The sequence below is a fragment of the Nocardia sp. NPDC046763 genome, from assembly GCF_040645495.1.
Classification (GTDB): domain Bacteria; phylum Actinomycetota; class Actinomycetes; order Mycobacteriales; family Mycobacteriaceae; genus Nocardia.
Genome location: NZ_JBEYYI010000015.1, coordinates 1 through 55731 on the forward strand (window position 1 = coordinate 1; position 55731 = coordinate 55731).

A 55731-nucleotide genomic window follows, 5' to 3' on the forward strand; every position below is an offset into this window, starting at 1 on the left:
TCGAGGTCTTTCGTCACACATCGACATCGATACCCTCCGCCACGTCAAAACTTGAGCCCCTCGCAGCGCGACCGGGTTAGGAATCACTCGTCTAGACCGAATGCGAGTTTGACGTCGCCCGCGCCGAGGGCGCGCGGGCAGCAGAGGTGGACGATCAGGTAGGGGACGGCCAGCAGCAGGGCGCCGGAGACCGCGAGTGTCGGCTTGCCCGTGGCGAATCCGTAGGCGAGCACGAGGGCGGCGCCGGGCAGGGTGAGGACGTTCGGTAGCCGCCGGCTGCGCAGATCGCAGACACTCAGGGCGACGCACCACAGGGTCAGCAGCAGGGTCGGCAACGGAGACATGGATCGAGGGTCGCGCGGCGGCGGCCGGTGCGGGGGGCGTGATCGCGAAATGTGGAGAACCGCTTGCGATGTGAACAGACTGGGTTCCACTACCGGGCCATTCACGTGTTGCGTGTCGGTGTTGCGGCGTGTCGGCGGTAGCTTTGACGCATGTCTGCTGATCACGATCCGGCCCGGCGCCCCGACTACGCGCTGCGCAGGGCCAGCCTGCGCAATCTGCTGGTGGAGAACCGCGTCGATGCCCTGCTGGTCACGGACCTGATCAATATCCGGTACCTGACCGGTTTCACCGGGTCCAACGCCGCGCTGCTGGTGTACGCCTGGGATTCCAGCGAGGACCGCACCATCATCTGCACCGACGGCCGCTACCTCACCCAGGTCGGCGTGCAGGTGCCCGATCTGCGCGCCGAGATCAACCGGGCCAGTGCCCGCCGCGTCATGGAGATCGCGGGGGAGTGGCAGACCGGCCGGGTCGGCTTCGAGAGCCACGTGGTCACCGTCGAACAGCATCGCGGTCTGTCCGCGCTGGGCACCGGCCTGGACCTGGTCGCGGTCTCGGGGCTGGTCGAGCAGTTGCGCATGGTGAAGGACGACTACGAGGTCGAGCAGCTGCGCGCGGCCTGCGACGCCGCCGACGCGGCCCTGGCCACCCTGCTCGAGCGCGGCGGCCTGCGTCCCGGCCGCAGCGAGCGGCAGGTGGCCCGGGAACTGGAGTGGCTCATGTTCGAGCACGGCGCGGAGGCGGTCGCCTTCGAGACCATCGTGGCCGCCGGCGCGAATTCGGCTGTCCCGCATCATCGTCCGACTGGGTCGGTGCTGGCCACCGGTGACTTCGTGAAGCTCGACTTCGGCGCGGTGGTCGGCGGCTACCACTCCGACATGACCCGCACCTTCGTGCTGGGTACGCCCACGGACTGGCAGCGCGAGGTCTACGAGCTGGTCCAGCGGGCGCAGCAGGCCGGCCGCGAGGCCCTGACCCCGGGCGTCTCGACCAAGGCGGTGGACGCGGCGTCGCGCGCGGTGATCGAGGCCGCCGGGCACGGTGAGCTGTTCGTGCACGGCCTCGGGCACGGAGTGGGTCTGCAGATTCACGAAGCGCCCGGAATCGCCAAAACCGGCACGGGTACACTGCTGGATGGCGTGGCGGTGACCGTCGAGCCAGGTGTGTACTTCCCGGGCCGCGGTGGCGTCCGGATCGAGGACACGCTCGTGGTTCGCCAAGGGGGCCCGGAGCTGCTCACCCGCACCAGCAAAGACCTGACCGTCGTCGACTGACGCGCGGTTCGACCGACTAGTAGGAGATCCGAGGACAGTGGCGGACACCAGCGACTTCAAGAACGGCCTCGTGCTGAAGATCGACAATCAGCTGCAGCAGATCGTCGAGTTCCAGCATGTGAAGCCGGGTAAGGGTCCCGCCTTCGTGCGCACCAAGCTGAAGAACGTGGTCTCGGGCAAGGTCGTCGACAAGACCTTCAACGCCGGCGTCAAGGTGGAGACCGCGACCGTCGACCGTCGCGACATGACGTACCTGTACCACGATGGTCAGGACTACATCTTCATGGACGGCGACACCTACGACCAGATCCACCTGAGCGAGCAGCTGCTGGGCCGCAACGCGGGCTTCCTGCTGGAGAACATGGCCGTGCAGATCGCCATGCACGAGGGTGAGGCGCTGTTCGTCGAGCTCCCGGTCGCCATCGACGTGATCGTCACCCACACCGAGCCGGGCCTGCAGGGCGACCGCTCCTCGGCCGGCACCAAGCCCGCCACCGTGGAGACCGGCGCCGAGGTGCAGGTGCCGCTGTTCATCAACCAGGGTGACAAGCTGCGCATCGACACCCGCGACGGCAGCTACATCAGCCGCGTCAACAACTGACGCGACGGATAATGTCTTCCGTGGCCGATCAATCGGACAAGAAGTCGTTCAAGAAGCTCGGCGCACGGCACAAGGCGCGCCGGCGCGCGGTGGATCTGCTCTTCGAGGCGGAGGCCCGCGATATCGATCCCGCGGATCTGCTGTCCGAGCGTGTCTCGCTGGCGGTGCGTGAGGAGTCGGTGGCGCCGGTGAACCCCTACACCCGGGTTCTGGTCGAAGGCGTCGCCGACGATCTGGACCGGGTGGACGGCACCATCGAGTCGTACCTGCAGGATTGGACGCTGGGACGGCTGCCCGCCGTCGACCGCGCCATCCTGCGGGTGGCGGTGTGGGAGTTGTTCCACGCCAACGACGTTCCGCCGGTGGTGGCGGTCGACGAGGCGGTGGAGCTGGCCAAGGAGCTGTCCACCGACGATTCGCCGTCGTTCATCAATGGTGTGCTCGGCCAGGTGGTCCAGGTGGCCCCGCAGGTCCGTGCCGCCGCGGCAGCGACCCGCAGCACCGTCGTTCGCGACGACGAGAAGTAGTTCGAAGGAGAAGCGCAGGGTGCGCAAATATCTGGTGATGGCCATGCGCACCCCGCGCTTCGACGATTCCGTCATCGTCCCGCACAAGGACTGGCTGGCGGAGGTCCGCGAGCGCGGACAGCTGGTGGAGACCGGCAAATTCACCGACGGCAGCGGCGGCGCGTATGTGATCACCGCCGAAAACCTGGCTGCCGCACAGGAACTGATCCACACCGACCCGATTCACACCACGGGTGCCTCGGAACTCGTCGTCTACGAGTGGGAAATCACCGGCTGATCCGGATTTTCGTCAGGCCCGCGCGGGCTGGAGCACGATCGTGCCCTTGGCGGCCCGGTCCGCCAGTAACCGGTGGGCGTGGCTGGCCTGGTCCAGCGGCAGTACCCGGTCGACCAAGGGCGTGAGCGAGCCGTTCGCTGCCCGTTCCAGCGCGGCCGCGCGGGCCGCCGCGACTCCCGCCAGCCAGTCCGGTCCCGAACAGCCGATCAGGGTGAGGCCGCGCATGATCAGATCCATGGCGGTCACCTGGGCGGGTGCGCCGGACAGGAAGCCGTAGCCGAGCATGCGGCCGTGCAGCGGCGTCATGAGATCCAGGACTGCGAGCGCGGATTCGCCGCCGATCGAATCGAAGACCACGTCCAGCGTTGCGCCGCCGAGGATTTCGCGCAGCCCTTCCGTCCAGTCCGGGGCGTGGTGGTCGATGACCACATCGGCCCCGAATTCGCGGGCCTGAGCGGCCTTTTCGGCCCCGCCCGCGGTCGCGATCACCCGCGCCGCGCCGTACTCCTTGGCCAGCTGCGTGAGATAGGCTCCGACACCCGTGGCGGCCGCCTCGATCAGGACCGTCTCGGTACCGGTGAGCCGGGCGGTCTCCAGCAGGGGGATCGCCACCGAGCCGCTCATGGATACGGCCGCGGCCTCGACGGTGCCCACACCGTCCGGAATCGGCGTCGCCGCGTCCGCCGGAACGCAGACCTGCTCGGCGTACGTGCCGAAGCTGTTGCTGCTCACCACGACCCGCTGTCCGATCAGCGAGGTGTCCACGCCCGCACCGACTTCGGCGATGACGCCCGCGGCCTGGGTGCCGAAGACGATCGGGAACTGCACCGGCAGCGGGAACGCGCCCGAACGCAGCATGGTCTCGGGGAACAGCACCGGGATGGCCTCGGCGCTCAGGAGGATCTCGCCGGCCTGTGGCCGCGGCGCGGGTACCTCACCCGGCACCAGCACGTCGGGTCCGCCGGTGCCGGTCAATAGGATTGCATGCATTGAACACCTCATAATTTGACTGACGGTCAAGATACGTCTGCGAAGATATTGACCGTCGGTCAAGTTGTCAATGGAAGTGGTGATATGAACCCGCCCAAGGAACGCGCCGACGCGGCCCGCAACCGGCAGGCCATCCTCGAAGCGACGCGCAAGCTGTTCGCCGAGGAGGGTGCGGAGGCGGTCACCATGGAACGGATCGCGGCCGCGGCCGGGGTGGCCAAGGGCACGCTGTTCCACCGCTTCGGCAATCGAGCCGGGCTGCTGCACGAACTGGTCGCGGAGGGCGCGTTCGCCTTGATGGAGGCCGTGCGATCCGGGCCACCCCCGCTCGGCCCGGGCGCGCCGGCGGGTGAGCGCCTACTGGCCTACTTCGATGCCATGGCCCGCATGATCGCCGATGACATCGAGCTCTCGGTGGCGTATCGGGCGATTCCGCCGCACCCGCGCGCCGAGGAGCTGCACGCGTTCTGGGCGGCTCACATCGCCGCCCTGCTCCGCGAGGCGCGCCCGGATCTGGATGCGGAGGTGGTCGGCGGGCTGCTGCTGGCCCCGCTCGGTGGCGACCTGGTTCCGTATCTGGTCCGCAATGGCCAGAAGGATCGTCTGCTCGAAGCGGTCCGGCAGCTGGTCCAATCGGTCCTCGACGGAGCTGCCTGAGTCGCAGCGGATTCACCCGAGCCGCAGCGGATTCACCCGAGTGGCGGCGGATCCGTCTCAGTGGTCACGGATCTGCCCGGGTGGCAACGGGTCCGGCTCAGGCTGGGCTGTCGTCGTAGCGTTCGCGGGCGGCGAGGACGTCCTCGATGTGGGTCTCGGCCCAGCTCTTGATCGCCTGCATGACCGGGAGCAGGCTGCGTCCGAGCTCGGTGAGCTCGTAGTCGACCCGGACCGGCACCGAGGCGGTTACCGCGCGGCTCACCAGCCCGTCGCGTTCCATGGTGCGCAGGGTCTGGGTGAGCATCTTCTGGCTGACGCCCGCGACGATGCGGGACAGGTCGCTGTAGCGGCGGGGTTCGTCGGCGAGCGCGGTGAGCAGCAGGCTCACCCATTTGTCGCTGATGCGGTCGAGCAGATGCCGGGTCGGGCATTCCTGGACGTAGGCGTCGTAGGCGCGGCGGGCCTCGGTGCGCCGCTGGGCCGCGGTCTTGGTCGCCATGGCTCTCCCTCGCGTGCGGTACGCACTCCGAGGTGCGTACTTTCCGACGGAGAGTAACACTCCGTAGGTTCACTGCTGGGTGGGAAACCGTACAGCAGAGGAGATTTCGCATGCGTGCAGTGGTGATTCGTTCATTCGGAGGCCCCGAGGTGCTGGAGCAGGCCGAAGTGCCGGTGCCGTCGCCGGGGCCCGGACGGGTACGGATTCGGGTGACCGCCGCCGGGGTGAATCCGGTGGACCTGCACACCCGCTCGGGCGGTCTGGCGCAGGCGGGCCTGATGGTGCCGCGCGATGTGATCGGCCTCGGCTGGGACGTCGCCGGCACGATCGACGAAATCGGTTCCGGCGTCCCGGATTTCGCGCTCGGCGACCAGGTGTACGGGCTGTCGGACCGCCTGGACGTGCCGCTGGGCGCGCAGGCGGATTTCGTCGTCCTGGACGCGGCGGCCGTCGCGCTCGCCCCGCGCCGTGCTTCCGCGGTCGAGGCGGCGACGATACCGCTGAATGCCCTCACCGCCGTGCAGTCCCTGGACGCGCTCGCGCTGACCGCCGGGCAGACCGTGCTGATCACCGGCGCCGCCGGTGCGGTCGGCGGCTTCGCGGTGGAACTGGCTGTGGCCCAGGGACTTCGGGCGGTGGCGACCGCCGCGGCGCCGGATGAGGACCTGGTCCGCGAACTCGGCGCGGAGTTCTTCGTCCCGCGCGGTGGACGTTTGGGCGAGGCGGTGCGTGCCCTGATCCCGGGCGGTGCCGACGGTGCGGTGGACGCCGCGTCGCTGGGCGCCGAGGCCCTCGACGCGGTCCGCTCCGGGGGTGCGTTCGCGGCCGTGGTGGGTGGCGCGGAACCGGCGGGTCTCCGCGGAATCCGCGTCTCCAACACCTGGATTCGCGCTGACGGTCCCCGTCTCGCCGAGCTGGCCGCCCTGGTGGACGCGGGCCGCCTGACCCCGCGCGTCGCCGGCACCCTACCCCTCGACCGGGTCGCTGACGCCCACCATCGACTCGCCGCAGGCGGCCTGCGCGGCCGCCTGGTGCTGATTCCCTGACCGATAACAGTGCGCCGGGTCGGTTGTGCCCGCCGCGAATATCGGTGGGGCGTGGCCCGGTTCGCGAGCCGATCGGTGCTGCCGCAGGCCGAGGCGTTCGGGCCGGGTCCGGTCCGCTAGGTAAAGGACCAGACTGCGGCGGGGCGGCCGGTGGCCTTCACGCGAACCCGTTCGCCGGTGCGGGAGAGTCCGGGGAGGGCGGCCAGGGTCCGGTTGAGGTTGCCGGGGTCGGGCTTCGCGCCGTGCAGGGCGGTGGTGAGTTCGACGGCTCTGGTGGCGGTGAACTGGTCGCCGGTCAGGGCGCGGGTGAATGTCAGGTCTTTCCAGAGCATCTCGGCCAGCCGGGCGCGGGCGGCGGTGACGATCTGATTATGGTCGAAGGCCAGCGGCGGGACGGCGTCGAACGGGACCCAGGTCGCGCTGTCGGTCCCGTGCGGGCCGACTACGGCCCACATGGCGATGGACAGTGTCGGCCCGCGTGGATCACGATGCGGCTCATCGAAGGTGGCGACCTGCCCGACGGCGAGGATGGCGTCGGCCGGTACCCCGAGTTTGGTGTGGACCGCGCGGTGGGCGGCCTCGGCCAGGCGTTCGCCGAGGCCGAGGAGCACACCCGGCAGCGCGAGTTCACCGGCGAAGGGTTCCCACCGCCGGGGCGCGATGCCGAGAGCGGCGGTGGGGTCGTCGGGTCCGTAGCGCAGGGTGATCACGTCGATGGACACTGCGGATTGTTGCTCCACAAATGGACAATCATGCCTCAGCCGGGATCCGGAGCGTGCGATCGGCTCGGTCCGGCCCGCATGCGGTGAGCACCACGGGCGCGCCGAGTTCGGCCTCCAGGTAGCCGGGCACGTCGGCGGGCAGGTCGGCCAGGGCCGGGGTGGCGGCGCCGAGGAGATCGGTGAGCCGCCGCTGGTGGCCGAGGTCCTGCCAGACTCCGCACGCCAGCCGGTCGACGCAGCCATCAGGGGTGAGATAGCCGGTGGCGGTGCGGATGTCGCCGATGGCGTCGAGGTGGTTGACGACAACGCCGTCGATTCCGCCGCAGGCTTCGACGGCATAGCGGAGCAGCAGCGGATCGAGGTGCCCGCGCCGGAACGCGCCCTGGTATTCGCCGGTTCCATTGTGCGGCTCCGCAATCGCGAGTGCCGGGTCCTCGGTCGGGAAGGGCCCGGCCCCGTGCCTGGTCATGTACGCGCGGGTCACGCCGAGCACATAGCCGGGCGCTCCGAGGCGCGCCAGCATGGCGCGCGCATGCCGGGGTTCGACGGTCGACCAGGTGGTGTACGGGTGGGTGCCGCGCCACTCGTCGAGCAGCACCCCCTGCGCGCCTTCGAACACGAGCCTGCCCTGACGCGCGAACGCGGCGAGCTGTTCGCCCGGCAGGATGGCCACCGCCCGCGCGAACGCGGTGTACGCCTCGACCAGATCGTCGATCGGGTCGTAGCGGTGCCGTCGGCCCGCGAGCAGCGGCCCGTAGTGTTCTTCGAGCGCGATCAGTTTGCGCCGCAACACTTCCGGTCGCCGGCAGTCGGCGACCCGGGGTGCGTCGTGGCCGAGCGCGTAGCTCGCCGTCTCGCCGATGCCGATGCCGCACGAACCGTGCCGGGCGGTACCCCTCGTATCCTCCCGGCAACGGTTGGCGGCTCCGTGGATCGGCGTGGTGAGCAGGGCCCGCTCGTCCACGTAGAGCAGGGACAGCGGATCGGCGACCCCCAGCGCGGCGAGTTCGCGCGCCTCGGTGGCCAGGGCCAGCGGCTCTACCAGCATGTGCCGCGACAGCAGCGTCGGCACCCGTGACAGGGTGCCGGACCCGAACTGGTGGAAGGTGTGGTGGCGGCCGTCGGCGACCACATTGTGGGCGGCCTGCGCCCCGCCGTTGAACCGCACCACCGCGGCCACCCCGAGCCCGGCCTGCGGTGAGCACAGCCAGTCCACGGTGGCGCCCTTGCCGGCATCGCCGAAGCCCAGGTCCACCACGATCAGGTGACTGTCGCCGAACATGTTGTGTCCCTTCGTCTGCCGGATCCGGTCAGAGATCCACGTCGTCGGTGCCGGTGGCGGCCGGCAGCGCCCCGACGCTGCGTCCGCGCCGGGCGCCGCCCAGCGGTGCGAGGGCCTTGCCCACCGCGTCGGCCTCGCTGTTCGATCCGATGTCGCGCAGATCGGCCAGCCCCGCCCCGAGATCGATGCGGTCCTCGGCGATGCCGATGGTCAGCGCGATCAGCTCGCACACCGCGGCCGGATCGTCGAGCCGCAGGAACCGCTCACCCAGCAGCCCCTGCCAGTGCTCGGCGATCTCCGGATCCCGGTAGTAGCTGGACTGATTGGGCAGGATGTAGTGCACGTGCCAGCGGTCGGCCAGTTCGCGGTAGATCGACTCGACCGAGATGTCGCGGTCGACGTCGTCGCCGATGACGGCGCGAATGTGGCGAGCGGCCAGCCGCTTCTTGTTCAGCTCGTCGCCGACGATGAACAGGTAGCCCTTGCGGCCCCGCTTGTCCCACGCGTCGGTGGCGGTGTGCCGGGCGACGAAATACGCGGCCAGCTCGTAGCTTTCGGACTTCTGCCCGCCACCGCCGCCCTCCAGCAGGATGAGCCGCAGCTGCTCGTCCATCCGGTTGTCGGATTCGAACTGCCCGACCTGCAGCGGCACCCGGTCGCTGTCGGCGTCGCCGATGGCCCCGAACAGGATCTGCGGATCCTCCGCATATCCCTTGCGCTGCAACAGCCCATGCAGTTTGGCCAGCTTCTCCTGCATGATGCGGGGCACCCCGCCCATGGATCCGGTGACGTCGAACAGCACCGCGATGGGCAGTGAGTTGCCGTGGTCGTCGGAGTCCCGCGACTCCCGCTTGTCGACCCCGAACGGATCCAGGGTGGGGTGCGCCTTCCACTGATCCCACGGCACCGACCGCATATCCGCGGTGTAGCCGAAGTCGTCGAGCCCCTCGGCCGCGCGGAAGGTCCGCGCCGCGTCGTAGGCACTGTCGTCCCAGCGTCCGTAACCCATTGCTATCACTTACCTTTCGTGAGCTCGAAGGGCCGGAAGCGGCGCTTCCCGTAGAGCCGGTCGAGCAGGTCGTCGAATTCCCCGAGCAGGTCCGCGGCGTCGGGCCGCAGCCGCGGATCGGATTGCAGGCACCCCGCGGCGTAGGACCGAAGGGCCGCGGGTGCACGGTCGCCGAGCATGGTGAGCATCAGGCGATGCGCGAGGTGGACATCGGTGGCGGGGGAGACCGCGTCCCGGATCTCCGGCGGATAGTCCAGCGACTTCAGTGTTGCCGCCGCCGGATTGCCGGGCCGGGTCGCGAAAGACCAGCCCGCCAGCACGATTCCGTGCAGGCGTGGATGCACCAGCACATTGGCCGGGCCGATGGCGGTGTGCACCCACCCCGCCAGCTGTGCGCCGGCCAGACAGCGCAGCAGCCGGCGATGCATCCAGGCGTAGTCGCGGGGATCCAGGCCGCCGGGGTAGGCGGCCCGGACCTCCTCGAGCGTCACGAACTCCCCGGTGAGCGCGCCGAGCACGTTCACCGTGCGCTGCTCGCCGGTCGCGGAGTCCAGATGGTCGACCGTATCGACCAGCTCGGGGAAGTAAGGCCCCAGCCATTCGTGCTCGGCGGCCACGATCGCGATGTCGCGCAGGGCATTTCGCTCCCCGGACAGCAACCGGTTGGCCGCCGCCCGGCGCGGTATCTTCACGACCCGGTCCGAGCCGCTGCGGTACACGTCTGCGACCGAGCCCGGCGCGTATAGCGCACCCACCGGGTACGTCCCGTGCGCGCCGGTCACCTCGAAGTCGGGCTCGTCCAGTTCCAGCCATTGCCGGTACAGCTCGGACAGCCGCGCGAACGCGGCCCCCGCGATCCCGGCGTCGGCGGCCTCCACCCGATCGGGGTGCACGATCCCCGCCAGCCGGTGGTACCGCCGCCGGGCGTCCTGCCGGGCCGCGGAATCTGTTGCGGCAGCACCGAACAGATCCTCGGGCCGCCGGGCCGCCCGAATACTCTCGGCGGTCTCTCGTGCTGTCGTCATGTGTTTTAGGCTAGATGACTAAAACATGGCGCGCCAGGGGTTTGGGGCAACTTTTTGTAGTTTCGACAAAAAGCCTGGCGCGCGGGCCTTGCCGTCAGCGACCTGGGTGCACGACCCATCCGGCGACCATGGCCAGTCTGGTGGGCCGGTGCACGGCCGGGAATCCGAACGGGCGGTCGAACGTCACCGTGGTGTGCAGCACGCACGCGGTGGTGCACCAGCGGGCGGTGAGGCGGTTGGGCGCGGCGACGTGGGCGGGCAGCGTGGTCGGCATGACGCCGGACCGGTGGTGTCGGCAGGGCCCGCCGGATACAGTGAGATGAAAAGTGTCGATTACCCTCATCGAGGAGATTGTGATGGTTGCTGCCGAGTCGGCCACGGATGGCGCGTTGCGGTTGCGGGCACTGATGGCGGGAGACGGCACGGCCGCACGGGCCTGGGAGTTGTTCGACAGCCTGCCGGCGGTGCGGGTCGAGGAGATCACCACCGGGCGGTGGCGCGGGGCCGAGGTGGGGACCGGGCATCCCTGGGGCGGGATGCTGGTGGAAAGCGGCTGGTACGGCAAGCAATTCGACAGTGCCGACAGCGTGCAGCCGCTGCTGTTCTCGGATCCGGCCGGGAACACCTTTCCGGTGGATCCGCGGCGGGTGCCCTTGTTCCTGGCGGGGAAGGTGCCGGTCGACACGCTGAAGCCGGTGCGCCGGTCACTCTGGGTGCTGCGGCCGGTGCTGCGGACCCGGGCTCCGCGCGCCCGCCTGCGGAATCTGGAATTCCGCGGAAAGACCAGTGCCGCAATGATCTACGACGATCTGCCGATCATCGACATCTTCCGCAAGATCGACGAGGACACCCTGCTGGGTGTGATGGACAAGCGCGGATTGACCGAACCCTACTTCTTCGTGCTCTACCGTGACCGCTAGCCCGGGGCGGCGAAGCGACTGTGCCCGAGCCGCACTCGGCCTACCATCGAGGGTGACGGTGGTCAACGGCTCGGGAGGTCCCGATGGAACGTACGACCTGTCTGATCGTCGGCGGGGGACCGGCGGGAATGTTCCTGGGGTTGCTGCTGGCCCGCGGTGGTATCGAGGTCACGGTGCTGGAGAAACACGGTGACTTCCTGCGCGACTTCCGTGGGGACACCGTGCACCCGACCACCCTGGACCTCATCGACGCCCTGGGCCTGCGCGAGGACTTCGCGAAGCTGCGGCAGCGGCGGCTGAACACCGTGCAGATCCCGATCGGCGGCCGCATGGTGTCGCTGGCGAGCTTCTCCCACCTTCCGGGTCGGCACAAATACGTGGCCATGGTGCCGCAGTGGGACCTGTTGGATCTGCTGGCCCGCGCCGGCGATGCTGAACCGGCCTTCCGGCTGCGGATGAACACCGAGGCGGTCGATCTGGTGCGCGAGGGCGGTGTGGTGGCCGGTGTCCGCTACCGCACGAAAGACGGTGTGACCGGCGAGATTCGAGCCGATCTGACGGTGGCCTGCGACGGCCGGTCGTCGGTATTGCGCGCGGCCGCGGGCCTGAGCGTGCGGGACTGGCCGACGCCGTTCGATGCCTGGTGGTTCCGGATCCCACGCAACAGTACCGACCCGGCCGGACTCGTTCCGGTGGTCAGCGCCCATCGCATCGTGGTCATGTTCGATCGCGGCGACTTCTGGCAGAGCGCCACCATCATCGCCAAGGGCAGCGACGCGGAACTGCGTGCGCGGCAACCGGTCACGGAGATCATGCGCAGCCTGGCCGCGGTGGTGCCGTGGCTGGCCGACCGGACCGACGCGCTCCGCAGCTGGGACGAGGTGAAACTGCTGAACGTCAAGCTGGATCGGCTCGACCGGTGGTACACCGACGGACTGCTGTGCATCGGCGACGCCGCCCACGCTATGTCGCCGATCGGCGGGGTCGGCATCAACCTGGCGGTCCAGGACGCGGTCGCGACGGCCCGCATGCTCGCCCCGAAACTGCTGTCGCACACCGTGACCAGCGCGGATCTGGCCCGCGTGCAGCGTCGCCGGATGCTGCCGACCGCCGTCATCCAGGGCATGCAGCGCCTCGCTCACACGCGGATCGTGCGCCCGGCCGTCGCGGGCCGGCTGAACGTCTCGAATTCGCGCGAAACGCCCGTGGCATTGAAGGTCTTCCGCCGTATCCCGGTGATCCGCAGCCTCCCGGCCTTCCTGGTGGCGCGGGGCGTGATTCCCGAACCGGTCCCGGACTTCGCTCGCCGCGCCTGACCGGAGGATCCCGCCGGAATGCTGTCTACGCCCCTCGAGTGCGGGGAACTGCGCGGCGTCCGGACCCCTCGTTACCGGACGCCGCGCGGGCGGAATTGAATGCTGATGCGCGGCCCCACCGGCCGCCTGGTCTTGGGTATCGCGTGCTCCCAGGTGCGCTGGCAGGAGCCGCCCATGACGATTAGATCCCCGTGCCCGAGGGGATAGCGCACGCTCGCCCCGCCGCCGCGCGGGCGCAGCAGCAGCGCGCGCGCCGCGCCCACCGAGACGATGGCCACCATGGTGTCGTCGGTCGCCCCGCGCCCGAAGGTGTCCCCGTGCCAGGCGACGCTGTCGTTTCCGTCGCGGTAGTAGCACAGGCCCGCGGTGGTGAACGGCTCGCCCAGTTCAGCGGAGTAGTGCGCGCTCAACGCCTCCCGTGCCTCGGCGAGCGCCGGATCCGGTAGCTCCCGCTCCGCCTCGTAGAAGCACAGCAGCCGCGGCACATCCACCATCCGGTCGTACATCGCCCGCCGATCCGCACGCCACGGCACCTCCGTGACGAGCCGTTCGAACAGCACGTCCGCGCCGCTCAACCAGCCCGGCAGCACATCCACCCAGGCGCCGTCGCCGAGTTCGGTGCGCCGCATCCTCTGCAGCGCACCGAGTTCCACCTCCCCGAAGCCGTCCAGAAGTGATCCCTGCCAAGGCGTCGACATGCCGAAGAACCTACCACACTTCCGAACGTATGTTCGATGAAATCGTTCAGATGTCGAATTCTTCGTCGATCTTGCGGAGCTGGTGACGGGCCAGAGCGAGGTTGCCGCGGGTGCGGTCGAGGGCGAGATAGAGGAACAGGCGACTCGACGGGTGCGCGCTCAGTGGGCGCAACAGGTGGTACTGACCGGTCAGGGTGATCAGGATGTCCTCGATACCTTCGTCGAGGCCGAGCTGTTCGATGGTGCGCATCTTGGCACGGACCACCTCGGTATTGCCTGCCGCGCCGAGCTGCAGGTCCAGGGATCGGGATCCGCCGGCGGTGCCGAGGGTCATCCCGCTGCTGTAGTCGACGACCGCGGCGCCGAGCGCCCCGTCGATGGTCATCATGTCCTTCAGTGCCACATCCAGATTCGACATGTGTCTCCCTTTCCATGTGATGTCATCGATCGGTGGAATTCGGGTGCCGTCAGTCGCGATCGGCCGGCGCCAGGGTCGCGGCGATCGCGCGGACCACCGGGCGAGCCTCCAGGTGAACGCGGGCCAGCGTGGCGTCGGTGTCCGTGAGCAGGGCCAGGCAGGCGATGTGGCCGGCCCGGTAGACCACCACGTGGCCGACGCCGCTGTCGAGGACGACCTCGTGCAGGTCGGCGCCATGGGTGGTGGCCGCGAAGGTCAGCGACACCGACAGCAGTGCCGCGGTCAGCGCCGCAATACCGGTGGCTTCTATGGCATCCGGGAGATCGGCGGCCAGCAGGAGGCCGTCACTCGAGGCCACCGCGGATCCGATCAGATGCGGAACGCGTCGCCGTAGCGTACGTAAGTGGACGTCCAGGTCGTTGTCCGCCGACTCCGTCCGCGGTGAATTGCTACGAGCCCCGCTTCCCGGACCGGTAAGGGCGATGGCTTCCGGTGTGATCGTCATGGCTCGTCTCCTGTCTCGGCTGGAACCTCTTCGCTCATACTCGTGTCGATCGATCTCGAGCCGAACGCGATGTGTCACTGCGCGATTCTGTTGAGAGCTCTGCATTTACCGCTTGACGGCGCTTCGATTCCGGACCCGCCGCAACTTGGACGAACGAACACAATGGCCACGACGTGCGCACGTCAACGCCACCGATCTCATTGGGGCGCTGACGGTTTCACAAGCTCACCTTCGGCTCCATCCAGGATAGCGATCCATCGGCGAATGCGCAGCAACAATGCGCACTCCTGTGCTGTGCGGCCTTTCGGTGTAGGCGCTACGTCAAACCGGAACCGTCGACTCCGTATGACTTGCACGCCTGAGCATTTCAAAACAGACCGACCAGTCGCACCGAGATCGAGCGGACACTAGGGCCGGCGGGACCGCCCGGGGGACGGCGGTCGAACTACTCGACCACCTGCTCGACCGGGTGTTCACCGATGACCAGCGGTCAGCGGCCCTCGTCGCCGACCTGGGCGCGTACGAAATCGACCACCGCGTCGGTGAATTCGTCATTGGCGTCGCTGGCGGCGGTGTGCGCCGCGGTGCCGATCTCGGTGTAGTCGGCGTGCGGGACCAGGGCTCGGAACGCGGCGACGCCCTCCTCGCTGACAACGTCGGACAGCGCGCCACGGACCAGCAGCACCGGGATGGTCAGCTGCCGCGCCGCGTTCTCGAGCTGCTCGGTGTGCACGTCGATCTCCTCGCCGCGCCCGTCGCGCGGGCCGCCCATCATGGCCGGATCCCAGTGCCAGTACCAGCGGCCGTCGGCGCGCTGGCGCAGATTGCGTTGCAGCCCTTCGGGATTGCGCGGGCGGCGGCGGTGGGGGAGGTAGGCGGCGACGGCGTCGGCGGCCTCCTCGAGGCTGGCGAAGCCCTCCGGGTTGCTGCTCAGGAAGTTGATGACGCGCTCGACGCCCTTGCGTTCGGGGCGCGGTACCACATCGACGAGGACGAGACCGGTGATGCGTGCGCGCTCCGGGTGGGTGGTGGCCATGAGCCCGGTCAGGCCGCCCATGCTGGCGCCGACGATGAAGGCGGGCTTGTCCAGTTCGCGCAGTACCGCCATGAGGTCCTCGACCATGGCCTCACGCTTGTAGTTGCCGTCCGGGTCCCAGTCGCTGTCGCCGTGCCCGCGCGCGTCGAGCAGGACGGCGTGCATCCCTGCCTTGGCGAGGGCGAGTCCGGAGTCCTTCCACGAGCCGCGGGTCTGCCCGCCGCCGTGCAGGAACACCACCAGCGGGCCGTCCTGGGGTCCCCAGCTGTCCCCGGCGATGGTGATGCCGCCGTGCCCGTGGAAGCTCACCCGGGCGGGTTCGGTGAATTCAGCGTCGTTGCTCACCCATCGAGCATCGCACACCTGGGTTTACGGTGTATGAAGACTGGCCGGTAGCTAGGATCGCGGGCCGTTCGGACCGGCCGCTGCGCCGCTCACAGTGAGCGGTCGATCACCGCGAGGACCAGGCACAATGCCGCCGCCGCCAGCATGAACGCGGCCAGATTGTGCAGTCCCGCGACGCCGGAACCCGGGGTGAGGAATGCGCCGCTGACCGCCGCCGACCCGATCGCGCCGAAATAGGAGAAGGTGCGCATCAGGCCCGCCGAGGAACCGATGCGCTTGGGCTCGGCCTGGTGGTAGAGGGCGTTCTGGTTGGCCAGATTATTGAGCCCCTGCGGGATGCCGTTGATGACGGCCGCGCCGACCAGCAACCACAGGGCGGCGCCGGAGTGCAGGGTCAGCAGCAGCACCGTCATGACCACCTGGCAGGTGCAGCCGACCAGCAGCTTGCCGCGAATCTCGGGACGCCGGCCGGTGAGCGCGGAAACGCCGATCGCGGTGGCCGACATGGGCAGCAGGATCAGGCCCGCCCCGGCGGCGGAGAGGCCCCGCCCCTCCTCCAGCCACTGGGTGAAGCCGTACAGGAAGCAGTAGCCGACCAGGGCGGTCAGCAGAGTGCGGGTGTAGGTGGCCAGCAGTGGGACATTGCCCGCGAGCAGCCGCACATCGAGGAAGGGCCGCTCGGCCCGCCGCTCCCGCCGCGCCAGCCCGGCCCCGGCGGCGATCGCCAGTACCGGCAGATACCAGTGCGCCGCTTGCGGTTTCATCAGGAAGAGCAGGAAGCTGATCAGCATCGCCGCGAACAGTCCGATTCCGGGCAGATCGATATCCGACCACCGTCCGCCGTGCGGCGCATCGGTGCTCGCTATCCGCCGCCATCCGATGACCAGGCACACCAGTGCCAGCGGCAGATTGACCGCGAACGTCGCCCGCCACCCGCCGAGATGGATCAGGAGACCGCCCAGCGTCGGGCCGATGACGGCAATGGTCTGAGTGGCCACGGCCAGGGCGGTGAGCACCCCGTGCGGACTGTCCTTCCCGGTGCGCTCGGACTCGCTGCGAATCAGGTACATGGACGCGGGATAGCCCGCACACGTACCGAATCCGAGAATCACCCGGGCCAGTACCAGCAACCAGAGACTCGGCGCGACCATGCCCAGCAGACCTGCGAATCCGGTGAGGGCGGCCCCGCCGAGATACAGCCGCCGCGGGCCGTAGAGGTCGATGAGCCGCCCCACCACCGGCTGCCCGATGGCGGTGGCCAGGTACAGCGCCGACACCAGCCACGCGGTCTCCGACGCCGGCGCGCCGAACGCCGCACCGATCGGTACCAGCGAGACCGCGATGATGGACGAATTGATCGGGTTCAGGATCGAGCTGGTGATCATGGGCGCCAGCAGCCGCCGGTCGAACCCGTCGGGCGGTCGCTCCCGGGTCCGCCGGTGCAGCGTCGAAATCATTGCGGCCCGAGTCTTTCCAGCAGCTCCAGCGCCGCCAGCAGTGTCTGCCGTTCGGCCTCGGTGTACTTCTCCTCCAGAGCGGTGGTGAGCCATTCCTGCCTCGCCCGGCGGCGGCCCGCGATCAGCTCCTGCCCGGCCGGGCTCAGCGAAACCAGTTGCCGCCGACCGTCTTTGGGGTCGGGCCGCCGCAGTACGAAGCCGCGGTCGCTGAGAATGGCGAGGTGGGTGGCGATGGCCTGCGGCCGCACCCGCTCGGCCGCGGCGATCTCACTGGCAGTGGCATCACCGTTCTTCAACCGGCTCAGCACCGACAGCTGCGAGGGCGTCAGCTCCACATTGTCCGACGCCTCGAGGAACCGCCGTCGCAGCCGGCTGACCAGAACACGCAGTTCCCGGGCCGCCTGGGCCGAGGACGCGGACAGGATCGCGGGGGCATCGGTCATCCCTCGACTCTAGATAGACAACCCAGGTTGCGCAATTGAAATTGAACAAGCTGAGTTGTCTATCTCGCCACGGTCCGCCGGTCAGGCGGCTGCGGGTTCGGCGTCGAGGTACTCCTCACGGATCTGCTTCGGTCCGAACGGCCAGGTCTTCTCCGCCCGCGACCAGAGCAGGAAGGCCGCGATACCCAGGGCCGTCCAAGCCAGTGACCACTCGATCGGGTGCACGCCCGGATTCGCCTTGTCGGCGTACCCGTAGATGACCGCCCAGCCGATGGCCGCCACGACCGCCGGCAGCGGATACAGCAGCATCCGGTAGGGCCTCGCGAGCCCGGGCTGCCGTCGCCGCAAGACGGCTACGGCCGCGATCTGCGCGAAGGCCTGCACGATCACCATGACCGTGGTCAGCAGGGAGATCAGCACCGCCAGTGGGGGATGGGTGGCCGAGGTGCCCACGTGTCGGGCGAGGACGAACCCGGCCGCGGTGATCGCACCCATCACGACCAGCCCGAGCACAGGGAACTCGTGCTCGGGGTGCAGCCGTCCGAAGGATCGGAAGAACACCCCGTCGCGGGCGGCGTCGAACGGCACACGCGAGCCGCCGAGCAGTCCGGCGAAGACCGAGGCGAAGGCGGTGACGAGAATCAGCACGGTCACCACATCGGCTGCACCCTTCCCGAAGGTCTGCTCCAGCACCGCCGACGCAATCGATTGTGAAGCAACATTGTTCGGGTCGAGCATGTCGTGCCAGTCGATGACACCCAGCACACCGATCTGCATGCCGAGATAGATGACCATGACTGCGAGCACCGCATAGATGATCGAGCGGGGGAGGACCCGCCCCGGATCCTTCAGCTCCGCACCGATATACGCGGTGGTGTTGTAGCCCAGGTAGTCGTAGATGCCGATGGTGAGCCCGGAAGCGAAGCCCAGCCAGAAGCCGCCGCGTCCGAAATCGACGGCATGGTCGGGCCAGGTGAACGCCATGCTCGGATGAAAGTGGGTGAACGCGGCCAGGATTACCGCGGCCACCGACACGATCATGACCGCCCACATCACCACGGTGATGCGGCCGATGGAATCCACCCGCCGCCACAGCAGCACTACGACCAGTGCCACCACCGCGAGCCCGACGATGTCGCCCTGCCCGGTGGTCATGGACGGCCACAGATAGGTCAGGTACTGCACCAGTCCCTGCACGCCGGTCGACATGATCAGCGGAATGAAAAGGATTGCGGTCCAGACGAACAGGAACGGCATGAGCCGTCCCGTGCGGTACTGGAACGCCTCGCGCAGATACACATAGGTGCCGCCCGCGCCCGGCATGGCCGCGCCGAGTTCGGCCCAGATCAGGCCGTCGGCCAGCGCCAGCACCGCACCGGCGACGAATCCGATGACGGCGTGCGGCCCGCCGAAGGCCGCGACCATGAGGGGGATGGTGACGAAGGGTCCGATGCCGACCATCTGGCTCATATTGATGGTCGTGGCCTGGAACAGGCCGATTCTTCGGGGGAGGGTGCGGGGGCCGGTCATGGCTGCCTCCGAGTCGCGCAGGGGAGGGCGTATGGGTTTTGTAAAGTTAAATTCCTTTACTATCGGAGTCAAGGGCTGCGGCCGATTGTCTACAGTCGGCTCGACGACGCATCAGGATCGGACGGTCATGGACGAACTCCCTTGGAACAGGCAGCGTTTGCGCAGCAACAACGAGTGGTTGCTGCTCGAGCAGCTGCGCACCGCCGGACCCAGCTCACGCGCCCAGCTCGCCCGTGACACCGGCCTGTCCAAGCCCACCGTGTCCAGCGCCCTTGCCGCGCTGCAGGAGCACGGGCTCGTGCGGGAGGTCGGGACCGTCGTCCCCGAGCGCGGGCGGACGGCGGTGCTGTACGAACCGGACCCGACCGCGGGCTACGTGCTCGGCATCGACATCGGCCGCGCGTTCCTGCGGACCGCGGTGGCGGATCTGTCGGGAAAAGTACTGTCCCGCATCGACATTCCGAACCGCGCCCGCACCGCCACCGCCCTCGCCCGGACGGCCGCCGGGGCGGTGCGCGAAACCCTGTGTGACGCCGCGATTCCCGTGGACCGCATCGTCCACACCGTCCTCGGCAGCCCCGGTGTCTTCGATCCCCAGGACGGCCGCATGCACTTCGCCGTCAACCTGCCCGGCTGGGGCCGCGCGGGCCTGCTCGACGAATTGCGCGACGCTCTCGGCGTTTCCGAGCTTTCCGTCCGCAATGACGCCAACCTCGCCGCTCTCGGCGAGTACGCTCACGGTGGCGGCCGCGGCAGCCGCCTGTTCGTCTACGTCCTCATCGGCACCGGCCTCGGTGTCGGAATCGTCTCCCAGGGCGAGCTTTTCACCGGCGCCCACGGCGCAGCCGGCGAAGTCGGCTTCCTCCCCGCCGCTTTCGGCGATCCGGCCGCCGGTGTTTCCCGGCGTGGCGCTCTCGAGGAGGCAGTCACCGCCGACGCCGTGGTTCGTGCCGCCCGCGCCCGCGGCATGACCGGCCGCCTCACCGCCAAACGCGTCTTCGATGCCGCCCGCGCCGGCGACGCCATCGCTACCGAGGTGGTCCGCCAGGAAGGCGAACGCATCGCCCTGGTGGTCGCCGCCGTCACCGCGGTCCTCGACCCCGATGTCATCGTCGTCGGCGGCGGCCTCGGCCGCAGCGCCGACCTGCTGCTCGACCAGGTCCGCGCGGCGCTGCAACGGACGACCCCGCTACGTCCCACCGTCCGTCCGAGCGAACTGGGCGACGACGCCGTGCTGCTCGGCGCCATCGCCACCGCCCTGCGCACCGCCCGCCCCCTGGTCTTCGACCGCAGAACCCCGAACCGTCACTGACGCCGGTCGTGTCCGGGAACCTGCTCGAACCGGCCGCGACGATCGATGCGGACCGTGTGCAACAACCCGACTGCTCCGGCGGCTGGATCGTGAACCTGGCCACAGGGTGACCGGGCTCGCATAGCTGCGGGCTTGCCGGTTGGTCTGGATGTTTCGCGTTCGGGCTGGTCGCGGCCTGTCGGCGCAGGGCACGCTGACGCGGGTTGCGGAGGGGGTGCGCGGTCAACGGGGTGTAAGCGCGCTGGTAGGGTGACCGCTCGAAAGACATCCTTTAACGGACCGTCCCGTGAGGCGGGGAAGGAGGTCGGCATGGCTGTGCCCGAAGACCGGGCGGCCAAGTCGAGCGCTGCCGAGTTCTCGCAGCGGCACGACCCGAACCGGGTCCAGGCCGGACGCGAGCTGCTCTCGGATTCGGATGTGGGCCGGACCATCGCGCGCATGGCGCACCAGATCATCGAGAAGACGGCTCTGGATTCCGGCGACCCTCAGGTTGCTCGCGTGGTGCTGATCGGAATCCCCACCCGCGGAACCACTCTCGCCCATCGCCTGGCCGGCCGGATCGAGGAATTTTCCGGCGTCCGCCCCGCGATCGGCTCCCTGGACATCACCCTCTACCGCGACGATCTGCGCTCCAAGCCGCACCGTCCGCTCGAGCGCACCTCGGTGCCCGAGGGCGGTATCGAGGACGCGCTGGTGGTGCTGGTCGACGATGTGCTGTTCTCCGGCCGCACCGTGCGCTCCGCGCTGGACGGCCTGCGCGATCTGGGCCGCCCACGCGCGGTGCAGCTGGCGGTGCTCATCGATCGCGGCCATCGCGAACTCCCCATCCGGGCCGACTATGTCGGCAAGAACGTTCCCACCGCCCGCACCGAGGACATCTCGGTGCTGCTGCGCGAGCACGACGAACGCGACGGCGTGTACCTGCGTCAGGAAGGTGACAACCAGTGAAGCACCTGCTGTCGGTCACCGACCTGGACCGGGACGCCGCCACCGGCCTGCTCGACGAGGCCGAGCGGTTCGAGCAGGCGCTGCTGGGCCGGGAGGTCAAGAAGCTGCCGACGCTGCGCGGGCGCACGGTCATGACCGTGTTCTTCGAGAACTCCACCCGCACCCGCGTGTCCTTCGAGGTCGCGGGCAAGTGGATGAGCGCCGACGTCATCAATGTCAGCGCGTCGAGTTCCTCGGTCTCCAAAGGTGAGTCGCTGCGCGACACCGCGCTGACCCTGCACGCGGCGGGCGCGGACGCGCTCATCGTGCGGCACCCGGCGTCGGGCGCGGCCCATCAGATCGCGCGCTGGTTCGGCGAGATGGACGAGGCCGCAAGCGGTTACGCCGGTCCGGGCCCCGCGATCATCAATGCCGGTGACGGCATGCACGAGCACCCGACCCAGGCGCTGCTCGACGCGCTGACCCTGCGTCAGCGCCTCGGCGACCTGGCGGGCAAGCGGGTCGTGCTGGTCGGCGACATCCTGCACAGCCGGGTGGCGCGCTCGAATGCGTTCCTGCTCGACACGCTCGGTGCGGAGGTCGTGCTGGTCGCGCCGCGCACGCTGCTGCCGGTGGGCGTGGAATCCTGGCCGGTGCGGGTCTCGGATTCCCTCGACGCCGAGCTGCCGGGCGCGGACGCGGTCATGATGCTGCGCGTGCAGGCCGAGCGCATGAACGGCGGCTTCTTCCCGTCGGCACGCGAGTACTCGATCCGGTACGGCCTCAACGAGCGCCGCATGAAGATGCTCGACGAGCACGCGGTGGTGCTGCACCCCGGACCCATGCTGCGCGGCATGGAGATCGGCTTCTCCGTGGCCGATTCCCCGAAAGCGGCTGTGCTGCAACAGGTCAACAACGGAGTCCATATGCGCATGGCGGTGCTGTTCCGCCTGCTGGTCGGAACCGACGAGGTGGTCGCGTGATCGGGTCGGGTCCGGCGGCGCTCCACCTCCCAGCGCTTGCCTGCGTAACCACGGAGGACCCCCGATGGCGCGGAAAGGAGACAGCATGAGCGTCCTGATCAAGAATGTCCGTCTGTACGGCGAAGGCGACGCGGTCGACGTGCTGCTCGCCGACGGTGAGATCCGCGAGATCGGCGCGGGCCTGAGCGCCCCGGACGCCGAGATCGTCGAGGGCAAGGGCCAGTTCCTGCTGCCCGGCTTCATCGACCTGCACACCCACCTGCGCGAGCCGGGCCGCGAGGACACCGAGACCATCGAATCCGGTTCCGCCGCAGCCGCTCTGGGCGGCTACACGGCAGTGTTCGCCATGGCCAACACCAGCCCGGTCGCCGACACCGCGGTCATCACCGATCATGTGTGGAAGCGCGGCCAGGAGGTCGGCCTGGTCGACGTGCATCCGGTGGGCGCGGTCACCGTCGGGCTCGAGGGCAAGCAGCTCGCCGAAATGGGCACCATGGCCGCCGGAGTCGGTGGGGTCCGCATGTTCTCCGACGACGGCCACTGCGTCTACGACCCGCTGATCATGCGCCGTGCGCTGGAGTACGCGAACTCTTTGGGCGTGCTCATCGCCCAGCACGCCGAGGAGCCGCGTCTGACCAAGGGCGCGGTCGCGCACGAGGGTCCGACCGCGTCGCGCCTCGGCCTGGCCGGCTGGCCGCGCGCCGCCGAGGAGTCCATCGTGGCCCGCGACGCGCTGCTGGCCCGCGACGCCGGCGCCCGCGTGCACATCTGCCACGCCTCCACCGCCGGTACCGTCGAACTGCTGAAATGGGCCAAGGCCCAGGGCATTTCGATCACCGCCGAGGTCACCCCGCATCACCTGCTGCTCGACGACTCGCGCCTGGAGACCTACGACGCGGTGAACCGGGTGAACCCGCCGCTGCGTGAGGCCTCCGATGTGGCCGCGCTGCGCCAGGCCCTCGCCGAGGGCGTCATCGACTGCGTCGCCACCGACCACGCCCCGCACGCCGACCAGGACAAGTGCTGCGAGTTCGCGGCCGCCCGTCCCGGCATGCTGGGCCTGGAGACGGCGCTGTCGATCATCGTGGAGACCATGGTCAAGCCCGGACTGCTCGACTGGCGCGGTATCGCGCAGGTGATGAGCGAGAACCCGGCGCGGATCGTGGGCCTGGACGATCAGGGCCGGCCGCTCGCGGTCGGCGAACCCGCCAACCTGGTGCTGATCGATCCGGCCGCCGAATGGACGGTGGAGGCGGACGAACTCGCCTCGATCGCCCGCAACACGCCCTTCCAGGCGATGACCCTGCCCGCGAAGGTGACCGCCACCTTCCTGCGCGGCCGGCTCACCGCCCGGGACGGCAGGATCGTCGCCGGTTAGCGGCGGGTGGGGAACCCAGGAATGAGCGGTCAGGGGCCGGAGGCGGAAGCTTGCGTGACCACGCAGGCCCCCCGCCCATTCCGAGAAGGACACGGAGGACCGTAATGGAGCGAACGCTGCAAGTACTGGTGATGCTGGTGCTGTTCGCGCTGTGCCTGTGGCTGATGTACCGGGCCTGGACCAAGAGGGCCGAGCGGCAGGCATCCGTGATCGGCGATCTGCCGCCGGTGCCCGCCGACTGCGGCGCGCAGCTGCTGGAGCCGACCACGGGGCTCTACCTGGGCAGCACCCTCGCCCCCAGCTGGATTCAGCGAATCACGGTGGGCGACCTGGGTTTCCGCGCCACGGCGGAACTGACCCGATTCGAGCGCGGCATCCTGCTGGAGCGGGACGGCGCGGCGACGATCTGGATTCCCCAGGAATCCATTACCGCGGTGCGCGCCGAGCGTGGGCACGCGGGCAAGGTAATGACGGAAGACGGTGTGCTGGTGATTCGCTGGACATTGCCGACCGGGACCGAGGTGGATACCGGTTTCCGCGGTGACGACAAAGCGGTGTACCCGGCATGGACCGCAGCAGCTACGAAGACGGGAGACGAGGCATGAGCAGCGGAAATCGGGGCGGGTTAGGGGGAGGCGTCGCGGCGATGGTGCTCGAGGACGGCCGCGTGTTCCGCGGGACGACCTTCGGCGCCGTGGGGCAGACCTTGGGTGAGGCGGTGTTCTGTACCGCCATGACGGGCTACCAGGAGACCCTCACCGACCCCAGCTACGACCGCCAGATCGTGGTGGCCACCGCGCCGCAGATCGGCAATACCGGCTGGAACGACGAGGACGACGAGTCCTCGAAGATCTGGGTCGCCGGCTACGCCGTGCGGGATCCCGCGCGCCGCGCCTCCAACTGGCGCGCCACCCGCACCCTGCAGGACGAGCTGGAGAACCAGAACGTCGTCGGCATCGCCGGCATCGACACCCGGGCCCTGGTGCGGCACCTGCGCACCCGCGGTTCCATGAAGGCGGGCATCTTCTCCGGCGAGTCGCTCACCGAGTACGAGGACATGCTCGACAAGGTCAACGGCCAGCCGTCCATGCTGGGTGCGGACCTGGCCGGTGAGGTCTCCACCGACGAGATGTACACCGTCGACCCGGTCGGCGAGCACCGCTTCACGGTGGTCGCGGTGGACCTGGGCATCAAGTCGAACACCCCGCGCATGTTCGCCCAGCGCGGCATGCGGGTGCACGTGGTGCCGTCCCACGTCACCTTCGACCAGATCAAGGAACTGAACCCGAACGGTGTGTTCCTGTCCAACGGCCCGGGCGACCCGGCCACCCAGGACGCCATGGTGGCGCTCACCCAGCAGGTGCTGGGCGAGGACATCCCGCTGTTCGGCATCTGCTTCGGCAACCAGATCCTGGGCCGCGCCTTCGGGCGCAAGACCTACAAGATGAAGTTCGGCCACCGCGGCATCAATGTGCCGGTCGTCGAACATCATTCGGGCCGCATCTCGATCACCGCGCAGAACCACGGCTTCGCCCTGGAGGGTGAGCGCGGCGAGGTGTTCGACACTCCGTTCGGCAAGGCCGAGGTCAGCCACGTCTGCGCCAACGACGGTGTCGTCGAGGGCGTGCAGCTGGTGAGCGGCCGCGCCTTCTCCGTGCAGTACCACCCCGAGGCCGCGGCCGGACCCCACGACGCCGCCTACCTGTTCGACCGTTTCGCCATGCTGATGGAAGGAGCCTGATGCCACGCCGCACCGATCTCAACCACATCCTGGTGATCGGCTCGGGCCCGATCGTCATCGGCCAGGCTTGCGAGTTCGACTACTCGGGAACCCAGGCGTGTCGCGTCCTCAAGTCCGAGGGCCTGCGCGTGTCGCTGGTGAACTCCAACCCGGCGACCATCATGACCGACCCGGAGTTCGCCGACTCGACCTATGTCGAGCCGATCACCTGGGAATTCGTCGAGAAGGTCATCGCCAAGGAACGCCCGGACGCGATCCTCGCGACCCTGGGCGGCCAGACCGCGCTCAATTGCGCTGTCGCCCTGCACGAGAACGGCATCCTCGACAAGTACAACGTCGAGCTGATCGGCGCGGACTTCGAGGCCATTCAGCGTGGTGAGGACCGCCAGAAGTTCAAGGACATCGTCGCCAAGGTCGGCGGCGAGTCGGCGCGCTCCAAGGTCTGCTACACCATGGCCGAGGTCCGCGAAACCGTTGCGGAACTGGGCTTCCCGGTGGTCGTGCGCCCATCGTTCACCATGGGTGGCCTGGGCTCGGGCATGGCCTACAACCACGACGACCTCGATCGCATCGCCGGCGGCGGCCTGGCCGCTTCGCCCACCGCGAACGTGCTCATCGAGGAATCGATCCTGGGCTGGAAGGAATTCGAGCTCGAGCTCATGCGTGACGGCAAGGACAATGTCGTCATCGTCTGCTCGATCGAGAACGTGGACCCGATGGGCGTGCACACCGGTGACTCGGTCACCGTCGCCCCGGCCATGACCCTCACCGACCGCGAATACCAGAAGATGCGCGATCTCGGCATCGCCATCCTGCGCGAGGTCGGTGTCGATACCGGCGGCTGCAATATCCAGTTCGCGGTGGACCCGCGCGACGGCCGCCTGATCGTCATCGAGATGAACCCGCGCGTCTCGCGCTCGTCCGCCCTGGCGTCCAAGGCAACGGGTTTCCCGATCGCCAAGATCGCCGCCAAGCTGGCCATCGGCTACACCCTCGACGAGATCCTCAACGACATCACCGGCGAGACCCCGGCCTGCTTCGAGCCGACCCTCGACTATGTCGTGGTGAAGGCCCCGCGCTTCGCCTTCGAGAAGTTCCCGGGCGCCGACCCGACGCTGACCACCACCATGAAGTCGGTCGGCGAGGCGATGTCCATGGGCCGCAACTTCTCCGAGGCCCTGGGCAAGGTGCTGCGCTCGCTCGAGACCAAGGCCGCGGGTTTCTGGACCCAGACCGACGGCGAGTGGACCGACGTGCAGGCCATCCTCGACGACCTGAAGGTTCCGACCGAGGGTCGCATCTACCAGGTGGAGCGCGCGCTGCGCCTGGGCGCGAGCATCGAGGACGTGGCCGCCGCCTCCGGCATCGACCCGTGGTTCGTGGCCGAGGTCGCGGGCCTGGTGGAGCTGCGCCAGGAGATCCTCGACGCCCCCGTGCTGGACGAGCCGCTGCTGCGCACGGCCAAGCACTACGGCCTCTCCGATCGCCAGATCGCTTCGCTGCGACCGGAACTCGCCGGTGAGGGCGGCGTGCGCGAGCTGCGCCACCGCCTCGGCATCCGGCCGGTGTTCAAGACCGTCGACACCTGCGCGGCCGAGTTCGAGGCCAAGACCCCGTACCACTACTCGGCCTACGAGCTGGATCCCGCCGCGGAATCCGAAGTGGCGCCGCAGAAGGAGCGCGAGAAGGTCATCATTCTCGGCTCGGGTCCGAACCGTATCGGTCAGGGCATCGAGTTCGACTACTCGTGTGTGCACGCCGCACAGACGCTGTCGGCCGCCGGGTTCGAGACCATCATGGTCAACTGCAACCCGGAGACCGTGTCGACCGACTACGACACCGCCGACCGTCTCTACTTCGAGCCGCTCACCTTCGAGGACGTGCTCGAGGTGTACCACGCCGAGACCGAGTCCGGCACCGTCGCGGGCGTCATCTGCCAGCTCGGCGGCCAGACCCCGCTGAGCCTGGCCCAGCGCCTCACCGACGCGGGCGTGCCCGTGGTCGGCACCTCGGCGGCGGCCATCGACCTGGCCGAGGACCGTGGCGAGTTCGGCGATGTCCTTGTGGCAGCCGGTCTTCCGGCTCCCAAGTACGGCACCGCCACCACCTTCCCGCAGGCCAAGAAGATCGCCAACGAGATCGGTTACCCGGTGCTGGTGCGCCCGTCCTACGTACTGGGCGGCCGCGGCATGGAGATCGTCTACGACGAGAAGTCCCTCGAGGACTACATCTCCCGCGCCACCGAGATCACCCCGGACCACCCGGTGCTGGTCGACCGGTTCCTGGAGGACGCCATCGAGATCGACGTCGACGCCCTGTGCGACGGCGAGGAGGTCTACCTGGGCGGCGTCATGGAGCACATCGAGGAGGCCGGTATCCACTCCGGTGACTCGGCGTGCGCCCTGCCCCCGATCACCCTGGGCCGCAGCGATATCGAGGCCGTACGCCGCTCGACGGCGGCTCTCGCCAAGGGCATCGGCGTCCAGGGCCTGCTGAACGTGCAGTACGCGCTCAAGGACGACGTGCTGTATGTCCTGGAGGCCAACCCGCGCGCCAGCCGGACCGTGCCGTTCGTCTCCAAGGCCACCGCGGTGCCCCTCGCGAAGGCCGCGGCGCGCATCGCGTTGGGCGCCACCATCGCCGAACTCCGCAAGGAGGGCCTGCTCCCGGCCGAGGGCGACGGCGGCTACGCGCCGATCGACGCCCCGGTCGCGGTCAAGGAGGCCGTGCTTCCGTTCCACCGCTTCCGTCGCCCGGACGGCACCGGCGTGGATTCGCTGCTCTCCCCGGAGATGAAGTCGACCGGCGAGGTCATGGGCATCGACGCCGACTTCGGCACCGCGTTCGCCAAGTCGCAGTCGGCCGCCTACGGTTCGCTGCCGACCGAGGGCACCGCGTTCGTGTCGATCGCCAACCGCGACAAGCGGGCCATGGTGTTCCCGGTCAAGCGCCTGCACGACCTGGGCTTCCGCATCCTCGCCACCGAGGGCACCGCGGAAATGCTGCGCCGCAACGGCATTCCGTGCGATCGGGTGCGCAAGCACTCCGACGACGCGCCGGATCAGCCCAGCATCGTGGACATGATCAAGGACGGCGACGTCGACATCGTGTTCAACACCCCGTACGGCAACAACGGCCCGCGCGTGGACGGCTACGAGATCCGCACCGCCGCGGTGGGCGCGAACATCCCGTGCATCACCACCGTGCAGGGTGCGGCCGCGGCCGTGCAGGGCATCGAGGCCACCATTCGCGGCGGCATCGGCGTGCGGTCCCTGCAGGAACTCCACGCGGTGCTGCGCGGATGACGACCTTCGGTGTGCGGCTGCGGGAGTCGATGCGCGAGCACGGCCCGCTGTGCGTCGGCATCGACCCGCATCCGCCGCTGCTGCGGGCCTGGGGCCTGAGCGAGGACGCCGCGGGCGTGGCGAAGTTCGCCGACGCCTGCGTGCGTGCCTTCGCGGGCCGGGTGGCGCTGGTCAAACCGCAGGTGGCGTTCTTCGAGACCTACGGTTCGGCCGGAATCCTGGTGCTGGAGGAGACGATCGCCGCACTGCGGGCGGCGGGCACCCTGGTGCTCGCCGATGCCAAGCGCGGCGATATCGGCTCCACCATGGACGCCTACGCCCACGCCTGGCTCGGTGACGGCCCCCTCGGCACGGACGCGGTCACCGTCTCCCCGTACCTCGGATTCGGTTCGCTCGCACCGGCTCTGGAGCTCGCGCAGGCCAATGACCGCGGCGTGTTCGTGCTGGCCGCCACCTCCAACCCGGAGGCGGTGGAACTGCAGACCATCACCGGTCCAGACGGTCGCAGCATCGCCCAGCGCATGGTCGACGACGCGGCCGCCGCGAACGCCGGAGCCGAATTCGGTTCCGTCGGTGTGGTGGTCGGCGCGACCCTGGACGTGGCCCCGGACCTGAGCCGGCTCAACGGCCCGATCCTCATGCCCGGCGTCGGCGCGCAGGGCGGGGGAGCGGAGTCGATCCGCAAGCTGGTCCCCGCGAGCGATCTCGGCGCCGCCCTGCCGAACGTCTCGCGCGAGGTACTGAAGGCGGGCCCGACGGTCTCCGCGCTGAAGGAGAAGGTGGCCGAGCTGGCCGCGGAATTCGCCTTCCTCCAGGAGTGATTCACCACGTTCGATGCCTCGGGGCCCCGGATCGAGTCCGGTGCCCCGAGGCATCGCAGGACGCTTCCCCCGGTCCGCCGCGATTTGCGGCTACTGTGGCGGCATGTCTACCTCTGTGTCGCCCAACGGATTTCGCAACGCGCTCGTGCTCGGTGGTGGCGGAGCCGTTGGCATCCTCTGGATGACCGGTCTCGCGGTCGGCCTCCAGGAACTGGGGATCGACCTGTCGCGGGCCGATCGTTTCGTCGGCACCTCCGCCGGTGCGGTCGTCGCCGCCAACCTGGCGAACGAGGTAGACCTGGTGGCCCTGGTCGTGGCAATGCCCGCGGTCGATCCGGACGCGCCGCCGGTCGACGGCTCGGGCCTGCAGCAGATCATCGCCACGGTGATGGCGCTCGGGCTGAGCGTGACCGAGAGTCGTCGCCGCATAGGTGAGCTCGCGCTGGAGCGGAACGTCGGCGATCCAGCCGACCATGTCGCCCGCATGTCGCGGCTGCTCGGCTCGACCGGCTGGCCCGACCGGGATCTCGTCGTCACCGCCACCGATGTCACGACCGGCGGACTGCAGACCTGGTTCCCAGACGGCAAGGCCACCCTCGGCGAGGCGGTCGCCGCCAGCACCTCGGTCCCGGGCATCTTCCCGCCCATCCCGGTGGACGGCAGGTACTTCATCGACGGCGGCATGATTTCGCCGATCAATGCCGGGCTCGCGGCGGGCGCTGAGCTGATCGTCGTGGTCGAACCGATGGCGGGCATGTTCCCTCACGCGCCGTCGGACAGTGAATTGGGTGATGCCACAGTGATATTCGTGGTGCCCGACGACGAGGCGAAGGCGGCCATCGGTTCCGACGTCTTCGACCGCGCCGCGCTGCGGCCCGCCTACGACGCCGGGTGGCGGCAGGCCGCCGAGGTCGCCACGCGCCTGCGCGAGGTCTGGCCGACCGCCTGAGCCCGATATCCGCGGGTATCGGAGGATACTTCTCCGCTTCGCTCGTTTTGTGGTTACAGTGGCGGCATGTCTGCCGCGGTGCCGCCCAACCGAATTCATCACGCCCTCGTGCTCGGAGGGGGTGGCGCGGTCGGCCTGAGCTGGATGGCGGGCGTCGTCATCGGATTGCGCGGGAGCGGAATCGACTCCGCCCTGGCCGAACGCATCGTCGGCACCTCCGCAGGTGCGGTCGTCGGGGCGGCCCTGGCCGCCGAGGTCGACCTCACCCTGCTGCTGCGACGGCCCGGACCGGACTCCGACCTGGAACCGATCGAGTTCGACCCGAACGGCTTCGGCGAGATCCTGGGCCTGCTGGCCACGCCCGGGCTGGATCCCAAGGAGGCCCGCCGCCGCGTCGGCGTACGCGCGCTGGAGATGAACGTCGGCGACCCGGCCGACCACATCACCCGCATCGGCGGATTCGTCGGCAATGTCGGCTGGCCGCAGCGCGATCTGCGGATCACCGCCATCAGCGTCACGACCGGTGACCTGCAGGTGTGGACGCCCGACGGCAAGGCCACCCTGCCCGAGGCGCTGGCCTCGAGTACCTCGGTTCCCGGTGTCTTCCCGCCGATTCCGATCGACGGCACCGATTACATCGACGGCGGCATGCGCTCACCCATCAATGCCGACCTGGCCGCGGGCGCGGAACGCATCCTGATCATCGAACCGCTCGCGCACCTGTTCCCGCACAGTCCGTCGGATCGCGAGCTGGGCGGCGCGGCAACGCGTTTCATCGTCCCGGACGCCGAGGCCATCGCCGCCTACGGTCCCGACCTGTTCAATGCCGCCGCCCTGGAGCCGGCCTACGAGGCGGGCCTGCGCCAGGGCGCGGAGGCGGCCCCCGGCCTGAAGGACTTCTGGCCCGCCGCCTGAATCGGGGCCGGAACCGGCCTCGGGTCGCCGCGTAGGCTGGCCCGGTGCTGTCGCTCACCGAAGTTCTCACGCTGGCCGGGGTGATCATGCTCGGCTCCATGTCGCCCGGACCGGATTTCCTGATCGTGCTGCGGAATTCGGTGGTCTCCGGCCGACGCGCCGGAGTCGCCAGCGCGGGCGGCATCGCGGTCGGCGTGTTCGTGTGGGCGTTGGTCACCGCGGTCGGCGTCGCCGGTCTGCTGGCCGCATCGGCCCAGGCGTACACGGTGGTGAAGCTGGTCGGCGCGATCTACCTGGCCTACATCGGCATTCGCGCGCTACTGGCCGCCCGGCGCGGTGACTACCGGCCCGATCCCGAGGCGGCCGCGAACCGTCGCGGCGCGCTGGTCGCCTTCCGGCAGGGCCTGCTCACCAACCTGCTGAATCCCAAATGCGCCGTGTTCTTCATCGCATTGGTGCCGCAGTTCCTGCCCGCCGATCCCTCGGCGCTGGGCACCCTCGAACTGGCCGTGGTGTGCACGATCGCCAATCTGTTCTGGTTCGTGATCCTGGCCTTCGGCGTGGGCGCGTTGCGGCACGTGTTCACCCGCCGCCGGGTGCGCCGCGCCCTCGACGCCGCCATGGGCACCTTCATGGTCGGCCTGGGTCTGCGAATCGCCATGGAGAGCAACTGAATCCGTCTCGGAGCGCTTGTTTCGCCGCCTTCCCCGAGCACTAGGCTGAAACCCGACCGCTCGGTAGAAAGGTGGGATTTCTCATGTCCGACGCCGGCCTCGGCCTCGTCTCCTACGGCCAAACCCGCGTCCTGGTGGACGATTTCGCGTCCAGCTATCGCTTCTATCGCGACGTCCTGGGCCTGCCCCTGAAGCAGGAGGTGCCCGGCGACATCCCCGAATCCGACGCCGGCCCCTACGCCTGCTTCACCCTCGGCGGCCAGGATCTCGCGCTGTTCACCCGCGCCTACATGGACGCCGCGATCGGCGCCGCGCACCGCCCGCGCGGCGAGATCGACACGGTCGTCGTGGTTTTGCGCGTCGCCGATGTCGACCGGGCCGTCGAGATCCTGCGCGAGCGCGACGCCCGGATCGCCGCCGAGCCCGCCGAGCAGCCCGCGTGGGGCATGCGCGTGGCGCACGTGCGGGCCCCGGAGGGCACGCTCGTGGAGCTGTGCCAGTACGACGACTGACTCGATCTTGTTCGCCCTTGGCGAACCATCCGGCGACCCGATCGAACGCTTGTCCGTATCGCGTCTCTCACGCCCGCCGCGCCGCGGCGGGGCGTAGTTCGTCACGCCGGGAGGTTTAACCCGTCAGTGGCCGCGTGAGGGGCGGAAAACGGGCCGTTCCGACGGTGGCGGAGCCGCCCCGCACCGGCCCGACCTGCAAAGGGAGGTGTCGGAATTGCGTGTTTCGGCACTGCTCGGGATGCCTCGGGTGAGACGCGACACGCGGTGCTGAATCGAACGACACGCCGAGAATTCCAAGAAAAATCCAGGTCGCGTGATTACAGGTCGGTCACGGTTTCGCGCGGGGCCCGTCCGACCTCTTCCGGGCCCTGTCAAGTCCGCGAAAAAGCCCTGGCTGCAAGGCTATTCGTGACCGTGCCGGGCGGACCGCCGAGGCCGGTCCGGCACCGGCCGCGGTACTGCGCATCCGGCCCGGTCGCGGCCCGAATCACCCGCTGACCTGGGGGGTGGGTTCGCAATCGGCAAGCGTCGTGGGTACGGTCGCTGAGACCACCGGGTTACCGGAGGTAGATCAAGCAATGAACGATGAGACGGAGGAACCGTGGCCCTTCCCCAGCTGACTGACGAGCAGCGCGCCGCTGCTTTGGAGAAGGCGGCTGCCGCTCGCCGCGCTCGGGCGGAGCTCAAGGAGCGCTTGAAGCGTGGTGGCACCGATCTGAAGACGGTCCTTGCGGACGCCGAGAAGGACGAAGTCCTCGGCAAGATGAAGGTTTCGGCACTGCTCGAGGCCCTGCCGAAGGTTGGCAAGGTCAAGGCGGCCGAGATCATGAGCGAGCTTGAGATCGCTCCTACCCGCCGCCTGCGCGGACTGGGCGACCGGCAGCGTAAGGCGCTGCTGGCCCGGTTCGACTTCAGCGCCGAATAATCCGAGGGTGGTCGAACACACTCGGAAGGGTCGACTGGTAGTCCTGGTCGGCCCCTCGGCCGTCGGTAAGTCCACCGTCGTGCGCTGCGTGCGCGAACGACTGCCCGAATTGGTATTCAGTGTGTCGGCCACCACCCGGGCTCCGCGGCCCGGGGAGGTCGACGGCCAGGACTACCGATTCGTCACCCGTGAGAAGTTCGACGCCATGATCGAGGCGGGCGAACTGCTCGAATGGGCCGACATCCATGGTGGACTGCAGCGGTCGGGCACCCCGGCCGTACCCGTGCGGGAAGCGCTCACGTCCGGACATCACGTCCTGATCGAGGTGGACCTCGAGGGCGCGCGCTCGATCCGCAAGACCATGCCGGAAGCCAAACTGGTCTTCCTGGCCCCACCCAGCTGGGACGAGCTGGTGTCCCGCCTGACCTCGCGCGGGACGGAATCGCCCGAGGTGATCGAGCGTCGTCTGCAGACCGCTCGCACCGAATTGGCTGCATGTGACGAGTTCGACATCGTCATCGTGAACGACCACGTGACCAGCGCCTGTGAGCAGTTGGTATCGTTGTTCGTTAGCACAAATTCGGGGTCTTAGCCCCGGAAACCCCGGCTCGTCTCTGTTTTGATCGATCAAGCAGGGCGGTGAGCCGGGAAAGCCACCCTTCCGAACAACCCCGCAGGAGCCTTCCTAGTGAGTACGGACATCAAGACCGCGCCCGCCTACGACACTCCGGTCGGCCTCACCAACCCGCCGATCGACGAACTGCTGGAGCGGACTTCGTCCAAGTACGCGCTGGTCATCTACGCGGCCAAGCGGGCCCGGCAGATCAACGATTACTACAACCAGCTCGGCGACGGCATTCTCGAATACGTCGGTCCGCTGGTCGAGCCGGGTCTGCAGGAGAAGCCGCTGTCGGTGGCGATGCGCGAGATCCACGCCGACCTGCTCGAGCACTCCGAAGGGGAGTAGTCCCGCGGTGACCCGGATCGTCGTCGGAGTCGGCGGCGGTATCGCCGCCTACAAGAGCTGCAACCTCGTGCGCCGGTTCACCGAAACCGGGCACGAGGTTCGTGTCATTCCCACCGAGTCGGCGCTGCAATTCGTTGGCAAGGCCACCTTCGAGGCGCTGTCCGGCCACCCCGTGCACACCGGTGTCTTCGCCGATGTGCCGGAGGTGCCGCACGTGCGTCTCGGCCAGGAGGCCGACCTGGTCGTCATCGCCCCCGCCACCGCGGACCTCATGGCCCGTGCCGCGCAGGGCCGCGCCGACGATCTGCTGACCGCGACGCTGCTGACCGCGCGCTGTCCCATCCTGTTCGCCCCGGCCATGCACACCGAGATGTGGGAGCACCCGGCCACCCGGGCGAACGTGGCGACGCTGCGCACGCACGGCGCCGTGGTCATGGAACCGGCCTCGGGCCGGCTGACCGGCACCGACACCGGCCCGGGCCGGCTGCCCGAGCCGGAGGAGATCTTCGGTCTGGCCCGGCTGCTGCTCGAACGCGCCGACGCCCTGCCGCGCGACCTCGAGGGCCGCCGCGTCGTGGTGTCCGCGGGCGGTACCCGCGAACCGCTGGATCCCGTTCGCTTCCTGGGCAATCGGAGTTCCGGCAAGCAGGGCTACGCGATCGCCCGCCTGGCCGCCCAGCGTGGCGCGCAGGTGACGCTGATCGCGGGCAATACGATCGGGCTCGAACCGCCGGCCGCGGTCGAGGTCGTGCACGTGACCACCGCCGAACAGCTGAAGGTGGCCGTCGACAAGCACTCGCTGGGTGCGGACGCGGTCGTCATGGCCGCGGCTGTGGCCGACTTCCGCCCGGTGAACGTGGCGGCGGCTAAGATCAAAAAGGGTGCGGGAGAACCGGATTCGATCGCGCTCGCCAAGACACCGGATATCCTGGCCGGGTTGGTGCAGTCCCGTCGCGACGGGCACCTACCGGGCACCGCGATCGTCGGCTTCGCCGCCGAGACCGGGGACGAGCACGCGGATGTGCTCACCCACGCCCGGGCTAAACTGGCCCGTAAAGGCTGCGACCTGCTGGTCGTGAATGCCGTCGGGGAGGGAAAGGCCTTCGAGGTCGACACCAACGACGGCTGGTTGCTCGGTGCCGACGGCACCGAGATCGCCCTGGACCATGGGTCCAAGGCACTGCTGGCCAGCCGGGTGCTGGATGCACTCGGCCCCTTGCTCCGCTGAAGCCTCGGCACCGCAGGGTTCGGGCACTCGCCGCTGTCTCCCACTGGGACGACAGATAACGGGGACTGTCTGAGTCACAATATGTTCGTCACAAGGGCGGCTCGCCCCTGTGACGAACATATTGGAATAACCTGAGACAAAGGGTTGTGCGATGCAGCGGAGACGCTACTGTCGCCACCCGATACGAGAAACCCGTTGAGGGAGAGGGAACAACTGTGCGCACGTCTGGCAGCCGCCTATTCACCAGTGAGTCGGTGACCGAGGGTCACCCCGACAAGATCTGTGATGCCATCAGCGATTCCATCCTCGACGCGTTGCTCGCGGCCGATCCGCGCAGCCGGGTCGCGGTGGAGACCCTGGTGACCACCGGTCAGGTGCACGTGGCCGGTGAGGTCACCACCACGGCCTACGCCGACATCCCGACCATCGTCCGCGAGAAGGTCCTGGAGATCGGATACGACTCCTCCGCAAAGGGTTTCGACGGCGCCTCCTGCGGCGTGAACGTCGCCATCGGCGCCCAGTCACCGGACATCGCCATGGGCGTGGACACCTCGCACGAGGCCCGCGTGGGCGGCGAGGACGACGAGATCGCCCGTCAGGGCGCCGGCGACCAGGGCCTGATGTTCGGCTACGCCACCATCGAGACCCCCGAGCTCATGCCGCTGCCGATCTCGCTGGCGCACAAGCTGTCTCGCCGCCTGACCGAGGTCCGCAAGTCCGGCGTGCTGCCGTACCTGCGTCCCGACGGCAAGACCCAGGTCACCATCGAGTACGACGGCGCCGTCCCCAAGCGCCTGGACACCGTGGTCATCTCGACCCAGCACGCGGCCGACATCGACCTGGACAACCTGCTCACCCCGGACATCCGCGAGAAGGTCGTCGACGCGGTGCTCGGCGAGCTCCAGCTGCCCAACCCGCTGGACACCTCCGATGTCCGCCTGCTGGTCAACCCGACCGGCAAGTTCGTGCTCGGTGGACCCATGGGTGATGCGGGCCTGACCGGCCGCAAGATCATCGTCGACACCTACGGCGGCATGGCCCGCCACGGCGGCGGCGCTTTCTCCGGCAAGGACCCGTCGAAGGTCGACCGCTCCGCCGCCTACGCCATGCGCTGGGTCGCCAAGAATGTCGTCGCCGCCGGCCTGGCCGAGCGGGTCGAGGTCCAGGTCGCCTACGCCATCGGCAAGGCCGCCCCGGTCGGCCTGTTCGTGGAGACCTTCGGCACCGAGCTGATCGACCCGATCAAGATCTCCGATGCCATCGGTCAGGTCTTCGACCTGCGTCCCGGCGCGATCATCCGCGACCTGGACCTGCTGCGCCCGATCTACGCGCCGACCGCCGCCTACGGCCACTTCGGTCGCACCGATGTCGATCTGCCGTGGGAGCGCACCGACCGCGCGGAGAAGCTGCGTGCGGCCGCCGGGCTGTAATTGACCGGCACCCCACCATTCTCGACGGGAGCGTCGGGCACGGAGACCCCCTCCGAGCCCGACGCTCCCGTCAAGTGCAGGGAGGTGGAGCGTGTTGGCGTGTCCCGCCCCATCGCGCGGGTCCTGCCCCTGCTCGAACCCGCCCACCTGGACCGGGATTTCGACTACCTCGTGCCGCCCGAGATGGACGAACTCGCCCAGCCCGGCGTCCGCGTCCGCGTCCGCTTCTCCGGCCGCCTCGTCGACGGCTACCTCCTCGAACGCCTCGAAAAGTCCGACCACACCGGCAAACTCGTCCGCCTCGAACGCGTCGTCTCCGGTGAACGCGTCCTCACCCCGGAGATCCTCGCGCTCGTCACCGCCGTGGCCGCCCGCTACGCGGGTACCCGTGCCGATGTCCTCCGCCTCGCGATCCCACCCCGCCACGCCAAGGTCGAATCCGAGGGCGTTGAAAAAGCCGAAAAACCCGAGCGCACTTCGAAGAAGAGCCCCCCGGCCGCTGATCCTGTTGTGGCAGCGGGTGACTCGGCCGACCCCGATGTCCCGCAGGTCCGCACCGCCGCAGCGCATCCGAGTGACGCGGCGATCTCCATCGTGCCCGGCGGGGGTGCGGACACCGCCCCGGTTCAGGTCGGCGATGTATCCGCCACCGATGAGGTGATTCTTGTCGCCGAGAGGAATTCGGTGTCGGTGCCCGCGGCCGCCGATTCGGGCGCGGTCGCCGCCGAAAGTTCGACGGGAGCCTCGGTCGAGCAGCCTGATCTGGTTGTGCTCGGAGCCGGTGACCACTCGACGGCTTCAGTGGCCGCGGTGCCGGCGGGCGAGTCGGGGCAGCAGCCGGTGACTGCTGCTTCGTCGACGTTGGCCGCTGAGTTCCCGGCGTGGGGGCGGTATGTCCACGGGCATTCGTTCCTGGGTGCGCTGGCGGAAGGGCGGGGGCCGCGGGCCGGGTGGCAGGCCTTGCCGGGGGAGGACTGGGCGGGGCGGCTGGCGGAGCTGGCGGCGGTGACGGTACGTGGCGGGCGCAGCGCGGTGATCATGGTGCCGGATCAGCGGGATCTGGATCGGGTGCTGGGGGAATGTGTTGCGCTGGTGGGGGAGTCGGCTGTGGGGCTGGCGGCGGGGTTGGGGCCCTCGGCGCGGTATCGGCGGTGGCTGTCGGTGTTGCGTGGGCAGGCGCGGGTCGTCGTGGGAACGCGGAGTGCCGTGTTCTCGCCGGTGAAAGACCTTGGGCTGATCGCCATTTGGGACGACGGGGACGATACGTTCGCCGAACCGCGTTCGCCGTATCCGCATGCGCGGGAAGTGGCCATGTTGCGGGCGCACGAGACGGGGGCGGCGTTCGTGGCGGGCGGGTTCTCGCGGACGGCCGAGGTGCAGGCGATCGTCGAATCCGGCTGGGCGCACGATCTACTCGCGGATCGGGCCGTGGTGCGGCAGGCCATGCCGCGCATCACCGCGCCCGGCGACACCGACGCGGCATTGGAGCGGGACCCGATCGCGCAGGCCATCCGCATTCCGGCCGTGGCGTTCACGGAGGCGCGCAAGGCGATCAAAGCCGGTGGGCCGGTGCTGGTTCAGGTGCCGCGGCGTGGATACATTCCGGCGCTCGCCTGCGCCAAGTGCCGGACCCCGGCGCGCTGCCGCCACTGCAACGGTCCACTGGCGCTGCCGGACAGCGCGCCCGCGTCACGTGGCGCTCTGCGCAGCGGGCGGGAAGGGGTGGCCGAGGCGCAGAGTCCGGCCTGCCGGTGGTGCGGGATCACTGAGGCGGCCTTCCGCTGCGGAGCGTGCGGATCGCGGGCGCTGCGGGCGGTCGTCATCGGTGCGTCGCGCACGGCCGAAGAACTGGGACGCGCGTTTCCCGGTGTGCCCGTACGAGGTTCGGGCGGGTCCGCCATCCTGAACACCGTGCCGGAGGGTCCGCAGGTCGTGGTGTCCACCATCGGCGCGGAACCCCGGGTGCCCGGCGGTTACGCGGTCGCCATGCTGCTCGACGGCTGGGCCCTGCTCGGCCGCGCCGATCTCCGTGCCGCCGAGGACGCCCTGCGCCGCTGGATGTCGGCCGCGGCGCTGGTGCGTCCCGGCGGCCGGGTCATCGTCATGGCCGACACCGGGATCCCGACCGTGCAGGCGCTGGTGCGCTGGGATCCGGTGTGGCACGCCGGTTTCGAACTCGAGCAGCGCACCGAGGTGCGCTTCCCACCCGCGGTGCGCTTCGCCGCCATCGACGGCACCTCGGACTCCATCGCCGAATTGCTCGGCGAGGCAAAGCTTCCCGACGGCGTCGAGATCCTGGGCCCGGTGCCGCTGCCGCCGGGTGCGCGAAAGCCGTTCTCCTCCGGCGACTCTCCCGCCGAGGTCGAACGCATGATCCTGCGCGCCGACCGCGCCACCGGCTCCGCCCTCTCCCGCGCCCTCACCGCTGCCCAGGCGGTCCGCAGCACCCATCGCTCCGACGCGCCCCTGCGCGTCCAGATCGACCCCATCGACATCGGCTGATCTCGGTCAGGGGCCGGTGATTTCGTCGCGGGGGAGGGCGGCGAGGGTGATGAGAGCATTGAGGAAGCCGCGGCGATCGGCGGCGGGGAGCTTGCCCAGCAGGTGATCCTCCTGGGCCTGGATCCCGGCCTGCGCCGCATCGCGCAGGCGACGGCCCTCGGGGGTGAGGGCGAGCAGCCGGGCGCGGCGGTCGGCCGGATCGGGGTGGCGTTCGATGAGACCGCGCTCCTGCAGGTCGTCGAGCACCGCGATGATGCGCGTCTTGTCCGCCCCGATCTCCTGGGCCAGCACGCCCTGACCCCGTGCGGGCCCCTCGTCCAGATGCAGCAGTACGACGTACGCCCACATGGTGAGTCCGTGTGCGGCGAGCACCGGTTGCTCGGCCGCCATGAGGGCGCGGCCCAGGGGGACGATCATCGCTGCCAGGTCCGGACGGTCTGTCATGCGGACAAGATTAGGCGGCGCGCCGGTGCGGCCCTTCGATCGTGTCGCCGGCGCGGGTCAGAATCGCGTCCGCGTCGAACTTTTCGACCTGCCAGGAGTCGACGCCGATGCCGACCCGGCCGCGCCAGGCCCGCACGATCGCGGTGTGCACCGGCCACCGCACGAACCGGCGCATATCCCGCTCCGACTGCCACACCGAGATCGAGCCGCCACGGAACTCGGCCGGCCTGCCCCACAGCCACAGGCCGACCGCGCCCTGCATGACCGGCCACGTCCTACCCAATTCCAGCCCGGTCGTGTAGATCTCGCGCGACTCCGCCTCCGAGCTCGCGAGGAAATCGGTAACGCTGACGAAGACCGGGCCCGAGAGCTGGTCATTCGGGCCGGGATTCCACGGCATCAGCACTGTGCCGTCCGAGTACGATTTAGTATGCATGAGCATATGGTAAGCGACTGCCTACTAAGTCATCAATGGCGAGATTCACCGGAAGGCTGGAGCCATGCGGGCCGCCCACTCGGCGTATCCGGTTGCCCGCCGGCCCAGGACCCGCTCGACATCGCCGCTGACCAGTTGCTCCTCGGGTGTCGGCTCGCCGAGGATGGTGAGCGTGTGGTCCGCGACGGATTCCGGCATGAACCGCAGCATGCTCACCCGGGCCTGCTCGCGGGTGAGCTCCGCGAATCGCAGTGGCTCACCCAGCGCGGCCGCCAGCGCCTGCGCCTGCTGCCGCGGGGTGACGAGCTCCGGGCCGGTCACCGTGTAGGTCTGCCGGTCATGGCCGTCCTCCCTCAGCACCGCCGCGGCCATGGCCGCGATATCGGCCGGATCCACCTGTGGCAGACCGACATCCCCGAACGGCGCGGGAATCATCCGCTCGGCCCGCACCGGCTCGATCCAGGCGAAGGTATTGCTGAAGAATCCGCCCGGCCGCAGCACCGTCCACTCCAGATCCGAAGCGGCCAGCGCCTTCTCGAATTCCAGCGTGCGCGCGTAGCCGTCACTGCCCGGCCGCGTCACCGCGCCCTGCGAGGACAGAAACGCCACCCGCCGGACACCTGCCGCCGCAACGGTTTCCAGCACCTCGGCGGCCGCCGGTCCCGCCACCAGCTGCGGGCCGGTGATGAGTAGGAACAGCGCCCGCGCACCCGCCACCGCCGCGGCCAGGCTGTCCAGCTCCCCGATATCGGCGCGGCGGTGCTCGGCGCCCTCGGGCAGATCCACCGGCTTCTCGCCCCGCGACACCGCGACCACCTTCTCGCCGGCCTCCGCGAGTTCCCGCACGAGGGCGCTGCCGACATTTCCGGTCGCACCGGTTACCACGATCATCTGTCCACTCCTGAGTTAGTTGGCTGACTAACTCAAACCATAGGGCATGCGACCGGGCATTGTCTATAGTTAGTCGTATGACTGACTCAGTGCCGCGGGCGGCGACCCCGAAGACGGGGAAGCGGGAGCGGCTCGCGGACGCGGCGGCCAAGGTCTTCCACGAACAGGGCGTCGAGAAGACGACCATCGCCGATATCGCGCGCGCCGCCGAGGTGCCGGTGGGCAACGTGTACTACTACTTCAAGACCAAGGATCAGCTGGTCCAGGCCGCCATCAGCGCCCATGCCCGCACCGTGCAGGAGATCATCGCGGCCCTGGAGCTCTTCGACGCCCCGGCCGAGCGATTGAAGGCTCTGGTTCGCGGCTGGGTCGACCAGCGCGACCTCGCCGCCCAATTCGGTTGCCCCTCCGGCTCTCTCGCCACCGAACTCGACAAACGCGCCGACGGCCTCGATCGCGAACTGGCCATCGTCATGCGCGGCCTCCTGGACTGGATCGACACCCAGTTCGCCGCCATGGGCCGCACCGACTCCCACGAACTGGCCGTCGCCCTCCTGGCCGCCTACCAGGGAATCTCCCTGCTCACCAACACCTTCCGCGACCCGGCGATGATGGAGGCCGAGGGTGCGCGCCTGGAGCGCTGGATCGACTCCCTCGTTCCCGCAACCTGAGCGCTCCCATGCGGCGCCGACCGGCCCATATCAGCGGGTCGTGCGGTGAGTTCGGGTCAGTTCAGTTGGGGCTGAGCGGGTCTCACGGACCAGCGGCCCTCGTCGCGGAGGATGCGGACGGGGTGGTCGAAGCAAGCGCTGATGTGAGCGGTGGTGATCACCTCGTCGACCGGGCCCGCGGCGACCGTGTGTCCGTTCCGCAACAGCATGGCGTGGGTGGTGCCCGGTGGGAGCTCTTCCAGATGGTGGGTGACCAGGACCGACGCGAGGTCGGGGTGGGCGCGCTGGAGCAGGTCGAGGCGTTCCAGGAGTTGTTCGCGCCCGGCCAGATCCAGGCCGGTGGCGGGTTCGTCGAGCAGGAGCAGGCGCGGGTTGGGCATGAGAGCGCGGGCGATGAGGGTGCGGCCGCGCTGGCCCTGGGACAGGATCTGCCAGTCGGCGTCGCGGCGGTGGGACAGGCCGAGCAGGCCGATCAGGCGGTCGGCCTCGGTGAGCTGGGCGGGTGTCACGTGCCAGCGGGGGATGAGGCCGGCGGTGTTGGTCGCGCCGGTGATCACCACGTCGCGGACCGTCAGCGGGCCGCTCGGCGTGTGGCGTGGATCGACATGGCCGATACCGGCCCGCAGCGCACGCATGTCGACGCGGCCCAGCCGCTCCCCGAGCACCTCCACACTGCCCCGCGTCGGATGCTCGAACGCGCCCAGCATGCGCAGCAGCGTGGTCTTGCCCGCGCCGTTGGGCCCCAGCAGCGCCCAGTGCTCACCGGCGCGCACGGTGAGTGAAACCCCTTGCAGGATGGGGTTTCCGCTGCGCACCACCGTCACATCGTTCACGTTCAGCACCGGGTCCGTCATGGGCCCACCGTAGCAAATTCCTCAGACAAGTTGAGGAGTAGTCCTCTTGCTCGCCGGGTGGGCGGGGGGTCGCCTGTGTAGGGTGGCGGGATGGCGATCGACGCGGTGCTGTTCGACTTCTCCGGCACGGTTTTCCGATTCGAGGAGTCCGCGTTCCACGACGCACAGCTCACCGACGCCGCCGGCCGCCGGCTCGACACCCACGAGATCGCCGAGATCATGCGCCGGCTCACCGCGCCCGTCGGGCAGATCGTGCGGTTCGATGCCGACGGTCAATATGCTTGGGAGAACCGGGATCTCGACCCGGCGCTGCATCGAAGGGCCTACCTGGAGGTGCTCGAGCAGACCGGTGTCCCGCACGCGCAGGCCGTGCAGGTCTACGAGCTGCTGCTCGATCCGGACGGCTGGACCCCGTATCCGGACACCGGCGAGGTGCTGCTCGCGCTGCACGAGAGCGGCGTGCGGGTGGGCATGGTCAGCAATATCGCCTTCGACATCCGCCCTGCCTTCGCCGATCGCGGATGGGATCGATATATCGGCGATTACGCGCTGTCCTTCGAAGTCGGTGCGATCAAACCCGACGCTCATATCTTCGAATCGGCGCTCGACAACCTCGGCGCGACCCCCGCGAACACCCTCATGGTCGGCGACAGTGCCGAGGCTGACGGTGGTGCGGTCGCCCTCGGCTGCGCATTCTCCCTGGTCAATCCGCTGCCGACGGCCGAGCGTCGGTCCGGGCTGTGGGAGGCCGTCCGCGCTCATGGTCTTCTGACCGCCTAAGTCCAAACCAGACGGTTTGTGTCTCGCCTCACCCTTGTTATGGATAGATTGACGATATATCGTCGATAGCAGCAAATACAACGACGAGCCTTGAAGGAGGCACGACCATGGAACACATGGACAACATCGAACGGGGCCGCGGCCCCTGGCGGCGACTGCGCGCCGAAGAGCAGCAGGGCCCCGAACACCCGCGGATGCGTCGCGGCGGCCCACGGGGCGATTTCGGTCCGCACCGCCACGGCCACGGCCGTGGCTTCGGCCCGGACTTCGGTCCCGGCTTCGGACCCGGTCCGCACTTCGGCCGTGGCCGCGGCCGGGGCGGGCGCGGCCGGCGCGGCGACGTCCGCGCGGCCATCCTCCTGCTGCTGCAGGAGCGGCCCATGCACGGCTACGAGCTGATCCAGCAGATTCGCGAACGCAGCGAGGATGTCTGGCGTCCCAGCCCGGGCTCCATCTACCCCGCGCTCGCGCAGCTCGAGGACGAGGGGCTGGTCCTGATAGAGAAGGTGTCGGGTCGAAAGACGGCCAAGCTCACCGAATCGGGCGTCGAGTACGTCGAGGCCAACCGCACCGAACTGGGCGATCCCTGGCAGGACGTCAAGGACGGCGTCGGCGATCAGGCCCTGGACCTGCGCGGACTGGTCGGCCAGCTGATGGGCGCGGTCGCGCAGGTGGCCGCGGTCGGTACCAAGGACCAGGCGGCCAAGGCGGCCGAGGTCCTCACCGAGGCGCGCCGCTCGCTCTACCGGATCCTCGCCGAGGACGATACACCCGAAAAGTAATGGCCTCGAAACTCCGTTTCTCGCTGGAACATTCGGCCTGACTCCGGCGAAGATCGTGACATGGGACAGAAGCGCCCCATGCGATCTTGTGACATGGGACAACAGAGGAGCCGGACCCGCGCACTGCGCCGCGTGGCACCGGTGGGGGTGATGGCGCTGGCGGCCGCCGTGATCGGTACGGCCGCCACACCGACGGGGACGTACGCACAGGCCGAACCAGCCGTGACTCCGGTACTCCAGGTACCGGCGCAACAGGGGCCGCCGCAGACCGAACATCTGGCGGCGGCCCGCTATCTCAAGGAGCATCCGGACGCGGCGCCCCAGGGCGCCAACGACTTCGGCTGCAAACCGACCGCGGAGCATCCGCGCCCGGTGGTGCTGGCACACGGCACCGACTCCTCGGCCTACTCCGACTGGTCGGGCATCAGCCCACTACTGGCCCAGGCCGGGATCTGCGTATTCGCCCTCAACTACGGCGGCAAGCCCGGCAAGGACACCTACGGCACCGAGGACGTGTGGGAGAGTTCCGCGCAGATCGGCACCTTCGTCGATCAGGTGCTCGCGGCGACCGGGGCCACCCAGGTCGATCTGGTCGGTTTCTCACAGGGCGCCAGCGTGACCCGGTACTGGATCAACAAGCTCGGCGGCGCGCCGAAGGTCGGCCAGTGGATCGGCCTGGCCTCGCCCAGCTACGGCGGGATCATGTACGGGCTGGTGCCGATCGCCGACGCGGTGCCGGGCATCTACAAGCTCGTGGAGATGGGGTCCTCCACCGCCGCCATTCAACAGGCGGCCGGATCGCCGTTCATCAAGGACCTGAATGCGGGCGGCGACACGGTGCCCGGTGTGAAATACACGACGATCGGCAGCCGCGTCGATGAAATGATCCAGCCCAACACCAACATCGCGCTGCACGGTGCGGGCGCCACCAACATCGTGCTGCAGGAGCAGTGCGCGGAGGACCTGACCGGGCATTTTCATCTGGTGTACGACCCGTTCGTGCAGCGGCTGGTGGTCAATCTGCTCGATCCCGCGCACCCCGTGACACCGGCCTGCGTGCCGGTCGCACTGGGCACCGGCATCAGCGATGTCGTGTTGGCGGCGCATTCCTGATCAGGGTGGTCACGGGCGTCCGTAAAATGAGACGACCGTATTCGTTCGCCACCGGGAGCTGCCCGTGACCATCCAGCCTGTCCGCCTGTTCGGCGATCCGATCCTGCGCGCCCGCGCGGCGGAGGTCGAGACGTTCGACCGGGAGGTGCGCCAGCTGGTCACCGACCTCATCGACACCATGTACGAGAGCGGGGGCGTCGGCATGGCGGCCCCGCAGATCGGGGTCGGGCTACGGGTATTCGTCTACGACACCGGCGACGCGCAGGGGCATCTGATCAACCCGGTCTTCGAGGTGATCGGCGACGAGACCCAGACCGGACCGGAGGGCTGCCTGTCGATTCCGGGCGTGCGTTTCGACGTGACGCGCCCGCTGACCGTGCTCGCCCGCGGTGTCGACCTGGACGGCAAGCCGGTGGAGTTCCGGGCCGAGGGGTTGCTGGCGCGCTGCGTGCAGCACGAGACCGACCACCTCGACGGGGTGCTGTTCCTGCAGCGGCTGGAGTCGGCCTCGCGCAAGGAGGCCATGCGCACCATCCGGGAATCCGGTTGGTTCACACAGGGAGTCACGGTGCTGCCGGCGTCCGAGATCGGTGGCGGGCGTCGCGTGGCGGCCGGCGACCGGGAACGGAGTCGCTGATATGCGTCTGGTCTTCGCGGGAACCCCCGAACCGGCGGTGCCGTCGCTGCGGCGGCTCATCGAATCCTCCAGGCACGAGGTGGTCGGGGTGGTGACCCGGCCGGACGCGGTGGCCGGACGCGGCCGCAAGATCACCCGCTCGCCCATCGGGCGGCTGGCCGACGAGCACGGGATTCCCGTGTTCACGCCCAAGCGGCCGTCGGAGCCCGAATTCATCGAGCAGCTCACGGATTTGGCCCCCGACTGCTGTCCGGTGGTGGCCTACGGCGCGCTGCTGCCCGAGCCGGTGCTCGACATTCCCCGGCACGGCTGGATCAACCTGCACTTCTCGCTGCTGCCCGCCTGGCGCGGCGCCGCACCGGTGCAGGCCGCCATCCTCGCCGGTGACGAGTACACCGGCGCGTCGACCTTCCGCATCGAGAAGGGCCTCGACACCGGCCCGGTCTTCGGCACCATGACCGAGCGGATCGCCGTCGCCGACACCGCGGGCTCGCTGCTGGAACGGCTCGCCGACAGCGGTTCGCTCCTGCTGGAATCCACCCTCGACGCCGTGGAAGACGGCACGGTGCAAGCGATTCCGCAGCCCGTGGACGGTATCTCCTACGCCCCCAAGGTGGATCCCGAGGCCGGTCGCATCCGCTGGAGCCAGCCCGCCCTCGCCATCGACCGCCGTATTCGCGCGGTCACGCCCGCCCCCGGCGCCTGGACCGAAATCGATGGCAAACGGCTGAAACTCGGCCCCGTCGAGATGGTGGAGGAGACTCTTCCGGTCGGCACCATCGACATCCGCAAGACCGGCGTCTACCTCGGCACCGCGACCACCGCCGTCCGCCTCATCCAGGTTCAGCCCCAGGGCAAACGCATGATGCCCGCCCTGGACTGGGCCCGCGGCGCCCGCCTCGAGCCCGGCACGGTGGTCGAGTGACCCGCCCCGACGGCGAAGGCCGCGACCGCGATTCGCGTACCGGTGGTCGCCCGCAGTCCGGCGACGGGGACCAGCGTCGCGGCTTCCGTCGCTCCGCCGGGGCGGCAGGCGACTCGGGTGCGGCACGATCCTCCGGATCGCGGGGGACCGACGGCGGCGACCAGCGGCCTGCGGGCCTCGGCAAGGGTGAACGCCCTGCGGGAGACCGCAATTCGGGGTCGAACCGGTCGGATCGTGGGCCTCGCGGTGGCGATGGGCGGGGTGCGGGACGTGACCGCACGGCGTCCACGGGCGGGCGTTCCTTCGGTGCCAATCGTGGCGGGGATACCGCCGGCGGCAATCGTGGCGAGGATACCGCCGGCGGCAATCGTGGCGGGGATACCGCCGGCGGTCACGAGGGCCGCGGTCGCAAGCAGGGTGATCAGGGTCGCCGCGGCGGGTCGTCCGGCGGTAACCGCGCGGGCGGCCGCAGTGGCTCGTCCGATCGCGAAAGAACGGCGGGGCCTGGGGCCCGGGGTCCGAAGCGGACTGCGGCGGGCGCGAAGGCCGACACGAGCAGTGCTGCGGCCCGGCGGGCCGAGCGGGCCGGAGCCGATCCGGTGCGGGTGGTGGCGCGGGATGTGCTGCGGGCCGTGCGGGAGCGGGACGCCTACGCGAATCTGGTGCTGCCCGGACTGTTGCGGGAGCGGCATATCAGTGGGCGTGACGCGGCGCTGGCCACCGAGTTGACCTATGGGGCCTCGCGGTCGCAGGGGCTGCTGGACGCGGTGATCGCCGACTGCGCGGGGCGAGGTGTCGAGGAGATCGACGGACCGCTCTTGGATGCGTTGCGGCTGGGGACCTATCAGCTGTTGCGCACCCGGATCGGCGCGCACGCGGCGGTCGACACGTCCGTCGCGCTGGTGCGAGCGGAGTACGGGCAGGGGCGGGCCGGGTTCGTGAACGCGGTACTGCGTCGAGTGGCCGAGCGCACTCCCGAGGAGTGGGTGGAACGGCTCGCGCCGCGGGATCAGCTGGGGCACTTGGCATTCGAGTACGCGCATCCGGTCTGGATCGCGCAGGCGTTCGCGGACGCCCTGGGTGCGCGGGCCGGCGAGCTGGCCGATGTGCTGGCGGCCGACGATGCGCGGCCCGCCGTGCACCTGGTGGCGCGCCCCGGCGATATCACCGCCGAGGAACTGGCCCTGGTCACCGGCGGCGAGGAAGGCCGCTGGTCGCCGTACGCGGTGTACCTCGAGGGCGGTGACCCGGCGAAGCTGGAGCCGGTCCGCGAGGGCATGGCCGCCGTCCAGGACGAGGGCAGCCAGCTGGTCGCCCTGGCCGTCACCCGCGCCCCCCTCGAGGGCCCCGACACCGGCCGGTGGCTCGACCTGTGCGCCGGGCCGGGCGGAAAGACCGCGCTGCTGGCCGCGATCGCCGATATCGACGGCTTCCGCGTCGATGCCGTCGAACCCGCCGAGCATCGCGCCGACCTGGTCCGCCAGGCCACCCGCGGCATGCCCGTCGACGTCCATGTCGCCGACGGCCGCGACAGCGGCCTGACCCCGGGCTTCGACCGCATCCTCGTCGACGCCCCCTGCACCGGCCTGGGCGCCCTGCGCCGCCGCCCGGAGGCCCGCTGGCGCCGCCAGCCCTCCGACGTCCGCGACCTGGTCACCCTGCAGCGCGAACTCCTCACCGCCGCATGGGATCTCGTCCGCCCCGGCGGTGTCGTGGTCTACTCGACCTGCTCCCCGCACCTCCCGGAAACGGTCTCCGTGGTGGCCGATATGGTCCGCCGCACCGGCGCCGAACAGCTCGACACCCGCGATCTGCTCCCGGGTGTTCCGGAACTCGGCGACGGCCCCGGCGCCCAGCTGTGGCCCCACCGCCACGGCACCGACGCCATGTTCCTGGCCGCGCTGCGCAAACCGCTTCAGCCGCAATAGGGCCCGATCGCGGGTGCCCTGCGACGGCGTGCCCGGAGGGCGCGAACGCGGACGTCGCCGCGGACGTGGTTCGGTGCGGCCGGGGTCGTAGCGGATCCGCAGCGGGCGTCAGCCGGGGACGTTGCGGTCGAGCTCGTCGAGCCAGGCGGCGGCCGAGGCATCGCTCGGCGCGCGCCAATCACCGCGTGGGGACAGGGATCCGCCCGAGCCGACCTTGGGGGCATTCGGGAGGGTGGAGCGTTTGAACTGGCTGGTCTGGATGAAACGGCGCAGGAATTCGGCCAGCCAGTGCTTGACGGCGGGCAGGTCGTATTCGTGGCGCTGGTCGGCGGGGACGAGGTCGGGCCAGCCGCCGCGGGTGCGATCGGACCAGACATGGTGGGACAGGTAGGCGATGCGGCTCGGCAGGTCACCGAAGCGGAGCAGGTGGTAGAGGTGGAAGTCCTGGAGTTCGTAGGGGCCGACGGTGGCCTCGGAGCTCTGCGGGGGAGCATCGCCGTCGCCGGGAACGAGTTCGGGGGAGATCTCGGTGGCGAGAATGGAGGCCAGGACCTCACCCGCCTCGGGACCCAGCTCGCCGGTGTCGATCGTCCAGGCCACCAGGTATTTGATCAATGTCTTGGGGACTGAGGCGTTCACGCTGTAGTGGGCCATGTGGTCGCCGACGCCGAAGGTGCACCAGCCCAGCGCGAGTTCGCTGAGGTCGCCGGTGCCGACGACCAGGGCATCGTGCAGATTGGCCAGCCGGAACAGGTGTGAGGTGCGCTCGCCCGCCTGCACGTTCTCGTAGGTGACGTCGTACTGCGGAACCCCTTCGGCGGCAGGGTGCTTCAGGTCTCGCAGCATCTGCATGGCCGACGGCCGGATGTCGATCTCGTGTGCCGTCGCCCCGACCGCCCGCATGAGCCGCCGCGCGTCCTCGAGGGTTCGGGTGCTGGTGGCGAAGCCGGGCATGGTGTACGCCAGGACATTCGAGCGCGGCAGCCCCAGCCGGTCCATGGTCTTGGTGGCCACGATGAGCGCCACCGTGGAGTCCAGGCCGCCGGACACCCCGATCACCACCCGCCGTGATCCGGTGGCGGTCAGCCGTGTGCTCAGTCCCTCCACCTGGATGCGATGCACCTCGGCGCAGCGCTCGTTGCGGCGGGCCGGATCGGCGGGAACATAGGGAAAGCGCGGAATGTCGCGCCGCAGCGCGACGGTCCCGGCGGGCACGGGCAGCTCGACGTCGATGCGCCGGAACCGTTCCAGCCGCTCCCGATGATCGTGCACGGTGTCGGCGAAGCTGGTCGTGCGCAGCCGGTCCGCGGCCAGCCGCCGCAGATCGATATCGGCGGTGACCACCTGCGGGTGCCCGGCGAACCGCTCGCCCTCCGCCAGCACATTGCCGTTCTCGCACACCAGTGCCTGTCCGTCCCAGGCCATGTCGGTGGTCGACTCGCCGTGCCCGGCAGCCGAATACAGGTACGCGGCGATATACCGTGCCGAATGTGAGGCGCACAGTTCGCGCCGGTAGTCGGCCTTGCCGATGACGATATTGCTGGCCGACAGATTCACCAGCACACTGGCCCCGGCCAGCGCGGCGAAACCGCTGGGCGGCAACGGTACCCAGCCGTCCTCGCAGATCTCGAGATGGAACACGAAATCCGGCAGGTTGCTCGCGGCGAACAGCAGATCGGCCCCGAACGGCACCCGCTGCCCGGCGATCACCACCTGGTCGTCGAGTGCCTCCCGCGCGGCCGCGAACTGACGCTTCTCGTAGAACTCCCGATAGTTGGGCAGGTAGCTCTTGGGCGCTGCTCCCAGCACCCGGCCCCGGTGAATCACGATGCCGCAGTTGAACAGCCGACCCTGCGCCCGCACCGGCGCACCCACCACCAGCACCGTCTCGATGGCCGTGCTCTCCTCGACCACGCGCTCGAGCGCCAGCCCGACCGCGGCATCCAGCGCGTCCTGATGGAACAGGTCGTCGGCGGTGTAGCTGGACAGCCCGAGCTCGGGGAAGACCGTCAGCGCCGCGTGCTCGGCCGCGGCGCGGCGCGCCAGCAGCAGGGTCTGTTCGGCGTTGAAGCCCGGATCGGCGACCCGCACCGGTGGCACGGCCACCGCGACCCGCGCGAACCCGTGCCGATACAGCGAATCGAACGGCAGCTGCTGTGACAACACCGACCCCTTTGCATCCGGCCGAGGCGATCATGGCCCGATCGCAATCTACCCATGCCGGGCACGCGCCGGGGCCCCGGCCACGCCGGAGTCACTCGCGGGCGGATTGTTCCCGCAGGCGGGCAAGGGTTTTCGAGAGGATCCGGGAGACGTGCATCTGGGAGATGCCCATCTGCTGGGCGATCTGGGTCTGGGTCATGGATTCGAAGAAACGCATGGTGAGGATGCGGCGTTCGCGTTCCGGGAGCCCGGCCAGCAGGGGCCGGATGGCCACGTATTCCTCGACGCGGTCGAACTGGGATTCTTCCTCGCCGAGGGTGTCGAGGAGCGAGGCCTCGGTGTCGCGGCCGACGGAGACGGCGTCGATGCTGCTGGGCTGGTACGCGTTTCCGGCGATGACCGCCTGGGTGACCTCGTCGGCGTCGATCTCGAGGGCGGCCGCGATCTCCTTGGCGGTGGGGGAGCGGCCCAGCTGCTGGGAGAGGGCGTCGATGGCGGAGCCGATGCGCAGGTGGGTTTCCTTGACCCGGCGCGGCACCCGCATGGCCCAGGTGTTGTCGCGGAAGTAGCGACGGACCTCGCCCATGATGGTGGGCACCGCGAAGGACAGGAAGTTGGAGCCGCGCGAGATGTCGAAGCGGTCCACCGCGTGCACCAGCCCCACCCGCGCGACCTGGGTGAGGTCGTCGAAAGGCTCACCGCGGCCGCTGAATTTGCGGGCGATGTGGTCGGCGAGCGGAATGCAGCGGTTGATCAATTCGGTGCGCAGTGCGGCACGCCGCCCGGATTCCGGTGCGGCGGCGGCCAGTTCCTCGAACAGCGTGGCGACGTCGTCGTAGCCGGAGACGCTGCGCGCGACCTCCTCGGCCTCGTCGGCGTCGACCGTCTCCTCGGCGCTGTCCTCGGTCTCGTCCGGTTCCCGGTCGTCGCGCGGTTCCTCGGGTTCCGGCGCGTCGGCGGGTGATGCGAACACGTTGTCTGCGTCGGTCACTACGCCTTCCCCCGGACCCGCCGGAACTCCACCGCCGTCGGGTATCCGGAGATCGCCGGATCGAAGGGTTCCTGGGTGGCGGTGACCTCGTCGGAGAGCGTCCGCAGCACATGCCAGCCGAAGCTGCGCTGATCCGGTAGCCCCTCGGCCCCGGCGACGCCGCTCACCCGCACGATCAGATCGGACTCACCGACGGTGAACAGGCACTGCAGCGTGGTGCCCGGCGCGGCGACGGCGATCAGCGTGGAGGCGGCCTCGTCGACGGCGAGCCGGATATCGGCCACCTCGTCCAGGGTGAAATCGCTGAGCAGCACCAGTGTTTCGGCGAGTCCGCGCACGATGGGCAACTGGGAGACGGATGCGGCGACACCGATCTCGACCGGTGTACCGCGCAACCCTTGTTCCGCCGAAATGTTGATCACCCTGTAGAGGCTACCCATTCCGGTGCGCGGCAATCAGCCATTCCCGTTGACGTGGGGACCACCGGGGGCTCCCGATAGACTGCGGCCCGTGTGCACCTCTTCCTCCCCCTTCCAGCGGCCCGCGCCGATGATCGCCCCGTCCATCCTGTCCGCCGACTTCGCGAATCTCGCGGCCGAACTGCAAGCGATCGAGGGCGCCGACTGGGTGCACGTCGATGTGATGGACAACCACTTCGTTCCCAATCTGACGCTGGGTCTGCCGGTGGTGCAAAGCCTGTTGAAGGCCACCGATATTCCGATGGACTGCCACCTCATGATCGAGAACCCGGAGCGCTGGGCCCCGGGCTACGCCGAGGCCGGCGCCTACAACGTCACTTTTCATGCCGAGGCCACCGACAATCCGATCGCGGTGGCGCGTGACATCCGCGCCGCCGGCGCCAAGGCCGGGCTCTCGGTCAAGCCGAACACCCCGATCGAGCCCTACCTCGAGATCCTGCGCGAGTTCGACACCCTGCTGGTGATGAGCGTCGAACCCGGTTTCGGCGGGCAGTCTTTCATCGCGCACGTGCTCGACAAGGCCCGGCAGGTGCGCCGCCTGGTCGACGCGGGTGAGCTGCGCCTGGTCGTGGAGATCGACGGCGGCATCAATATGGACACCATCGAGCAGGCCGCCGAGGCCGGCATCGACTGCTTCGTGGCGGGCTCCGCGGTGTACGGCACCCCGGACCCGGCCGCGACCGTGGAAATCTTGCGGCAGAAGGTGATCGCGATCGAGGCGGCGTCCGCACAGTAACGCGGGCTCAGTGCCGTAGCAGCGCTTCGATCACCGATTCCAGCGGCGGTATCGTGTCGCTGGAATCGGGGGAGTGCACCCAGGTGCGGTATCCCGTCCGCTCGTCGTCTGCGGACGGGAGCACGACCTGCGCTCCCGGGCACGCGACGGTGGCGTAGAGCCGGAACAGGGCGGCGGCCACCGATTTGGTGAGGGACTCCGGCCGGGCGGGGCCGGTGATGAAGGTCCATCGTCGTGCCCGGGGATGGTGCACGACCGGGCCGGCCAGATTGGCCTGCGCCAGCTGCTGCTGGACGCGTTCGCCGAGGTCGGCGGGCATGGTGATGGCCCCGTAACGAGTGCCTATCTCCAACAGGATGTGCCGCGACGTCGGGTCGATCGATGCCGGCAGGTGAAATTCGCGTCGGTACTGCACGCAGCGAACTTCGAGTGTCGAATCGAGAAGCATGGTCACCCCGCACCCCCAACTGTGCCGATTGTGTTGTCTGCCACCTGAATCCGACCCGCGCGGGGCCCAACCTTCCTTCGGTTCTGCTTGCGATGATCGTCCCGGCCCGGATCGCCGTGGACGCGTTGACCGTTCTGCACTGAACTGCTCGCGGAGAAGTTGAACTGTGGGAATCAGCTGCATAACAATCTTGCGGCCACTTTCGCTGCCGCGCAAGATTCTGGATTGAGCGAGTCGCGAATTGGGTACCACTCCACGTTGGGCCAGGTCAGGCCATTCAAAGTGCCGGTAAATCCCGGCGTTTCAATTGGCGATCGCGACCAATGAACACAATTATTCGATCGCACATTGGCTTATGCCCGATTTCGTCCATCTACCGGTATCCAACGCTCCACTGAACGAGGCCGCATGTCGCCTACGACCCCGCGTCGTTAGGCTGGTGGGGACGGCCGTCCACGCGGGGAATACCGCGTACCGCACCGGCTGTTGGCTCGAGCGGAGCACGCACACGAGATCAGGGAGAGGTACGCATGTTCACAGGCATCGTCGAGGAGCTGGGTGAGATCCTCGCCAACGAGCAGCTGGACGATTCGGCGCGGCTGACCATTCGCGGCCCCCTGGTGACCTCCGATGCGGGACACGGTGATTCGATCGCCGTCAACGGCGTCTGCCTCACCGTGGTCGACCGGAAGGTCGAGGGCGACACCTTCACCGTCGACGTCATGGCCGAGACCCTGGACCGTTCCAGCATCGGCGGCCTGACCGTCGGCTCCCGCGTCAACCTCGAGCGCGCCGCAGCCGTGAACAGCCGCCTGGGCGGGCACATCGTGCAGGGTCACGTCGACGGCACCGGCACCATCGTCTCCCGCACCCCGTACGAGAACTGGGAGGTCGTGCGAATCTCTCTGCCCGACAGCATCGCTCGCTACGTGGTGGAGAAGGGCTCGATCACCGTGGACGGCATCTCGCTGACCGTCTCGGGCATCGGCCTGGCCGAGGACGCCTTCGCCGACGGCGCCAAGGACTGGTTCGAGGTGTCGCTCATCCCTACCACCCGCGAGCTCACGACCCTCGGCACCGCCGCGGTCGGCACCATCGTGAATCTCGAAGTCGACATCATCGCCAAGTACGTCGAACGGCTCGTGCAGCGCGGCTGACGTCCAAGGTTCGCGGCCCGTCTCGTTCTGGACTGCGCTCCGCCTCCCCGCGCTTGGAGCGGGGGAGCGAAGCGGAGGAGCGGAGGAGGGAAGAACGAGACCTCCAGGGCCGCGAACCCGCGACGCGGAGGCGGCGCAAATTGGACAGTGCCCTACTGTAATGAGGCACCTAATTCGAGATGGAGCACAACAGACGTGACCAGGTTCGACACCATCGAGCGCGCAGTCGCTGACATCGCCGCCGGTAAGGCGGTCGTCGTCGTCGACGACGAGGGCCGGGAGAACGAGGGCGACCTCATCTTCGCGGCGGAGAAGGCGACGCCCGAGCTGGTGGCCTTCATGATCCGCTACACCTCCGGTTACATCTGTGTACCGCTCACCGGGGACGACTGCGATCGCCTGGGCCTGCCGCCGATGTACGCGGTCAACCAGGACAAGCACGGCACCGCCTACACGGTCTCCGTCGACGCCCGAGAGGGCATCAGCACCGGCATCTCGGCCGCCGACCGCGCCACCACCATGCGCGTGCTGGCCGACCGCAACGCCAAGTCCGACGATCTGACCCGCCCCGGCCATGTGGTTCCGTTGCGTGCCAAGGACGGTGGCGTGCTGCGCCGCCCCGGTCACACCGAGGCCGCCGTGGATCTGGCCCGGATGGCCGGGCTCAGCCCCGCCGGCGTCATCTGCGAGATCGTCAGCCAGAAGAACGAGGGCGATATGGCGCGCACCGAGGAGCTGCGCATTTTCGCCGACGAGCACGATCTGGCGCTCATCTCCATCGCCGACATGATCGCCTGGCGCCGCC

Annotated in this window: 59 protein-coding genes (1 of these 59 only partly in view); 36 read left to right on the forward strand and 23 right to left on the reverse strand. The window is 69.2% G+C overall.

Features of this window, described 5'->3' with window-relative positions:
• Positions 1 to 83: 83 nt before the first annotated feature.
• A complete protein-coding gene (locus tag ABZ909_RS23650) occupies positions 84 to 344 on the reverse strand; it encodes an A24 family peptidase (protein ID WP_357003110.1) in 261 nt (86 codons plus the stop codon).
• Positions 345 to 494: 150 nt separating this feature from the next.
• On the opposite strand from ABZ909_RS23650, the gene ABZ909_RS23655 reads away from it, so the two are divergent.
• From ABZ909_RS23655 to ABZ909_RS23670, 4 genes are read left to right on the forward strand one after another with little or no spacing between them, the layout of a single operon-like run.
• Positions 495 to 1619 carry a Xaa-Pro peptidase family protein gene (locus ABZ909_RS23655; protein ID WP_357003112.1) on the forward strand — a complete coding sequence of 375 codons (1125 nt, stop codon included), beginning with the start codon at positions 495 to 497 and terminating at the stop codon, positions 1617 to 1619.
• Between the two features lie 37 nt (positions 1620 to 1656).
• A complete protein-coding gene (gene efp, locus ABZ909_RS23660; RefSeq protein WP_354837343.1) occupies positions 1657 to 2220 on the forward strand; it encodes an elongation factor P in 564 nt (187 codons plus the stop codon).
• Between the two features lie 20 nt (positions 2221 to 2240).
• A complete protein-coding gene (nusB, locus tag ABZ909_RS23665) occupies positions 2241 to 2747 on the forward strand; it encodes a transcription antitermination factor NusB (protein WP_357003115.1) in 507 nt (168 codons plus the stop codon).
• Between the two features lie 19 nt (positions 2748 to 2766).
• Positions 2767 to 3024 (forward strand): YciI family protein, encoded by a 258-nt coding sequence (locus tag ABZ909_RS23670; protein ID WP_357003117.1) that lies wholly within the window; start codon positions 2767 to 2769, stop codon positions 3022 to 3024.
• A gap of 12 nt (positions 3025 to 3036) precedes the next feature.
• Here ABZ909_RS23670 and ABZ909_RS23675 read toward each other — a convergent pair whose 3' ends face one another.
• The gene (locus ABZ909_RS23675; RefSeq protein ID WP_357003119.1) at positions 3037 to 4014 is read right to left on the reverse strand and encodes a zinc-binding dehydrogenase; all 978 of its coding nucleotides are present in this window, start codon (positions 4012 to 4014) and stop codon (positions 3037 to 3039) included.
• 84 nt (positions 4015 to 4098) lie between these two features.
• On the opposite strand from ABZ909_RS23675, the gene ABZ909_RS23680 reads away from it, so the two are divergent.
• On the forward strand, positions 4099 to 4671 hold the full coding sequence (locus ABZ909_RS23680; protein WP_357003121.1) for a helix-turn-helix domain-containing protein: 573 nt from the start codon (positions 4099 to 4101) through the stop codon (positions 4669 to 4671).
• A 97-nt stretch (positions 4672 to 4768) separates the two neighbouring features.
• Here the strand turns inward: ABZ909_RS23680 and ABZ909_RS23685 are convergent, their stop codons facing one another.
• Entirely contained in the window at positions 4769 to 5170 is a 402-nt protein-coding gene (locus ABZ909_RS23685; RefSeq protein WP_357003123.1) for a helix-turn-helix domain-containing protein, read from the reverse strand.
• A 110-nt stretch (positions 5171 to 5280) separates the two neighbouring features.
• On the opposite strand from ABZ909_RS23685, the gene ABZ909_RS23690 reads away from it, so the two are divergent.
• Positions 5281 to 6216, forward strand: coding sequence for an NADP-dependent oxidoreductase (locus tag ABZ909_RS23690; protein ID WP_357003124.1), 936 nt, complete (start codon positions 5281 to 5283; stop codon positions 6214 to 6216).
• A 116-nt stretch (positions 6217 to 6332) separates the two neighbouring features.
• Here ABZ909_RS23690 and ABZ909_RS23695 read toward each other — a convergent pair whose 3' ends face one another.
• The 5 genes from ABZ909_RS23695 to ABZ909_RS23715 form a co-directional block, all read right to left on the reverse strand.
• Positions 6333 to 6938 (reverse strand): NUDIX domain-containing protein, encoded by a 606-nt coding sequence (locus ABZ909_RS23695; RefSeq protein WP_357003126.1) that lies wholly within the window; start codon positions 6936 to 6938, stop codon positions 6333 to 6335.
• 28 nt (positions 6939 to 6966) lie between these two features.
• On the reverse strand, positions 6967 to 8220 hold the full coding sequence (locus ABZ909_RS23700) for an adenylosuccinate synthetase (protein ID WP_357003128.1): 1254 nt from the start codon (positions 8218 to 8220) through the stop codon (positions 6967 to 6969).
• A gap of 28 nt (positions 8221 to 8248) precedes the next feature.
• Complete coding sequence (locus ABZ909_RS23705; protein WP_357003130.1) at positions 8249 to 9229, reverse strand: hypothetical protein; 981 nt, start codon at positions 9227 to 9229, stop codon at positions 8249 to 8251.
• 5 nt (positions 9230 to 9234) lie between these two features.
• Entirely contained in the window at positions 9235 to 10254 is a 1020-nt protein-coding gene (locus ABZ909_RS23710) for a hypothetical protein (protein ID WP_357003132.1), read from the reverse strand.
• Positions 10255 to 10348: 94 nt separating this feature from the next.
• The gene (locus ABZ909_RS23715) at positions 10349 to 10597 is read right to left on the reverse strand and encodes a hypothetical protein (RefSeq protein ID WP_357003134.1); all 249 of its coding nucleotides are present in this window, start codon (positions 10595 to 10597) and stop codon (positions 10349 to 10351) included.
• A gap of 13 nt (positions 10598 to 10610) precedes the next feature.
• On the opposite strand from ABZ909_RS23715, the gene ABZ909_RS23720 reads away from it, so the two are divergent.
• On the forward strand, positions 10611 to 11174 hold the full coding sequence (locus ABZ909_RS23720) for a DUF4334 domain-containing protein (RefSeq protein WP_357003136.1): 564 nt from the start codon (positions 10611 to 10613) through the stop codon (positions 11172 to 11174).
• A gap of 83 nt (positions 11175 to 11257) precedes the next feature.
• Positions 11258 to 12490 (forward strand): FAD-dependent oxidoreductase, encoded by a 1233-nt coding sequence (locus tag ABZ909_RS23725; protein ID WP_357003138.1) that lies wholly within the window; start codon positions 11258 to 11260, stop codon positions 12488 to 12490.
• Between the two features lie 71 nt (positions 12491 to 12561).
• Here the strand turns inward: ABZ909_RS23725 and ABZ909_RS23730 are convergent, their stop codons facing one another.
• From ABZ909_RS23730 to ABZ909_RS23760, 7 genes are all read right to left on the reverse strand, one after another.
• A complete protein-coding gene (locus tag ABZ909_RS23730; protein ID WP_357003140.1) occupies positions 12562 to 13188 on the reverse strand; it encodes an alpha-ketoglutarate-dependent dioxygenase AlkB in 627 nt (208 codons plus the stop codon).
• 46 nt (positions 13189 to 13234) lie between these two features.
• A complete protein-coding gene (locus ABZ909_RS23735) occupies positions 13235 to 13606 on the reverse strand; it encodes a hypothetical protein (protein ID WP_357003142.1) in 372 nt (123 codons plus the stop codon).
• Between the two features lie 49 nt (positions 13607 to 13655).
• The gene (locus ABZ909_RS23740) at positions 13656 to 14111 is read right to left on the reverse strand and encodes a roadblock/LC7 domain-containing protein (protein ID WP_357003144.1); all 456 of its coding nucleotides are present in this window, start codon (positions 14109 to 14111) and stop codon (positions 13656 to 13658) included.
• 490 nt (positions 14112 to 14601) lie between these two features.
• Positions 14602 to 15492, reverse strand: a complete 891-nt coding sequence (locus ABZ909_RS23745; protein ID WP_357003146.1) for an alpha/beta hydrolase — start codon at positions 15490 to 15492, stop codon at positions 14602 to 14604.
• An 89-nt stretch (positions 15493 to 15581) separates the two neighbouring features.
• Entirely contained in the window at positions 15582 to 16949 is a 1368-nt protein-coding gene (locus ABZ909_RS23750) for an MFS transporter (protein ID WP_357003148.1), read from the reverse strand.
• Entirely contained in the window at positions 16946 to 17392 is a 447-nt protein-coding gene (locus ABZ909_RS23755; RefSeq protein WP_357003150.1) for a MarR family transcriptional regulator, read from the reverse strand. The genes ABZ909_RS23750 and ABZ909_RS23755 overlap by 4 nt, the downstream gene beginning before the upstream one ends.
• Before the next feature lie 81 nt (positions 17393 to 17473).
• A complete protein-coding gene (locus ABZ909_RS23760) occupies positions 17474 to 18922 on the reverse strand; it encodes an APC family permease (protein ID WP_357003152.1) in 1449 nt (482 codons plus the stop codon).
• A gap of 127 nt (positions 18923 to 19049) precedes the next feature.
• On the opposite strand from ABZ909_RS23760, the gene ABZ909_RS23765 reads away from it, so the two are divergent.
• The 18 genes from ABZ909_RS23765 (at position 19050) to ABZ909_RS23850 (ending at position 39491) form a co-directional block, all read left to right on the forward strand.
• On the forward strand, positions 19050 to 20234 hold the full coding sequence (locus ABZ909_RS23765; RefSeq protein ID WP_357003154.1) for an ROK family transcriptional regulator: 1185 nt from the start codon (positions 19050 to 19052) through the stop codon (positions 20232 to 20234).
• Between the two features lie 309 nt (positions 20235 to 20543).
• Positions 20544 to 21182, forward strand: coding sequence for a bifunctional pyr operon transcriptional regulator/uracil phosphoribosyltransferase PyrR (pyrR, locus tag ABZ909_RS23770; protein WP_357003156.1), 639 nt, complete (start codon positions 20544 to 20546; stop codon positions 21180 to 21182).
• Positions 21179 to 22144, forward strand: a complete 966-nt coding sequence (locus tag ABZ909_RS23775) for an aspartate carbamoyltransferase catalytic subunit (protein ID WP_357003158.1) — start codon at positions 21179 to 21181, stop codon at positions 22142 to 22144. Before pyrR ends, ABZ909_RS23775 begins: the two co-directional genes overlap by 4 nt.
• Positions 22145 to 22229: 85 nt before the next feature.
• Positions 22230 to 23522, forward strand: a complete 1293-nt coding sequence (locus ABZ909_RS23780) for a dihydroorotase (RefSeq protein ID WP_357003160.1) — start codon at positions 22230 to 22232, stop codon at positions 23520 to 23522.
• A gap of 104 nt (positions 23523 to 23626) precedes the next feature.
• Positions 23627 to 24127, forward strand: a complete 501-nt coding sequence (locus ABZ909_RS23785; RefSeq protein ID WP_357003162.1) for a transporter — start codon at positions 23627 to 23629, stop codon at positions 24125 to 24127.
• Positions 24124 to 25263: a glutamine-hydrolyzing carbamoyl-phosphate synthase small subunit gene (gene carA, locus ABZ909_RS23790; protein ID WP_357003164.1), complete on the forward strand. Its 1140-nt coding sequence runs from the start codon at positions 24124 to 24126 to the stop codon at positions 25261 to 25263. The genes ABZ909_RS23785 and carA overlap by 4 nt, the downstream gene beginning before the upstream one ends.
• A complete protein-coding gene (carB, locus tag ABZ909_RS23795; RefSeq protein WP_357003166.1) occupies positions 25263 to 28568 on the forward strand; it encodes a carbamoyl-phosphate synthase large subunit in 3306 nt (1101 codons plus the stop codon). Before carA ends, carB begins: the two co-directional genes overlap by 1 nt.
• On the forward strand, positions 28565 to 29389 hold the full coding sequence (pyrF, locus tag ABZ909_RS23800) for an orotidine-5'-phosphate decarboxylase (protein WP_357003168.1): 825 nt from the start codon (positions 28565 to 28567) through the stop codon (positions 29387 to 29389). Before carB ends, pyrF begins: the two co-directional genes overlap by 4 nt.
• A 103-nt stretch (positions 29390 to 29492) precedes the next feature.
• Entirely contained in the window at positions 29493 to 30338 is an 846-nt protein-coding gene (locus ABZ909_RS23805; protein WP_357003170.1) for a patatin-like phospholipase family protein, read from the forward strand.
• 66 nt (positions 30339 to 30404) lie between these two features.
• On the forward strand, positions 30405 to 31253 hold the full coding sequence (locus tag ABZ909_RS23810) for a patatin-like phospholipase family protein (protein ID WP_357003172.1): 849 nt from the start codon (positions 30405 to 30407) through the stop codon (positions 31251 to 31253).
• Positions 31254 to 31297: 44 nt separating this feature from the next.
• Positions 31298 to 31927 (forward strand): LysE family translocator, encoded by a 630-nt coding sequence (locus ABZ909_RS23815; RefSeq protein WP_357003174.1) that lies wholly within the window; start codon positions 31298 to 31300, stop codon positions 31925 to 31927.
• Between the two features lie 83 nt (positions 31928 to 32010).
• Positions 32011 to 32439 carry a VOC family protein gene (locus tag ABZ909_RS23820; protein WP_357003176.1) on the forward strand — a complete coding sequence of 143 codons (429 nt, stop codon included), beginning with the start codon at positions 32011 to 32013 and terminating at the stop codon, positions 32437 to 32439.
• Positions 32440 to 33040: 601 nt separating this feature from the next.
• Complete coding sequence (gene mihF / locus ABZ909_RS23825; RefSeq protein WP_033086940.1) at positions 33041 to 33364, forward strand: integration host factor, actinobacterial type; 324 nt, start codon at positions 33041 to 33043, stop codon at positions 33362 to 33364.
• Between the two features lie 7 nt (positions 33365 to 33371).
• Positions 33372 to 33956: a guanylate kinase gene (gene gmk / locus ABZ909_RS23830; protein WP_357003179.1), complete on the forward strand. Its 585-nt coding sequence runs from the start codon at positions 33372 to 33374 to the stop codon at positions 33954 to 33956.
• A gap of 96 nt (positions 33957 to 34052) precedes the next feature.
• Positions 34053 to 34331 carry a DNA-directed RNA polymerase subunit omega gene (rpoZ, locus tag ABZ909_RS23835; protein WP_067713345.1) on the forward strand — a complete coding sequence of 93 codons (279 nt, stop codon included), beginning with the start codon at positions 34053 to 34055 and terminating at the stop codon, positions 34329 to 34331.
• A 7-nt stretch (positions 34332 to 34338) separates the two neighbouring features.
• A complete protein-coding gene (gene coaBC / locus ABZ909_RS23840; RefSeq protein ID WP_357003182.1) occupies positions 34339 to 35559 on the forward strand; it encodes a bifunctional phosphopantothenoylcysteine decarboxylase/phosphopantothenate--cysteine ligase CoaBC in 1221 nt (406 codons plus the stop codon).
• 215 nt (positions 35560 to 35774) lie between these two features.
• On the forward strand, positions 35775 to 36989 hold the full coding sequence (gene metK, locus ABZ909_RS23845) for a methionine adenosyltransferase (RefSeq protein WP_357003184.1): 1215 nt from the start codon (positions 35775 to 35777) through the stop codon (positions 36987 to 36989).
• A gap of 99 nt (positions 36990 to 37088) precedes the next feature.
• Positions 37089 to 39491 (forward strand): primosomal protein N', encoded by a 2403-nt coding sequence (locus ABZ909_RS23850; protein WP_357003186.1) that lies wholly within the window; start codon positions 37089 to 37091, stop codon positions 39489 to 39491.
• A 6-nt stretch (positions 39492 to 39497) separates the two neighbouring features.
• Here ABZ909_RS23850 and ABZ909_RS23855 read toward each other — a convergent pair whose 3' ends face one another.
• The 3 genes from ABZ909_RS23855 to ABZ909_RS23865 are packed head-to-tail and all read right to left on the reverse strand — an operon-like array spanning position 39498 to position 41262.
• Positions 39498 to 39935, reverse strand: a complete 438-nt coding sequence (locus ABZ909_RS23855) for a MarR family winged helix-turn-helix transcriptional regulator (RefSeq protein ID WP_357003188.1) — start codon at positions 39933 to 39935, stop codon at positions 39498 to 39500.
• 10 nt (positions 39936 to 39945) lie between these two features.
• Positions 39946 to 40371: a hypothetical protein gene (locus ABZ909_RS23860; RefSeq protein ID WP_357003190.1), complete on the reverse strand. Its 426-nt coding sequence runs from the start codon at positions 40369 to 40371 to the stop codon at positions 39946 to 39948.
• 45 nt (positions 40372 to 40416) lie between these two features.
• A complete protein-coding gene (locus ABZ909_RS23865; RefSeq protein ID WP_357003192.1) occupies positions 40417 to 41262 on the reverse strand; it encodes an NAD(P)H-binding protein in 846 nt (281 codons plus the stop codon).
• Between the two features lie 77 nt (positions 41263 to 41339).
• On the opposite strand from ABZ909_RS23865, the gene ABZ909_RS23870 reads away from it, so the two are divergent.
• Positions 41340 to 41933 (forward strand): TetR/AcrR family transcriptional regulator, encoded by a 594-nt coding sequence (locus ABZ909_RS23870; RefSeq protein WP_357003194.1) that lies wholly within the window; start codon positions 41340 to 41342, stop codon positions 41931 to 41933.
• A gap of 56 nt (positions 41934 to 41989) precedes the next feature.
• On the opposite strand, the gene ABZ909_RS23875 is transcribed toward ABZ909_RS23870, so the two are convergent.
• Positions 41990 to 42787, reverse strand: a complete 798-nt coding sequence (locus ABZ909_RS23875; RefSeq protein ID WP_357003196.1) for an ATP-binding cassette domain-containing protein — start codon at positions 42785 to 42787, stop codon at positions 41990 to 41992.
• 90 nt (positions 42788 to 42877) lie between these two features.
• Between ABZ909_RS23875 and ABZ909_RS23880 the strand changes: the two genes are divergently transcribed.
• From ABZ909_RS23880 to ABZ909_RS23905, 6 genes are all read left to right on the forward strand, one after another.
• Positions 42878 to 43567 (forward strand): HAD family hydrolase, encoded by a 690-nt coding sequence (locus tag ABZ909_RS23880; protein ID WP_357003198.1) that lies wholly within the window; start codon positions 42878 to 42880, stop codon positions 43565 to 43567.
• 194 nt (positions 43568 to 43761) lie between these two features.
• The gene (locus tag ABZ909_RS23885) at positions 43762 to 44349 is read left to right on the forward strand and encodes a PadR family transcriptional regulator (protein ID WP_357003493.1); all 588 of its coding nucleotides are present in this window, start codon (positions 43762 to 43764) and stop codon (positions 44347 to 44349) included.
• A 93-nt stretch (positions 44350 to 44442) separates the two neighbouring features.
• Positions 44443 to 45462, forward strand: coding sequence for an alpha/beta fold hydrolase (locus ABZ909_RS23890; protein WP_357003200.1), 1020 nt, complete (start codon positions 44443 to 44445; stop codon positions 45460 to 45462).
• Positions 45463 to 45526: 64 nt separating this feature from the next.
• Positions 45527 to 46099, forward strand: a complete 573-nt coding sequence (gene def, locus ABZ909_RS23895; RefSeq protein ID WP_357003202.1) for a peptide deformylase — start codon at positions 45527 to 45529, stop codon at positions 46097 to 46099.
• A gap of 1 nt (position 46100) precedes the next feature.
• Positions 46101 to 47024 (forward strand): methionyl-tRNA formyltransferase, encoded by a 924-nt coding sequence (gene fmt / locus ABZ909_RS23900; RefSeq protein WP_357003204.1) that lies wholly within the window; start codon positions 46101 to 46103, stop codon positions 47022 to 47024.
• A 608-nt stretch (positions 47025 to 47632) separates the two neighbouring features.
• On the forward strand, positions 47633 to 48952 hold the full coding sequence (locus ABZ909_RS23905) for an RsmB/NOP family class I SAM-dependent RNA methyltransferase (RefSeq protein ID WP_357003495.1): 1320 nt from the start codon (positions 47633 to 47635) through the stop codon (positions 48950 to 48952).
• A gap of 108 nt (positions 48953 to 49060) precedes the next feature.
• On the opposite strand, the gene ABZ909_RS23910 is transcribed toward ABZ909_RS23905, so the two are convergent.
• The 3 genes from ABZ909_RS23910 to ABZ909_RS23920 form a co-directional block, all read right to left on the reverse strand.
• Positions 49061 to 51118: an NAD(+) synthase gene (locus ABZ909_RS23910; RefSeq protein WP_357003206.1), complete on the reverse strand. Its 2058-nt coding sequence runs from the start codon at positions 51116 to 51118 to the stop codon at positions 49061 to 49063.
• Positions 51119 to 51206: 88 nt separating this feature from the next.
• Positions 51207 to 52106: an RNA polymerase sigma factor SigF gene (locus ABZ909_RS23915; protein ID WP_357003208.1), complete on the reverse strand. Its 900-nt coding sequence runs from the start codon at positions 52104 to 52106 to the stop codon at positions 51207 to 51209.
• Positions 52106 to 52528 carry an anti-sigma factor gene (locus tag ABZ909_RS23920; RefSeq protein ID WP_357003210.1) on the reverse strand — a complete coding sequence of 141 codons (423 nt, stop codon included), beginning with the start codon at positions 52526 to 52528 and terminating at the stop codon, positions 52106 to 52108. The genes ABZ909_RS23915 and ABZ909_RS23920 overlap by 1 nt, the downstream gene beginning before the upstream one ends.
• Positions 52529 to 52655: 127 nt before the next feature.
• Here ABZ909_RS23920 and rpe point away from each other — a divergent pair, with 127 nt between their 5' ends.
• Positions 52656 to 53321: a ribulose-phosphate 3-epimerase gene (gene rpe, locus ABZ909_RS23925; protein WP_357003497.1), complete on the forward strand. Its 666-nt coding sequence runs from the start codon at positions 52656 to 52658 to the stop codon at positions 53319 to 53321.
• A 7-nt stretch (positions 53322 to 53328) separates the two neighbouring features.
• Here rpe and ABZ909_RS23930 read toward each other — a convergent pair whose 3' ends face one another.
• Positions 53329 to 53736: a hypothetical protein gene (locus tag ABZ909_RS23930; protein ID WP_357003212.1), complete on the reverse strand. Its 408-nt coding sequence runs from the start codon at positions 53734 to 53736 to the stop codon at positions 53329 to 53331.
• Between the two features lie 563 nt (positions 53737 to 54299).
• On the opposite strand from ABZ909_RS23930, the gene ABZ909_RS23935 reads away from it, so the two are divergent.
• Positions 54300 to 54926 (forward strand): riboflavin synthase, encoded by a 627-nt coding sequence (locus ABZ909_RS23935; RefSeq protein ID WP_357003214.1) that lies wholly within the window; start codon positions 54300 to 54302, stop codon positions 54924 to 54926.
• Positions 54927 to 55121: 195 nt separating this feature from the next.
• A protein-coding gene (locus ABZ909_RS23940; RefSeq protein ID WP_357003216.1) for a bifunctional 3,4-dihydroxy-2-butanone-4-phosphate synthase/GTP cyclohydrolase II crosses the window boundary here: on the forward strand, positions 55122 to 55731 show its beginning. It continues 635 nt past the right edge of the window; 610 of the gene's 1245 nt are visible here — the first part of the coding sequence; its start codon is at positions 55122 to 55124; the stop codon falls past the right edge of the window.

Excerpts from the sequence above, each read along its gene's own strand:
- ABZ909_RS23650 (WP_357003110.1), bottom strand. The coding sequence starts at position 344 with ATGTCTCCGTTGCCGACCCTGCTGCTGACCCTGTGGTGCGTCGCCCTG.
- ABZ909_RS23655 (WP_357003112.1), top strand. The coding sequence starts at position 495 with ATGTCTGCTGATCACGATCCGGCCCGGCGCCCCGACTACGCGCTGCGC.
- ABZ909_RS23675 (WP_357003119.1), bottom strand. The coding sequence starts at position 4,014 with ATGCATGCAATCCTATTGACCGGCACCGGCGGACCCGACGTGCTGGTG.
- ABZ909_RS23680 (WP_357003121.1), top strand. The coding sequence starts at position 4,099 with ATGAACCCGCCCAAGGAACGCGCCGACGCGGCCCGCAACCGGCAGGCC.
- ABZ909_RS23685 (WP_357003123.1), bottom strand. The coding sequence starts at position 5,170 with ATGGCGACCAAGACCGCGGCCCAGCGGCGCACCGAGGCCCGCCGCGCC.
- ABZ909_RS23690 (WP_357003124.1), top strand. The coding sequence starts at position 5,281 with ATGCGTGCAGTGGTGATTCGTTCATTCGGAGGCCCCGAGGTGCTGGAG.
- ABZ909_RS23700 (WP_357003128.1), bottom strand. The coding sequence starts at position 8,220 with ATGTTCGGCGACAGTCACCTGATCGTGGTGGACCTGGGCTTCGGCGAT.
- ABZ909_RS23705 (WP_357003130.1), bottom strand. The coding sequence starts at position 9,229 with ATGGGTTACGGACGCTGGGACGACAGTGCCTACGACGCGGCGCGGACC.
- ABZ909_RS23710 (WP_357003132.1), bottom strand. The coding sequence starts at position 10,254 with ATGACGACAGCACGAGAGACCGCCGAGAGTATTCGGGCGGCCCGGCGG.
- ABZ909_RS23715 (WP_357003134.1), bottom strand. The coding sequence starts at position 10,597 with ATGAGGGTAATCGACACTTTTCATCTCACTGTATCCGGCGGGCCCTGC.
- ABZ909_RS23720 (WP_357003136.1), top strand. The coding sequence starts at position 10,611 with ATGGTTGCTGCCGAGTCGGCCACGGATGGCGCGTTGCGGTTGCGGGCA.
- ABZ909_RS23725 (WP_357003138.1), top strand. The coding sequence starts at position 11,258 with ATGGAACGTACGACCTGTCTGATCGTCGGCGGGGGACCGGCGGGAATG.
- ABZ909_RS23730 (WP_357003140.1), bottom strand. The coding sequence starts at position 13,188 with ATGTCGACGCCTTGGCAGGGATCACTTCTGGACGGCTTCGGGGAGGTG.
- ABZ909_RS23735 (WP_357003142.1), bottom strand. The coding sequence starts at position 13,606 with ATGTCGAATCTGGATGTGGCACTGAAGGACATGATGACCATCGACGGG.
- ABZ909_RS23740 (WP_357003144.1), bottom strand. The coding sequence starts at position 14,111 with ATGACGATCACACCGGAAGCCATCGCCCTTACCGGTCCGGGAAGCGGG.
- ABZ909_RS23750 (WP_357003148.1), bottom strand. The coding sequence starts at position 16,949 with ATGATTTCGACGCTGCACCGGCGGACCCGGGAGCGACCGCCCGACGGG.
- ABZ909_RS23755 (WP_357003150.1), bottom strand. The coding sequence starts at position 17,392 with ATGACCGATGCCCCCGCGATCCTGTCCGCGTCCTCGGCCCAGGCGGCC.
- ABZ909_RS23760 (WP_357003152.1), bottom strand. The coding sequence starts at position 18,922 with ATGACCGGCCCCCGCACCCTCCCCCGAAGAATCGGCCTGTTCCAGGCC.
- ABZ909_RS23765 (WP_357003154.1), top strand. The coding sequence starts at position 19,050 with ATGGACGAACTCCCTTGGAACAGGCAGCGTTTGCGCAGCAACAACGAG.
- pyrR (WP_357003156.1), top strand. The coding sequence starts at position 20,544 with ATGGCTGTGCCCGAAGACCGGGCGGCCAAGTCGAGCGCTGCCGAGTTC.
- ABZ909_RS23780 (WP_357003160.1), top strand. The coding sequence starts at position 22,230 with ATGAGCGTCCTGATCAAGAATGTCCGTCTGTACGGCGAAGGCGACGCG.
- ABZ909_RS23785 (WP_357003162.1), top strand. The coding sequence starts at position 23,627 with ATGGAGCGAACGCTGCAAGTACTGGTGATGCTGGTGCTGTTCGCGCTG.
- carA (WP_357003164.1), top strand. The coding sequence starts at position 24,124 with ATGAGCAGCGGAAATCGGGGCGGGTTAGGGGGAGGCGTCGCGGCGATG.
- carB (WP_357003166.1), top strand. The coding sequence starts at position 25,263 with ATGCCACGCCGCACCGATCTCAACCACATCCTGGTGATCGGCTCGGGC.
- pyrF (WP_357003168.1), top strand. The coding sequence starts at position 28,565 with ATGACGACCTTCGGTGTGCGGCTGCGGGAGTCGATGCGCGAGCACGGC.
- ABZ909_RS23805 (WP_357003170.1), top strand. The coding sequence starts at position 29,493 with ATGTCTACCTCTGTGTCGCCCAACGGATTTCGCAACGCGCTCGTGCTC.
- ABZ909_RS23810 (WP_357003172.1), top strand. The coding sequence starts at position 30,405 with ATGTCTGCCGCGGTGCCGCCCAACCGAATTCATCACGCCCTCGTGCTC.
- ABZ909_RS23820 (WP_357003176.1), top strand. The coding sequence starts at position 32,011 with ATGTCCGACGCCGGCCTCGGCCTCGTCTCCTACGGCCAAACCCGCGTC.
- ABZ909_RS23855 (WP_357003188.1), bottom strand. The coding sequence starts at position 39,935 with ATGACAGACCGTCCGGACCTGGCAGCGATGATCGTCCCCCTGGGCCGC.
- ABZ909_RS23860 (WP_357003190.1), bottom strand. The coding sequence starts at position 40,371 with ATGCATACTAAATCGTACTCGGACGGCACAGTGCTGATGCCGTGGAAT.
- ABZ909_RS23865 (WP_357003192.1), bottom strand. The coding sequence starts at position 41,262 with ATGATCGTGGTAACCGGTGCGACCGGAAATGTCGGCAGCGCCCTCGTG.
- ABZ909_RS23870 (WP_357003194.1), top strand. The coding sequence starts at position 41,340 with ATGACTGACTCAGTGCCGCGGGCGGCGACCCCGAAGACGGGGAAGCGG.
- ABZ909_RS23875 (WP_357003196.1), bottom strand. The coding sequence starts at position 42,787 with ATGACGGACCCGGTGCTGAACGTGAACGATGTGACGGTGGTGCGCAGC.
- ABZ909_RS23880 (WP_357003198.1), top strand. The coding sequence starts at position 42,878 with ATGGCGATCGACGCGGTGCTGTTCGACTTCTCCGGCACGGTTTTCCGA.
- ABZ909_RS23885 (WP_357003493.1), top strand. The coding sequence starts at position 43,762 with ATGCGTCGCGGCGGCCCACGGGGCGATTTCGGTCCGCACCGCCACGGC.
- ABZ909_RS23890 (WP_357003200.1), top strand. The coding sequence starts at position 44,443 with ATGGGACAACAGAGGAGCCGGACCCGCGCACTGCGCCGCGTGGCACCG.
- fmt (WP_357003204.1), top strand. The coding sequence starts at position 46,101 with ATGCGTCTGGTCTTCGCGGGAACCCCCGAACCGGCGGTGCCGTCGCTG.
- rpe (WP_357003497.1), top strand. The coding sequence starts at position 52,656 with ATGATCGCCCCGTCCATCCTGTCCGCCGACTTCGCGAATCTCGCGGCC.
- ABZ909_RS23935 (WP_357003214.1), top strand. The coding sequence starts at position 54,300 with ATGTTCACAGGCATCGTCGAGGAGCTGGGTGAGATCCTCGCCAACGAG.